Origin of the sequence: Sphingobium sp. PNB (genome assembly GCF_019873065.1) — a bacterium.
GTDB lineage: Bacteria > Pseudomonadota > Alphaproteobacteria > Sphingomonadales > Sphingomonadaceae > Sphingobium > Sphingobium fuliginis.
Genome location: NZ_JAINEZ010000024.1, coordinates 1 through 57,671, shown reverse-complemented (window position 1 = coordinate 57,671; position 57,671 = coordinate 1). Strand labels below are relative to the sequence as shown.

Below are 57,671 nucleotides of genomic sequence, written 5' to 3'. Positions count from 1 at the left end.
TCATCCCCGCCCGGGCAAGCGCCTTTTCGGTCGCGGGAATGGGCGCTTCCAGCATGATGACGGGATCGTGGCCGAGCACCGTCATCTGGTGCACGCGGGCCAGCGGCGTCAGGCCGTGCGCCTTGAGGCCCGCTTCGTTGACCACGAGCAGCGCGGCGGCGCCGTCGCAGATCTGGCTGGCGCTGGCGGCGGAGATCACGCCACCTTCGGCCAACAGCTTGACACTGGCGATCCTGTCCAGGCTGGCGTCGAAGCGTATGCCTTCGTCGACCTTGTGGACGACCGTTTCGCCTTCCGGGGTGACGACTTCGAGGGGAATGATCTCCGCATCGAACTTGCCCGCCTGCGTCGCGGCGGCGGCGCGGAGATGGCTTTCGAGCGAATAGGCGTCCAGCACGTCGCGGGTCAGGCCATATTTCTTCGCCAGCATCTCCGCGCCGCCAAACTGGCTGAAGGGCTGGTTCGGGTAGCGCGCCTCGATGCCGGGGCTGCGATAGGAGCCGAAGCCGTGCTTGGCGGGCAGCGTCCAGGGCAGGCCCATGGGCACGCGGGTCATGCTTTCGACGCCGGCGGCGATCACCACATCCTGTACGCCGGACATCACCGTCGCGGCGGCGAAGTGCAGCGCCTGTTGCGAGGAGCCGCATTGGCGGTCGACATGGGTGCCGGGGACGGATTCGGGGAGGCCTGACGCCAGCACGGCGTTGCGGGCGATGTTCGCGCCCTGCTCGCCGCCGGGGCAGGCGCAGCCCATGATGACATCCTCTACGGCGGAGGGATCGATGCCGGAGCGCTCGACCAGCCCTGCAAGGACTTTGCCTGCGAGATCGGCGGGGTGGACGGCGGCGAGGCGGCCGCCCCGCTTGCCGCCAGCGCTGCGGGCGACGGCGGCGATATAGGCTTCTGCCATCAATCTTCTCCTGTTTAGACGCCGGTGATGCGGATGCCGGAGCCGGGGACTTTATATTTGCGGTTGAGGGCGATCAGGACGGAGGTGAGCCCCTCCGCCACGACCGAATTGCAGAGCGGGCCTGCATTCCAGGCGCGCAGGCCGATCTCCTGCGCCAGCGCGACCACCGTGTCGGCGGCTTCGCTGTCGTCAGCGCAGACCAGGACGTCGCATTCGATTTCCTCGTCCAGCCTGGTCAGGTGATGGGCGCTGATATTCTGGAAGGCGGAGACGACGCGGACTCCTTCGCCCAGCATTTTCTGGACGGCTTCGACGGCGGAGCCGCCTTCGGGCAGTTGCACGCGGCTGACCTTGGGCGGGACCAGAGGCACGGTCACGTCGATCAATATCTTGCCTGCCAGCGCCGGTTCGACATCCTTCACCGTCGATTGCTGCGCAGCATAGGGAACCGCGAGGACGACGATGTCGGCCTGCGCGGCGGCGTCCGGGTTGGCGGCGCCGGTGACGGCGCCCTGCCCCAGAACTTCGTTCATCTGGGCGGCGGCTTCCTGCGCGCGCTCGGCGGTGCGGCTGCCGATGATGACTTTATGGCCCTTATGCGCCCAGCGGAGCGCGAGGCCGCCGCCTTCCTTGCCGGTGCCGCCGAGGACGGCGATGCTCGCCAGAGCTTCATTCTGCATAGGCTAAACTCTCCTGTTCTTTTCGACGCCTGCGCGGAGGCGTGAGGATCATGGGCGTGAGTTGCGCGGCATCCATGCCGCGGTCGTGAATATGCTGCGCGACCGCGCCATAGGCGGTGCTGCGCTGGCGCGGGGTGCGGCCGAGCGAGCGGATCAGCGCCTCCATTGCGGCGGGGGGCATTTCCTGGCCATGCTGCGTTCCTGCTGCGCGGGAGATGCTCTCGTTCATCAGCGTGCCGCCCAGATCGTTCGCGCCGGAGGTGAGGCAGGCCTTCACCCCCTCCTCGCCCAGCTTGACCCAGCTCGTCTGGATCGAACGGATATGCGGGTGCAGCGCGAGGCGGGCGACGGCGTGCATCAGGCGGACTTCGCGGAAGGTCGGGCCGTGGCGAGCCTCGCCGCGCAGGCCCATGGGCGCTTCCATATGGACGAAGGGCAGCGGCACGAATTCGGTGAAGCCGCCGGTGCGGCGTTGCAGGTCGCGGATGCGGATCAAATGGCGCGCCCAATGGCGGGGCGTGTCGACATGGCCGAACATGATGGTGGCGGTGGTGCGGAAACCGACCCTGTGCGCGGTTTCGATGACGTCCAACCATTGATCGGTGTCGAGCTTGTCGGGGCAGATGATGGCGCGGATCTCATCGTCCAATATCTCCGCGGCCGTGCCGGGGAGCGTGTCGAGACCCGCCTCCTTCAAGCGGGTGAGGAATTGTTCGACCGTCAGGCCCAATGTCGCCGCGCCTTGCGATACCTCCAGAGGCGAGAAGGCGTGGATGTGCATCTCCGGCACGGCGGCGCGGACGGCTTTGGCGAGATTGATATAGGTCTCGCCGGTATAATGGGGGTGGATGCCGCCTTGCAGGCAGACTTCCGTGCCACCGCGATCCCATGCCTCCCGGGTGCGGCGGACGACTTCCTCAAGATCGAGATCATAGGGCTTGCCGCGCAGTTGCTCCGCCTTGTCGCCCTTGGAAAAGGCGCAGAAGCTGCATTTATAAAGGCAGATATTGGTATAGTTGATGTTGCGGTTCACGACATAGGTGACGGCGTCGCCCATCACCTGTTCGCGCAAGGCGTCGGCGCTGTCGCAAATATGTTCAAGGTCGGTTTCGCGGGCGGAGAAGAGGGTCGCGATCTCCTCTTCATCCAGCAGCGCGCCCGTCATGGCGCGGTCGACGATGGCGGCGATCCCGGGATCGACCGGCAGGGTCGAGGGGCGCGTGATGCGGGGCTCCAGCGCTATGCCGGGGGACCATTTGTCCTCGCGGGCGAAGCCCTCCGCATCGGCATGGGCGAGAATATGGCGCACCATCGCCTTGTCCTGCCAGCGCGCATTGTCCTGCGCATAGGCGGGATAGACCGGCAGGCGGGCCACGAGCATCCGACCCTCCCCTTCGGTCGCCATGCGCAGGCGCTCGACTTCGGGCCAGGGCGCTTCGGGGTTCACATGGTCGGGCGTGACTGGCGAGACCCCTCCCCAATCGTTGATCCCCGCCGACAGCAGGCGCGGAAAATCGGCGGCCGACAGGTTCGGCGGCGCTTGGATGTTCATATCCGGCCCAAGGACGATGCGGGCGGCGGCGATGGTCCAGAGCAGTTCGTCCATGTCCGGTTCGGGCGCATGGGCCATCACCGTGCGTTCCTTGGCGCGGAAATTCTGGACGATGACTTCCTGGATATGGCCGTAGCGCTGGTGCAGGTCGCGGATCGCTTCGAGCGCTTCGATCCGTTCGGCGCGGGTTTCACCGATGCCGATCAATATGCCGGTGGTGAAGGGGATGCGCAGTTCGCCCGCCAGCCGGATCGTCTCCAGCCGCGCCGCCGGTTCCTTGTCGGGCGAGCGATAATGCGCGCCGCCTTTCCGGCAGAGGCGGTCGGAAACGGACTCCAGCATCAGGCCTTGCGACACGGATACGCGGCGGAGCGCAGCCATTTCCTCACGGGTCATCACCCCGGCGTTGATATGCGGCAGCAGGCCGGTTTCATCCCGCACCAGCGCGGCCATTTCGATGAGGTAGGAAATGGTGCTCGCATGGCCCAGCCGCACCAGTTCCTCCCGCGCCGCGGCGAAGCGCAATTCCGGCTTGTCGCCCAGCGTGAACAGCGCCTCGGTGCAGCCCGCCGCCTTGCCCGCGCGGGCGACCGCCAGCACTTGATCGCGGGTCATATAGGCGTTCTCGCCGGGCCGGGGCGGCTGCGAGAAGGTGCAATAATGACAGAGATTGCGGCAAAGCTGGGTCAGCGGAATGAAGACCTTGCGCGACCAGCTCTGCACCCGGCCATGGCCCTCATCGCGCAGCGCGGAGGCGGCGGCGAGCAGGTCGGCCAAGGGCGTGTCCAGCAATGCCGCCGCCTGTCCGCTCATCCCGTCCCTGCCTGTCATCATCCTCTCCATCATCTTGTCCTTGCGCCCTTCTCAGCCGACCGGCCCCGGCGGCTCCGGGATCGCGGCCCCTGCTCCACCGATCCGTGCCAGCATGTCCTTCGGAAGATCGGCCTGCGCATCCAGCAGGGCGACCAGCGACTGCATGAAATGTTCGAGGCTGGATTCGCTGCCCCACATGGGATGCGCACGGCTGCGGTCGGCCAGGGCGCGCTGCCGCGCGGAAAGCACGGCGCTGATATAGGCGCCCATGAAGACGAAGCGCTGGTTCTGAAGCGCGGGCGGCAGATGGGGCATCAGCCGGCGCAGATGGTCGAGACAGCGGCCATAGGCGCGGTTCCATGCCGGATCGATCGCGTCCAGCATCATGTCCCTGTGCGTCATGGCGAAGATCACGATGAACTGGACATAATGATCGTCCGACAGGCCCAGCACCGGCTCTATCAGGATGTTCACCACCTGCCGGATGGTGCGGGGGCCGCCCTGCTCCTCCAGCAAGTCCAGCGCGGCATTGCGTTCGCGATCCAGCGCCACCGCGCCGTCCATGACGATGGCCCGCACCAGTGCTTCCTTCGACCCGAAATAATAGCCGACCGCACCATGATTCTTCTGCCCGGCCGCCGCCGCGATCTCCCGCACGGTGACGCCGTCGACGCCCCGTTCCGCGAACAGGCGCAACGCGACTTTCTTGATCTGCCCGGCAGCGGCGCTGCGAGCGGCATCATCGGCCCTGGCAAGTTGAAGTCTGACCATGTGTGCATTTTTCTCATTGCCAAGTGCGTTCGTCAAGTGCATTATCCAATTGATCTAATCGACGGTCGAACAGTCGAGAAAAGCGAGGGATGCCCTAGTGAAATCGTCCGTGGAATCAGCATCGGGACCGACGGTCGACATCGAGTCGCTGGCGGCGTGGATGACGGACCGGGGACTTGGCTCCGGCCCGCTGACCGACGTGACGCCGCTCGCGGGAGGGACACAGAATATCCTGCTGCGCTTCAGCCGCGACGGGCGCGACTATGTGTTCCGCCGCCCCCCTGCGCATCCCCGCCCGAACAGCAATGAGACGATGCGGCGGGAGGCGCGGCTGCTGCGCGCTTTGGCCGGGACGGACGTGCCGCATCCGGGGCTGATCGCGGATTGCGGCGATGAGAGCGTGATGGGCGTCGCCTTTTACCTGATGGAGCCGGTGGACGGCTTCAATCCGGTCGGGCAATTGCCGGAACCGCATGCCGGTTCGCCCGCGATGCGCCATGCCATGGGGCTGGCGCTGGTGGACGGGATCGCGGCGCTGGGCGCGCAGGACCATCAGGCGCTGGGATTGAGCGATTTCGGAAAGCCGGAGAATTTCCTCGGGCGGCAGGTGGATCGCTGGCGGTCGCAACTTGCGGGCTATGGCGAGTTTGACGGGTGGACGGGGCCGCAAGCGCTGCCGTCCGTCGGCGCGGTCGGGGATTGGCTGGAACGGCACCGTCCGGACCGGTTCACGCCCGGCATCATGCATGGCGACTATCATCTGGCCAATGTGATGTATCGCAAGGATGGGCCGGAACTGGCGGCGATCATCGACTGGGAACTGGCGACCATTGGCGATCCGCTGCTGGACCTGGGTTGGGTGCTGGCCACTTGGCCGGACGGGAAGTCGGAAAGCACCGTATCGGTCAGGCCGTGGGACGGTTTTCCGAGCGCCGGGGAACTGGTGACGCGCTATGCCGAAGGGTCGGCGCGCGATCTGTCTGCGGTCGACTGGTATCATGTGCTGGCCTGCTACAAGCTCGGCATATTGCTGGAGGGCACCCATGCCCGCGCCTGCGCCGGGAAGGCGCCGCGCGAGACCGGCGACAGGCTGCATAGCCGCGCCATCCATCTGTTCGAACGCGCTGAGGCGCTGATCCGCTGACATGCATGAGAGGGAATTTCCTTTGACCAACGAACTCGACTTCACCGGGAAGACGGTGCTGGTGGTCGGCGGATCGAGCGGCATCGGCAACGGCATGGCGCAGGCCTTCCGCCAGCGGGGCGCGCAGGTCCATGTCTGGGGCACGCGGGCGAGCGCGGCGGACTATGCGGGCGAGGAAGGATCGGACCTTGAGGGCGTCGGCTATACGCAGGTCGATGTCAGCGACGCGGCGACGATCGCGGCGACGCCAGTGCCGTTCGACAAGCTCGACGTGCTGATCCATTCGCAGGGCACGGTGCTCTACCGGCGGCAGGAGTTTGAGGCCGAGGGCTGGAACAAGGTGATGGCGGTCAATCTCGACTCCATCCTGCATATCTCCAACCTGTGCCGCGAAGCGCTGGCCGCCGCCAAAGGGACGATCATCGTCGTCAGCTCCATCGGTGCGTTCAAGGCGACGTTCGGCAATCCGGCCTATGCGGCTTCGAAGGCGGGGGCGGTCAATCTGGTGCGGGCGCTGGCGATTGCCTGGGCGGGCGACGGCATCCGCGTCAACGGTATCGCGCCCAGCCTGGTCGACACCAAGATGACCAAGGTGACGATGGACAATGACGAGCGGCGCGCGCGCGCACTGGCCAAGATTCCGATGGGCCGCTTCGGGGCGGTGGAGGAAATGGCGGGGGTGGCGCTGTTCCTGGCCTCTCCCCTCGCCGGTTACATTTGCGGGCAGACGCTGGTCGTGGACGGCGGCCTCACCCTTAGCTGAATTTATCCGAGAAGGATCAAGCGATGGATTTCGAATATTCCGACAAGGTGAAGGCGCTGCAAGCGCGGCTCATCGATTTCATGGACGCCCATGTCTATCCGATCGAGAAGGAGCGCGACCATTTTCACCATGACCCCGCGAACCTGTGGAAGCGCTGGCCGGGGACGGAGGAGATCAAGGCGAAGGCGAAGGAAGCGGGGCTGTGGAATCTGTTCCTGCCGCATGAATATGGCGAATGGAGCCCCGGCCTCACCAATCTGGAATATGCGCCGCTGGCCGAGATTATGGGCCGGGTGATCGGGTCGTCGGAATATTTCAACTGCTCCGCGCCGGACACGGGCAATATGGAGGTGTTGGCGCGCTATGGCACGCCGGAGCAGCAGGAGAAGTGGCTGAAGCCGCTGCTGGATGGCACGATCCGCTCCTCCTATGTGATGACGGAGCCGGAGGTCGCTTCCTCGGACGCCACCAATGTCGCCACCACCATCATCGCGGACGGCGACGATTATGTCATCAACGGCCGCAAATGGTGGATTTCGGGGGCGCTCGATCCCCATACGAAGGTGTTTATCCTGCTCGGCAAGACGCCCAATGACGGGGCCCGCCACAGGCAGCATTCGCAGATTCTGATCCCGGCCGGCACGCCCGGCATAGAGATCGTCCGGCCACTCGACGTCATGAACGCGGTCCATTCACCCGGCGGCCATGCGGAAATGGTCTTCAAGGATGTGCGCGTGCCCAAGGCCAATCTGATCCTGGGCGAAGGGCGCGGGTTCGAGATCGCGCAGGGCCGCCTGGGGCCGGGGCGCATCCATCATTGCATGCGCCTGATCGGGCAGGCGCAGCGGGCGCTGGAATATATGGCGCGACGGGTGGAGAACCGCGTCGCCTTCGGGCGCAAGCTGGCCGATCAGGGGAGCATCCGGCAGGACATCGCCCTCTCCTTCTGCGAGATCGAGCAGGCGCGCCTGCTGACGCTGAAGGCTGCCGATGCGATGGACCGCTATGGCAACAAGGTCGCCAAGGACTTGATCGCCGCGATCAAGATCGTCGCGCCGCGCATGACCCAGACCGTTGCCGACCGGGCGATGCAGGTGTTCGGCGGCATCGGCATGTCGAGCGATTTCCCGCCCGCCGCAGCCTTCATGAATGCACGCTACCTGCGCTTCGCGGACGGTCCGGACGAGGTGCATATGGCGCAGCTTGGCAAGCTCAAGATCGCTGAACTGAACGAACTGCCGGTGCGCTGAAGATTTTGAGCGGAAAGGCGAGGATCATGCTGATGAGCGCCCGGAACCAGAATGACAGCCGGACCAATCCGGGCCTTGGCAGCGCCTGGTGGATGGTGGCGGTTCTGTTCGGGCTCTATGTGCTGAGCTGGGTCGACCGGCTGATCGTGTCGATGCTGGTGACGCCGATCAAGGCGCATCTGCTGCTGTCCGATGTGCAGATCAGCATGATCACCTCGACCTCCTTCGCGATCTTCTATGCGATTTTCGGCCTGCCCTTGGGTTGGGCGGCGGATCGCTTTTCGCGGCGCTGGATCATCTTCGGCGGCGTGGTGATATGGGGCGTCGCGACCACGGCCTGCGGCTTTGCGCAAAGCTATGAGGCGCTGCTGATCGGGCGCATCTTCGTCGGGATCGGGGAGGCGGCATTGCTGCCCGCCGCCTATTCGCTGATTGCCGACGCCTTTCCTTCGCACCTGTTGACGCGGGCGACGTCGACCTTCCAGACGGCGGGCAAGGTGGGATCGGCCACCGCCTTTGCCTTGGGCGGCGTCGCCATCGCCTTTGCGACGGCGCATAGCGGCATCCATATTCCCTTCCATGGCCCCGCCCAGCCCTGGCAGTTGGTCATGATGATGGTCGGCGTGCCGGGCATATTGCTCGCGCTGCTGCTGTTCACCTTCCCCGATCCGGGCCGCCGCCGGACGCCCGGTGCTGCCGCGAACGGGGAGCAGAAGGGGCTGATAAAGGCCTTCGTCACGCAGAACTGGAAGCTGCTGGCGCTGATGCTGGTTGGCACGTCCGCCCTCGCCATGTGCGGCTATTCCATGACCAACTGGGTGCCCGCCTATATCGAGCGGCATTTCGGGTGGAAGCCGGTGCAATATGGCTTTGCGCTGAGCCTGATGAACATCGTGTCCGCCGTGTCGCTGGTGGTGAACGGGTGGATCGTGGACAAGCTGTTCGCGCGGGGGATGAAGGACGCGCATCTGCGCTTCTACGGCTGGCTGATCCTCGGTTTCCTGCCGGTGATCGCCTACATGTTCTTCGCGACGAACCCCTATGTGTTCCTCGCCTGCTATTGCGTGGCGCAGTTCATCACCGTGCCTTTCATGGTCTATGTTTCCTCGGTCATGGGGCTGATCGCGCCGGCGACGATCCGGTCGCGGATGCTGGCGTCCTTCCTGTTCGTCTTCACCATATTGGGCCAGGGCGCTGGGCCCGCCATCGTCGCGGCGCTGACCCAATATGTGTTCCATGACGAGGGAGCGCTGGGCCGGTCGCTGGCGGTCGTGGTCACGGTCAGTTCCATCCTTGCCCTCATCTCCTTCCGCATGGCGCTGAGATACCTCGCGCCGGCCATTGCTTCCCGAAAGGACGTCTGATGTCTTTGACCATCGGCGGGGTCGATCCCGCGCGCCGCGACCAGCTTGCCCTTGCCGACGAGCGGGTGACCTATGACTGGCACCAGTTGGACGACCTGCTCAACCGGGCGGCCAATGCGCTGAACGGGCTGGACCTCACCGAACGGCGGGTGGCGGTTTTCGCGCCCAACAGCGCGGAGACGGTGATCGCCTATGTCGCCTGTCTGGAGGCGGGCATTTCCAGCGTGCCGGTGAGCTTTCACCTGACGCCTTCGGAGGCGGCCTATATTTTGAAGGACAGCGGCGCGGTGGCGCTGCTCGTCGGGCCGGAGACGATGGAGGCGGGACTTGCCGCCGCGGGGGAAGCGGGCGTCGGGACCGTGATCGGCTGGCGCTGTCCGGAGCGGGAAGGCGTCATCCATTGGGAGGAGTGGCTGGCGGCGGCTTCGGCGCAAGAGCCGGACCATGATGTGCCGCCGCTGCCGCACCTTCACTATACCTCCGGCACGACCGGACGGCCCAAGGCGACCGAGACGCCGCCGCAATATTTCCCTCGCGTCGCGACCGTGAAGGCCCTGGCCGAAGCGATCCGGCCGAAGATCACGCCCTCGCCGGGCATAGCGGTGGGGCCGCTTTATCATACCGGGCCGCTGGGCATGGCGCGCAACGTCTTTGGCGGGATGAGCCTCATCACGGTCGAGCATTTCGATGCGGAAAGGACGCTGGCGCTGATCGAGAAATATAAGGTCAAAGGCTCCGTGATGGTGCCGACCCATTTCCAGCGGATGCTGGCGCTGCCGGAAGAGGTGCGGGCGAAATATGATGTGTCGAGCATCCAGCGGCTTGCCCATACCGGCGCCGCCTGTCCGCGTGCCGTCAAGCAGGCGATGATCGACTGGTTCGGGCCGGTGCTGGTGGAGGCCTATGGCGGGACCGAAGCGGGGTCGACCACCTTCATCACCTCGCAGGAATGGCTGGAGCGGCCGGGCTCCGTCGGCAGGGCGCTCGCGCCATTCGAGACGGTTATTTATGGCGAGGATGGGCGGATACTCGGTCCCAATGAGGTCGGGCAGGTCTATTTCCGCGACACCAGCGGTTACGGCATCGTCTATCGCGGCGATCCGGAGAAGACCGCCGCCGCGCATATCGCGCCGGGCGTCTTCACGCTGGGCGAGATGGGCTATGTCGATGAGGAGGGCTATCTCTTCATCACCGACCGGGTGTCCGACATGATCGTGAGCGGTGGGGTGAATATCTATCCCGCTGAATCCGAGCATGTGCTGCTGCGCCATCCCAAGGTCGCGGACGTCGCGGTGGTGGCCGCGCCCAATGCCGAAATGGGCGAGGAAGCGCGGGCGCTGGTCATTCCGAAGGATGCGGGCGATCCGCCGACGGCTGAGGAACTCAACGCCTTTTGCCGGGCGAATCTGGCCGGGTATAAATGCCCGCGCGGCTATGAGATGGTCGACGACATCGGCCGCACCGTCATGGGCAAGGTCAACAAGAAGGCGCTGCGCCAGCGCTTCTGGCCTTCCGACCGCACCATCGGGGGTTGAGTTTCATGCGCTTCCTTCTGCCCCTGCTGCTGTTGCTGGCTGCCTGCGCGCCTTCGGGCGAGGCGAGGCGCGATGGGAGCGATTGGCCGGGCTATGGCGGGATCGATGAGAACCACTATAGTCCGCTTACCGAGATCAACGACGGCAATGTCGGCAAGCTGAAGCTCGCCTGGTATCATGACATTGGCGGTGGCGGGTCGAGCCTTTCCGCGCCCATCGCGGTGGACGGCATCCTCTATTACGCCTCGGGCTATAGCGTCATTCATGCGCTGGATGCCTCGACCGGGCGCGAACTGTGGACCTACGACCCGCAAAGCTGGAAGGTCGCTGGGCAGAAGATGCGCGCCGCCTGGGGCATTCGCGGCATCGCCTATGATAATGGCATGGTCTTCACCGGGACAATCGACGGGCGGCTGATCGCGATCAACGCCCGCTCCGGCCATCCCGTCTGGACCGCGCAGACCATCGGCAAGGATGACGAGCGTTACGTCACCGGCGCGCCCTGGGTGTTCAAGGGGAAGGTCATCATCGGCCATGGCGGAGCGGACTTCGCGCCGATCCGGGGCTATGTGACCGCCTATGACCAGAAGACGGGGAAGCAGCTCTGGCGCTTCCATACCGTGCCGGGCGATCCGAAGCTGGGGTTCGAGAACAAGGCGATGGCCATGGCCGCCAAGACATGGACCGGCCAGTGGTGGAAATATGGCGGTGGCGGGACGGCGTGGAACGCCATGGCCTACGACCCCAAATATAACCGCATCTATATCGGGGTCGGCAATGGTTCTCCGTGGAATCAGAAGATCCGCTCGCCGGGCGGCGGGGATAATCTCTTCCTCTGCTCCATCGTCGCGCTGGACGCGGATACGGGCGACTATGTCTGGCACTATCAGACCAATCCCGGCGAGACATGGGACTTCAACAGCGCGATGGACATCGAGCTGGCCCGGCTCAAGATCGGCGGAAAAGAGCGCGACGTGCTGATGCACGCGCCGAAGAACGGCTTCTTCTATGTGATCGACCGGGAGACGGGAAAGCTGATCTCCGCCCACAATATCGTGCCGGTCAACTGGGCGAGCGGCATCGACATCAGGAGCGGGCGGCCGGTCGAGAATCCGGCGGCGCGCTATCCCGGCGGGAAACCGGCCATCGTCTATCCCTCCCCCTTCGGCGCGCATAATATCGAGGCGATGTCGTTCAATCCGGGGACGGGGCTGGTCTACATCCCGACCATGGATCAGGGGCGGGTCTATATCGATCCGGCCGAGCCGTTGCAGGGCTGGAAGCATCTGGACGGCCAGCGGATCAGTGTCGGCACGGGCGCGCCGCCTGCGGGCGTGGCGCCGGACCGGCCCGCGACCAGCTTCCTGCTGGCCTGGAATCCGGTGACGCAGAGCGAGGCATGGCGCGTGCCCATGCCCGGCATCAGAGGCGGCGGCGGCACCGCGACGACGGCGGGCAATCTGCTGTTCCAGGGCAATGCGGCGGGCAGGTTCGTCGCCTATGCGGCGAACAGCGGCAGGCCGCTCTGGTCCTTCGACGCGCAGACGGCGGTGATGGCGCAGCCGATCACCTACAGAGCGCGTGGGCGGCAATATGTGACGGTGATCGCCGGTTCCCGCTTCCCCAGCGCCACCGGCATGGGGCGGGATTGGAATTATCGCACGCAGCAATGGCGCGTCCTGACCTTCTCGCTCGATGGCAAGGCCAGCCTGCCGCCAGTGCAGCCGGTGGAAACGCCGGTGATCGACATGCCGGATTTCGCCGTCGATCCCGCCAAGGCCGTCATCGGCGCGGGCGTGTTCGGTCAGCGTTGTTCCATCTGCCATGGCGCCAATGCCGTGTCGGGCGGCGCAGCCCCTGACCTGCTGCAATCGGGCGTGCCGATCGACAAGGGCAGTTTCGAGGAGGTGCTGCACAAGGGCATTTTGCGTGAGCGGGGCATGCCGCGCTTCGAGGAACTGACCGACGCAGAGATCGAAGGTCTTCAACATTATTTCCGCCAACGCGCTCGTGAAGTGCTGGCTGCGCAAGCCGCAGGCAAGCCGGGCGCCCAGACACATAGAGGCTTGAATGAAGGTCAATGACGTCGTCACCTATGAGGTGGACGGTCCCATCGCGGTCATCACGGTCAATTCGCCGCCGGTGAACGCGCTCTCCAACGCCGTGCGGCAGGGCGTCGCGGGCGCGGTGCAGACAGCCATCGGGGATAGTGGCGTGGGCGCCATGGTGCTGATCTGCGAGGGGCGCACCTTCTTCGCCGGGGCGGACATCACCGAATTCGGCAAGCCGCAGGTCGAACCCTCGCTGCGCAACCTGCAACTGATCGTGGAGAATGCGACCAAACCGGTGATCGCCGCGATCCATGGCACGGCGCTGGGCGGCGGGCTGGAGCTGGCGCTGGTGGCGCATTATCGCATCGCCGTGCCTTCGGCCAAATGCGGGTTGCCGGAGGTCAATCTGGGCCTGCTGCCCGGTGCTGGCGGCACGCAGCGTCTGCCGCGCATTGTCGGGGTGGAAAAGGCGCTGGACCTCATCACGTCCGGCGCTCCCGTCGGTGCAAAGGCCGCGAAGGAGATGGGGCTGGTCGATGAACTGGCGGCGGAGGGCAGTCTGCGCGCCGACGCCATCGGCTTCGCCCAGCGCGTTCTGGACGAGGGGCGCCCGCTGCTCAAGGTCCGCGACCGCAGCGAGAAACTGGACGAAGCGCGCGGCAAGCCGGAAATCTTCGCGGACTTCCGCAAGGCCAATGCGAAGAAATTCCGGGGCTTCAAGGCGCCGGAGCATATCATCCGCTGCATCGAGGCCGCGCTGGAGAAGCCCTTTGACGAAGGCATGGCCTATGAGCGCGAACTGTTCAACGAGCTTCAGGCCGACAGCCAGTCCGCCGCCCAGCGCCATGTCTTTTTCGCGGAGCGGCAGGCGGCCAAGATCGTGGGGCTTGCCGCCGACACGCCGACCCTGCCCATCGCCAAGGTCGGCGTGATCGGCGCGGGCACCATGGGCGGCGGCATTGCGATGAACTTCGCCAATGTCGGCATCCCCGTGACCATCGTCGAGGCGAAGCAGGAAGCGCTCGACCGCGGCCTAAAGATCATTCGCGGCAATTATGAAACCACCGCGAAGAAGGGCAAGATGAAGCCTGAGGATGTCGACACCCGCATGGGCCTGCTGACCGGATCGGTGGCGATGGAGGATCTGGCCGACTGCGACCTGATCATCGAGGCGGTGTTCGAGAATCTGGAGGTCAAGCGCGAGGTGTTCGCCAAGCTCGACAGGATCGCCAGGCTGGGCGCGATTCTGGCCACCAACACCAGCTATCTCGACATTGACGACATCGCCGCCGCTACGTCCCGGCCGGAGAGCGTGGTCGGGCTGCACTTCTTCTCACCCGCCAATGTGATGAAGCTGCTGGAGGTCGTTCGCACCAAGGACACCAGGCCCGAGATCATCGTGACCGCGATGAAGCTCGCCAAGACCATCGGGAAGATCGGCGTGCTGGTGGGCAATGGCTTCGGCTTTGTGGGCAACCGCATATTGGCTGCGCGCAACACTCAGGCGGATCGGTTGGTGTTGGAAGGCGCGACGCCCTGGGCGGTCGACAAGGTGCTCTATGACTTCGGCTTTGCCATGGGGCATTTCCAGATGCGCGATCTGGTGGGGCTGGATGTCGGCTGGAACCGGGAGGCGACCAGTTCCGCCAATGTGCGGGAAATCCTCAACGAGATGGGCCGCCATGGGCAGAAGACGAAGGGCGGCTATTATGATTATGACGAGAACCGCAGGCAGACGCCCTCCACCGTCGCTATGCAGGTCATCGAGGATTTCGCCGCGAAACAGGGCATCGTCCGACGCGCAGTGAGCGACGAGGAAATCCACGACCGTATCCTGTTCGCCATGGTGAATGAGGGGGCGCGGATTCTGGACGAAGGCATCGCATCGCGGGCGTCGGACATCGATATTGTCTGGATCACGGGTTATGGCTGGCCGAAATATCGTGGCGGGCCGATGTTCTGGGCTGATTTGCAGGGTCTGCCGGTCGTTCTCGAAAAACTGAAGGCGCTGGAGGCCGCGCATGGCGAAGCGTTCAGCCCCTCCCCGCTGATCGAGCGGCTGGTGGCGCAGGGCAAGGGGTTCAAGGACGCATGACGCTTCAGAAGGGCCTTGGAGGCAACCGTATCGCCATCACCGGGGTCGGTGAAACCCCCTTCCTGCGCAAAGGCGAGGAAGGGGTCATGAAGATGATGACCCGCGCCAGCCTGGCGGCGATTGCCGATGCGGGCCTGACGCCGAAGGACATAGACGGCTATATCTCCAACAAATATGCGGGGCATGGGTCGGACGAGGTCGCCTTTGCGATCGGGGCTGGCGAGAAGCGCTTTTGCGCCACCACCGACAGCGTGGGCGGCACGGCGACATCGGGGCAGGCTCTGCAACTGGCGCAGATGGCGATCGAGGCGGGTTTGGCCCGGCATGTGCTGGTGCCCTATGCGATCCAGTCGACCAAGCCGGGCGGCGTCTATGGCTTCCATGCGCGGGAGCCGCAGAAGGCCGGGATCGAAATGCCGGTCGGCTTCTTTGGCCAGCCCACTTATTTCGCGACCATGGCTAACCGCTATGCCCATGAATATGGCATGACGGAGGAGGAGCAGGCATCCATCCCCATGACCTATCGCGCCTGGGCGGTGCTGACGCCGAGCGCGCAGCGGCGTGATCCGATGGACCTCGAAGCCTATCGCCAGTCGCCCATGATCTCGACGCCTTTGCGGGCGGCGGATTGCTGCCTCACCACCGATGGCGGCGGCGCCTATGTGGTGAGCGCCATTGAGGAAGCGCGGGACATGCCGCATCCGGTTGTGAGCGTGCAGGGGCTGGGGCTGGGCTTCAACAACTGGCCGCAGGGGGTGCTGTTCACCCAGACGCCCTGCACCTATGACTTTCCCGGCGAGGTTTCCGCGAAGCTCGCTTATGCCATGGCGGGCTGCGATCCCAAGGATCTAGACCTCGCGCAGATTTATGACGGCTTCACCATCTCCGCGCTGGTGCAGACGGAGATGCTGGGCCTGTGCGAGCGGGGCGACGGGCCACGCTTCTATGCGGCGGGGCATGGGATGCCGGGCGGGCGGATGCCGATCAACACCAGCGGCGGGCATATGTCGGGCGGCTATGTGCCGGGCATGAACCTGCTGATCGAGGCCGTGCGGCAGTTGCGCGGGCGAGAGGGCGAGCGGCAGGTGCCGGACGCGAAGCTCTGCGCCATCGCGGGGCTTGGCGGCAACAATCATTCCACCACCATATTGGCGCGGAGCTGATCCATGGGCATTCCGATACATCCTCCCAAGATCGAAGACCCGCTGTTCCAGGGCTATTATGACGGGCTGGAAGCGGGGGAACTGCGCATCACCGCCGACGCCGGGACGGGGGAATGGATATGGTATCCGCCCGAGGTCATTCCCGGAAAGCCCGACGCCGTGCTGGAATGGCGGCCGGTTTCGCCGGAGGGCAGCGCTTACACCTTCACCACCGTGATACGCAGCCTGCTGCCGGGCGATCATAAGGCGGAGGTGCCCTTCACCGTCGTTCTGTTCGAGCCGGACGATGCGCCGGGCGTGCGGGTGCCGGGGCTGCTGGTTGGCGCTGAGGGCGTGGAACCGCGCTGCGGGATGCGGTTGAGGTTCCAGCCCGTGCAGGCGGGGGATCACAAGATCGCCGGCTTTGCGCCCATTGGGTGAGGAGAGCATGGTGAAACAAGCTTCCCTCACCCCCGTTCGGGCTGATGGCTTGTCCAAACTCGCTCTCGGGCGTCGCGAGATATTATTGGGTGGGGCAAGCATGGCTCTCACCAGTTGCGTGCCATCAACAGGAATTGGACGAGCCCTACCTCTAAAACCTCTCGCTCTCAACGATTTCACACTCGTGCGCGGCAGTCTGGACGCGCCCGAAGGCATAGCGAGCAGCCCCGATGGGCGCCTGTTCATCTCCAATGGGGGTGGGGCCATCGGCGTGCTGGAGCGGGACGGAACGCTGCGCCAGATCGGCAAGGCGCTGGCGCCCAATGGCGTGGCGGTCGACCGGGAGGGCCGCGTCATCGTCGCCAATATGGGCCTGCTCAACAAGGGGCCGGGGCCATTGCAGCGGATCGATGTCGCGACGGGAACGGTCGAGACGCTGGTGTCGGAACTGGAGGGGCGGCAGTTGGTCGCCTCCAACGGTCCGGCGACGGCGCGCAATGGCGACATTTACTGCACGCACAGCAGTTGGGGGCCTATCGGCAATATCGGCACGACCACGCCTGCCGGTTTCATCTACAGGGTCGCGGCCGATGGCAGGGCTTCCATCGTGGCCCGCAATCTGCGCGGGGTGAACGGCCTCTGCCTCGATCGTGAGGAACGCTTTGTTTATGCATCGCTAACCGCTGAAGGGCGCATAAGGCGCTGGCGGAGGCAGGCGGACGGATCTCTCATCGATCCGCAGGATTATGGGCCGCAACTGGGCGTGGTGATCCCCGATCATCAGGCGAAGGACATTCGCGCCATGGCGACGGCTGAGCGCGCGGATCTGGGTTATTGCGACGGCATCGCTTTCGATGCGGCGGGCAATCTCTGGGTGACGCTGCCCTTCGCCAATCGGATCGTTGCGATCACGCCGGATGGGCGGAAGGTGGATATTGTCCATGATCCCGAAGGCAGGATGCTCTCCAGCCCCACCAATCTCTGCTGGGGCGGAGCGGATTTGCGCGACCTTTACGTCGTCTCGCGGGCAAGCGGCGTGGTGGTGAAGGCGCGGACGGATATTGCGGGCCTGCCGTTGGCGAACTGGCCTGCGGCTTAAAGCGACATACTCCCGCAAAGGCAGGAGCACGTCGCCCTGTGGGGAAGCTTAGCTCGCCAGCTCGATCACGATCTTGCCCTGCACCTTCCGGTCCATCATCCAGCGGATCGCCTCACGGCTTTCCTCGAAGGAGAAGCGCTTGCTGACTTCGGGGCGCAGGCCGCCCTCCTCATACCAGCGATAGAGCTGCGCCATATTTTCCGCATGGATGTCCGGTTCGACACGGCTGTGCACGCCCCAGGTCACGCCGATGATGGCGGCCGTCTTCACCAGCGGCAGGTTGAGCGGGATTGCCGGGATCGTCCCCGCCGCGAAACCCACGACCAGATAGCGCCCGTCCCAGCCCATGGTGCGAAAGGCCGGTTCCGACAGCGCGCCGCCGACCGGATCGAAGATCACATCGACGCCGCGTTCGCCCGTCAGGGCCTTCACCGCCTGTTTGAGATCGTCCCGAGCGTAGTTGACCGTCTCGTCAGCGCCATGGGCGCGGGCAAGGGCGAGCTTCTCCTCTGTCGAGGCGGCGGCGATCACATGCGCGCCCATCCGCTTGCCGACCTCGACCGCCGCGAGGCCGACGCCGCCCGCTGCGCCCAGCACCAGCAGCGTCTCGCCCGGCTGCAACCGGCCGCGCTGGCGCAAGCCGTGGAGCGCCGTCGCATAGACCATGGTGAAGCCCGCGGCCACGTCGAACCCCATCCCCTCCGGGATCATGGCGGTACGGAAAGCAGGCGCTATCGCAAATTCAGCGAAGGCGCCTTCGAAGGGGATGGTCGCCACCCTGTCCCCGACGCGAAGGCCGCTGACGCCCTCCCCCAATGCATCGATGATGCCCGCCGCCTCGCTGCCCGGAATGAAGGGCAAGGGCGGCTGCCTCTGGTACAGGTTCCGGATCATCAGCGCGTCGGGGAAATTGACGCTGGCGGCCTTCACCCGGAAGCGGATTTCGCCCGCCTTCGGTTCCGGCGCGGGCACATCCGCGAAATGCAGTTCTTCCGGCGGCCCATGATGTTCGCACAGCAAAGCACGCATGAATCAGCTCCCTTCGAACTGCTGGCGCATCCTGTAATAATCGTCGCTCGGATATTTCTCGCTATGCTGCCCCGCCGGCCATTGCGCATAGGGGATTTCCGACGGGAAAGCGGGCGAGGTGTAATCCGACAGGCCGCGGCGGCGGATGATCTTCCACACACCGTTGCGCCGTTCCAGATCGTCGAGATAGCGGCCCTGGAAGAAGACATCCTCCTCGCCCGTGCCATCCTTGCGGTCGCGGCGATGCTGCGCGAAATAATAGCATTCGGAGAAGGCCTTATCCCCCTTCACCTCGACCGAGACGTTCGAGATATGGTGGCAGGCATATTTGAGCCCCGAGATGATCTTGAAGGCGAAACCCACGAAATCGGAGGATTTGCCTTCGAACTTCCCATGTTTATGCGTCGATTCCGGCCAAAAGAGCGAGCGCAGCAAAGCCTCGTCCGCCCGGTCGTTGGATCGGGCATAGGCATGGAGCAATTCGGTGATCGCCTGCCTGGATTCGATCACATCCAGACGCTCGGCCATGCTCATCGGCTTGCCTTTCCCTTTTGCGGGCGCGGCCGAAGCCTGACCCACCGCAGCCAGTCCGAAAGGAACGGCCAGCATGGCGGCCAGCGTGCCGCGACGGTTCTGTCCTTCCATGCTCATTCTCCCGGAATTTCCAGCAGGCCCGGCTCGGCCTTGAGCCGGGGCAGCACTTCCTTCTCGAACAGGCGCAGGCTGCGCCAGGAGACTTCGGGGTCCAGCCCGCCCAGCAGCGCGTGGAACGTGACCGCCGTGCCGCGTCCCAGATCCTTGAGATAAGCGAAACATTCGTCCGGCGTCAGCAGCTTGATATTGGGCATGGCCTTCAGCCCTTCGATCGTCTCGGCCGCGCTGTAGCGGGTCTGGCCGGTGCCGCGTTCCTGCGCCCATTGCGCATAGGTGTTGGTCGCATAGGCGACATGTGGCGCCACCAGCGGCCAGTCGCGATCCGGATCGTCCGAGACGTAGAGGAAGCTGGCGGCGGGCTTGCGCAGCTCCTCCGGCGGTCCGAAGCCTGCCTTTGCCCGCTCCTCCTTGTAGAGCGTGAAGAGGTCCGGATGGCCGGGGAAATATTGATAGCCGCCCTTGGCCGCGCGGATCGCGGACTTGTCGGTCGAGCCGCCCATGTAGATTTTCGGGCCGCCCGGCGTGGCGGGCGCGGGCGTCACGCGGACGGTGCGGCCGCGAAATTCGAAGGGCTCACCGGTCCAGGCACTCTTCAGCGTCGCCATCGCCTCGTTCATGATGGCGAGCCGCTTGCTGATGTCGCGGTCGAACATCTCGAACTCATGCGGGCGATAGCCCATGCCCGCCGTCAGCCAGATGCGGCCCGGTGCGATATTGTCGAGTACAGCGAGGTCTTCGGCCAGGCGCAGCGGATCGTGCATCGTCACCACAAGGGCGGAAAGATGGGCGACGATATTCTGTGTAGCGCCAAGGATCGAAGCGGCCTGGATCATGGAGGACGGGCAATAGCCGCCCTCCGCGCCATGATGTTCGGCCAGGAAGACCTGGGTGAAGCCAAGCCCGTCGGCCCATTGCGCCTGCTCGATCGCGGTGCGGTAGAGCAGCGGATGCGGCGCGCCGAAATCCGGGCGGTTCATGTCGTAGCGAAGGTTGAGTTGCACCTTGGCGATTCCTCTCTTTATCGTGTCAGGCGGCGGAGACGCGCGACTGGATGCGGCCCTTCACATCCGCAGCCTGCATCGCCTTGCCGCTGTCGATCAGCGCGTCGATCTCGGCATCCGAATAGCCGATCTCGCCCAATATCTGCCGCGTATGTTCGCCGAGGCGCGGGGCGGAGCCTTTGGCAAGGCCCGGCGTGCGGCTGAAATGCATGAAGCTGCCGAACTGGCGGACATGGCCGTACATGGAGTCGAGATTCTCGATCACGCGGTTGCTGGCCGTCGCCCAATCCTGCCAGAGCGCCTCGCGGACCCAGCTTGTTTCGCGGGCGATCTCGCTCGGCGCGCCGGCCGCTTCCAGCAGGGCGTGGCCGTCTGCGCTGCTCTTGTCCGCGAAAAAGGGCTTCAGCGCGTTCAGCAGCGCCGCGTCGTTGGCGGACCGGTCGCGGGGCGTGGCGAAGCGGGGATCGCTCAGCCAATCCTCATGCCCCACGGCCTTGGCGAGCGCGGCGAAACGTTCGTCCGAACGGCAGGAGATGCAGAGCCAGCCGTCAGCGGTCCGGTAAATCCGGTCGAGCGCGTTGAAGCCCGCTTGTTCCTTGTCCAGCCGGAAGCCGTAGACGACCTTCTTGTCGGCATCGAGGAAATGTTCGGACGTGGTCCACAGGCTGGAATGAAGTTGCGGGATTTCCATATAATCGCCCCGGCCGGTGACGGCGCGATGTTCAAGGCCCATCAAGATGCCCGCCGCGCCGAGGAAGCCGTTATTATAATCCTCATTCCCGAACACGGCGCGGGTCGGCGGATTGCCTTCGCCGCCGCCCTCATAGAGCAGGCCGGTCCAGCCCGACACCAAGGGCGCGAAGCTCTTGAGCAGCGACTTCGGCCCCCTGGAGCCATAGCCGGGCAGATAGACGTAGAGCAGGCGCGGGTTGAGCTTCGACAGCGCCTCATAGCCGATGCCCAGCTTGTCCGCCTTGCCGGGGCGAAGGTTGTGCGTGACGACATCGGCCGTCGCCACCAGCTTCAGCGCCGCTTCGAGCGCTTCGGGATGTTTGAGGTTGAGCACGATGTCGCGCTTGCCGCGCTGCGCCGCGTCGAAACAGTCGGGCAGCGGGCGCATCTGGTCGCCGCCGGGGGTCTCCACCTTGATGACGTCGGCGCCAAGGTCGGACAGCAGGCGGCCGCCATAGCCGACCGCGAAGAAGGAGGAGAAGTCGACCACCTTGATGCCTTCCAGCGGCCGGTCGAGCGGCTTGCCGTCGGCAGCGAGCACAGTGCGGCGGGCGATGAGGTCCGCCAGCGCTTCATTGTCCGCGCCCACTTCCGGCGCGGGACGGGGCGCGGCGGCGGGGGCATTGGCCATGCGCACGGCGGGCGCGGCCTGGTAGATGGTGCCGAAATCCTTGTCCGGCATCGATATGCGCTGGCCGACAAACTCCACCTGTTCGTCGAGCAGCACTTCGGCGGGCTCCAGCACCGGCAGCGCCGCCACGTCCGCCGCCTGGAACATGGCGATCCATTCGGCGCGCGGCCGGGTCTTGAAGGCGTCAAAAATCTCGACGCGGGCGATATGATATTCCTCGTCGGTCAGCGGCACCGACATTTCCGGCGCGGTCACGGTCTGGATACGGTCGCCAAAGCCCAGCACGTCCATCGCCGCCTTGAAGCCGCCCTGCCCGCCGGTATGCATCTGGAGATAAAGGCCGTCCGCGCATTCGAACATGCCCGTCACCAGCCGGGTCTTGCCGAAACGGTCCACCGCGCCGGAATCGCCCGCCTTGATGTAGCTGATCCCCTCTTCCTGCCACCAGTTGTTCATCGGTGACTGGGCCAGCATGGCGTCGAGCAGCGACGCCTCCACCTGCTGCCCCTTGCCGATATGGCGGCGGGCGCGGATGGCCGACAGCGCGCCGATCACGCCGAGGAAGGCCTGCCCATAATGCAGCGCCGGATGGCCGAGATAGACCGGGCCGGGGCGGAAGCTGCTGGAGCGGTCGATCATCGTCCCGAGCAGCGCGGCAGCGAGGGATTCGCCATGGGGCCGGTCGGCAAAGGGCGTGTCCGAACCATAAGCGGTGAGCGCGCAGACCACCAGTTCGGGGAAATCGCGTCCCAGGCTTTCACTGTCGAGGCCGAGGGCGGCCGCATCCTTCTCTTCCAGCGCGTGGATGAAGATGTCCGCGCCTTGCAGCAGGCCGCGCAGCGCCTGGAGGCCGCCGGCTTCCCGCACATCCAGTTCGACGCTGCGCTTCGACCGGTCCCAGGCCTTGCGGCTGAGGTCGTGGGCGAAGAAGGCGCCGCCTTTCGGCTCCACCTTCAAAACGTCGGCGCCATGGTCCGCCAGCAGCATGGCGGCGATGGCGACAGGCATTTGGTCCGCCAGTTCAATGACGGTCAGATGATCCAGGGGACCGGGCATCTCATCACTCCTATGGCGGGCGCGGCCCGCTGCCTTTTTTGCGGAATTATCTTTATGGCTTCACATCGTCCGACGGATCGAAAAATGATCTCTGATGCAGAAAACACCAGTTCGGCCCCAAGCGCAAGTAATTTTGCACCATGGGTTCAAATTCATTCCGCCGCCCTGTCCTTCGCCATGCGCGACGGGTCGTAGCGGGGCCGGTCCATCTGGAAACTGTCGCCATTGCGGACATACCAGCCGCTGCCATGGGTCCGGCCGATCAGCTTCATCGCGGGCGTGTCGAAATAGACCCGTTCCCGGTCGGTGATGAACTCGTCGCGGATATGGGCCATCAGGATTTCGCCGATGACCACCGTCTGCATCGCGCCGATGTCCATCGCGGCGACCTTGCGGCATTCGAAGCTGACCGGGCTGGTGGCGATGCGCGGCGGCGCGACCAGTTCCGACGGCGCGGTCTGGATGCCGGCATAGTCGATCTCGCTGACGTCGGCGGGCGCGTCGACGCTGCAGAGGTTCATCCTTTCGGCGTCCGCCTCGCAGACGAGGTTCACGACGAACTCGCCCGTCGCGATGATGTTGGACGCGGTGTTCTTCAGCCCCCGGGACACCGGTTCCTTCAGCAGCCCCAGCGCAACCAGCGGCGGGTCGGTGCCGACGCAGTTGAAGAAGCTGTAGGGCGCGGCGTTGACGATGCCTTCGGCGGATTGGCTGGTGATCCAGGCGATCGGGCGCGGCGTGATGGTCGAATTGACGATCTTGTACCGCGTGACCATCGGAAGGGCGCGCATGTCGAACTGCATGGGTCGGACCCTCCGTTATTCCGCGGCCTTGGCGGCGGCTTTCGCGGCGGCGCGCGCCTTGAAGCGTTCGCGGGCGCGGGGCACTTCCTCGCCCGCCTGGCAGATGTGGCAATAGGCCAGTTCCAGCGCGTGGGCCGTCGCCAGATCGCCGCTTTCCGCCTGCTGGAGCAGCCGCTTGGTCAGTTCGGCGGCATGGCGATTGCCGTCACCGATGGTCCGGCCGAGCGCCAGAGCCTCCTCCACCGCGCTGCCCGGCTTCACCACGCGGCTGACGAGGCCGAGCGACAGCGCCTCCGCCGCATCCAGCGTCCGCCCCGAAAAGACGATCTCCGCCGCCCGGGCCCGGCCCAATTGCCTGGTCAGGAACCAGGCCGCGCCGCCGTCGGGAACGAGGCCGAATTCCAGGAAGGGCGCGCCGAAACGGGCATTGTCCGCCGCGAAGATCATGTCGCAGGCCATGGCGAGGCTCCACGACACGCCGAACGCGCCGCCCTCCACAGCCGCGACCGTTGGAATAGGCAGCGCCCGCACACGGCCGATGATCCGCTGCCCCATTTCCAGCCGCGCCGCCAGCGCCAGCGCGCCTTCGCCCCTTGCGGGCGGCAGCTTCACGTCGCCGCCATTGCTGAAATAATCCTCCGCCCCGCTGATGATCAGCAACCGCGCGGGCGTCGCATTCTCAAGCGCGTCGAGCGCGGCGGAAAATTGCTCCCACATGGCGAAGGACACGGTGTTCTTCGCGCGGGGCCGGTTGAGGACGATATGCGCGACCCCCTGATCCTCAGACAAGAGCAGCAATTCGGGGGTTTCGCTCACCGCGTTCATCTCTCTCGCTCTCCATTCCCGCCCTTTTGCCAGGGGCAGGAACTGACTAGCCGACAGCGCGCGACTCTTCAAGTAAATTTGCATCCATGTGCAAATTCATGCCGCAACCTTGGGACGCTGGGGCATCGGCAGGGCATCCATGCCGCGGTCGGATATGTCCTTGATCAGCGCCTCCACATCCTTGCGGGCCGCGCCCTTCAGCGCGCCCAGCAAGGATGTCAGATAGCTTCCGACCAGCCGCACGATGATCTGGTCGTCGGGAATCCGCCCCTGCGCCCAGTCGTTGATCGTCGCATATTCGAATCGCACCAGATCCTCGACCAGCTTGTCGACCTCCACCCAGGGCTGGAGCTGCTTCTTCGCCTCCAGCACCTCGATCCACTGGCGGTTATGGTGGACCGCGGGCGAATGCATCGCCGCCCAGATGTCATGATCGACATCGGAACTGAAATAGAGCGCCATGATCGCCTTGATATAATTGCGGATCTTCCGGTTCCGCTGCACGACGGAGATCATGCGCTCCAGATTGTGCTGCATCGTGCCGGGTTCGCTGGAATAGGCGATGCGGCTCACATATTCGTCGAAATATTCCTGAATCGCCGACGCGATCATCCGTTCGCGAGTCTGGAAGGCGTTGTAGAGGGTTCGCTTGGCAACGCCGGCGCGCTGGCCGATCTCATTCATGCTGAGCGCGGCAATGCCCTGTTCAGCGATAACCTTCCGGGTTTCCTCCAAAATCCGGCGGCGGCGCTCGATAATCGCCGGACTGGAATAGGTCTGCGGCCGCTCTCCGCCTTCCTTCAATTCTTCGTTCGCTTTACTCGCCAAGATCGCTCGCCTTCATTGCCCAACACTCATCCCAAGTGCCGGGATCATAGCGGGATTGGATGATGGTGCAAATTCATCGTCTTCATGACGCATGAACCCCGCCCCGCCCGAAGGCGAAGCGGGGCCGCCATACGCCCGTAAAGCGGGTGGGACCTGCATCCGCGTCACTTGCCCTTGGGCGCGGTTTCGCGCGCGCGCTGACGGATATAGTGCCGTAGCCCCTCCAGTTCCGCGTCGCTCAACTGCGCGAAGGCCCCCATGCCCCGCGACATCAGGGCGCCGTCATGCACCACCGACCTGAAGGTTTCAGCGTCCAGCGGCACGCCCGACTTGCGCAGGTCCGGCGCCGCGCCGCCCGCGACCATGCCCGAACCATGGCAGATGATGCAGCTGCTGTTGTAGATGCCCGCCCCCACTTTCGCCTTGTCGGCGTCCACCACGAAGGCCGGATCGTCCTGGATCGGTTCGTCCACGGGATCGACCCTGGGCAGCTTCCGGGCCCCGCCGATGGTGAAGGTCAGCAATCGCCGCTGCTGCTGGCGATAATCCCAATTGGGCGAATTGGCGAAGCTGCTGCGGAAGCCGGTGATGACGCTGACATATTGCCGGCCGCCGACCGAATAGCTGATCGGCGCGGAAAGTATGCCGTTCTGCGCCGGCCAGGACCAGAGCTTGCGCCCCGTCGTCGCGGAAAAGGCGTTGAACATGCCGTCATTGGTGCCCTGGAACACCAGATTGCCCGCCGTCGCCAGCGTGCCGCCGTTGAACACGCCCGGCTGGGGCACGGACCAGGCGATCCTGTTGTTGGCGACGTCATAGGCGACCAGCTTGCTCGTCGCGGCGGGCGGGACGAGGTTGGCGGGCGGAGCGCCCAGGCCGGTATTCACCATCATGCCGGGCTTGTACGTCCAGCCCTTCACATTGGCCGGATCGACGAAGACCCGGCCGCCCTCCATCACCGGGATATAGCTGTAGCCGGTCTTCGGGCTGAACGACATGGCCTGTATGCCGTGCGCGCCATTGGGGAAGGGGTACATCATGAACGGCTTGCCGTCGGGATATTGCGCCTCCGGGTTGATCTCCGGCCGCCCCGTCACGGGATCGATGCGCTTGGCCCAATTCTGCCTGGCGAACTCGCCCGCCTGGATGAACTTGCCGGTTTCGCGGTCGATGGCATAGAAGAAGCCGTTCTTCGGCGCGTGCAGCAGCACGGACCGCATCCGGCCGCCGATCATGACATCGGCCAGTTCGATGTCCATGGCGTCGTTCCAGTCATGGCTGTTTTCAGGATTGACCTGATAGTGCCAGACATATTCGCCGGTCTTCACGTCCAGCGCGACGATGGAGGAGAGATAGAGATTGTCGCCGCCGCCGGGGCTGCGGATCTTGATGTTCCACGGAAAGCCGTTGCCGGTGCCGATATAGATGCGGTCATATTTTGCGTCATAGGCCATGGCGTGCCAGACGGAGCCGCCCCCGCCCCATTTCCACCATTGCCCGCTCCAGGTCTTGGCGGCTGCCTCCATCGCCTTGTTCTCGAAACCCTTGGCCGGATCGCCGGGCACGACATACCAGCGCCAGGCTTTCTTGCCGGTCTTGATGTCATAGGCGGTGACATAGCCACGCGTCGGACTGTAGTCCGCGCCCCCGAAGCCGATCACCACCTTGTCGCCGGCGACCCATGGCGGGCCGGTGATATAGCCGCCCTCCGCCTCGTCCAGCGTCTTGACCGACCAGCGCGGCTTGCCCGTCCCGGCGTCTATCGCGATCAGGCGGCCCTCGCGGGTGGCGGTGAAGATCGTGCCGTCCTTATAGGCGATGCCCCGCGTGCCCCATCCCGCGCGCATCCGCCATTTGGCTTCCGGCTGACTGGCGACGTCGGGATCATATTGCCATAGCAGCTTGCCGGTTCGCGCATCGACCGCGTGAACGACGCTGAGTCCTACCGCGAAATAGATGACGCCGTCGACCGCCAGAGGCTGGGTATAGCTGTCGAAACTGTCGACATCATAGGACCAGGCAAGGCCGAGCTTTCCGACATTCTGCTCCCGGATCTGCGCGAGCGGGCTGTAATGCTGTTCCTTGTCGTCGCCGCCGAAGCTGGACCAGTTGGCCCCGGCCGGAGACGCGCTCTCCGCCGAGCGGGAAACCACCCCCGTGGAGAGCGCGAGCAGCGCGGCGCCCGCCGCCATGACCGTAAAACCTGCCTTCCTCATCGATCTCCCATCCTCCGTCGGGGCGCCCAAATGCCGCCTTTTATTGCACCATCGTGCAATATTGTGCCGTTGTCAACGCGACTCAGCGATTGACAGGACGGAATTTCCCCATTTAATATTGCACCAAAGATCATATTTAGGAGAAGGACGTGCGCCGCAGCGCCCCGTCATGACCGTCCGGATCGCAAGCCAGGGCCGCGTCGGCATCGTGACGCTCGATCAGCCCGGACGGGCGAACGCCTTCACCATGGCCATGCGGGAGGAAATCTGGCGCGCCTTCGATGATCTGGCGGAGGATGAGGATGTCCGCGCCGTCATCCTGACGGGCGCGAACGGGCAATATTGCTCCGGCGCGGATACCGGGGACATGGGCCATCAGGGCACGGCCGCCTTCCTGCGCCGGATGCGCTGGCTGCACCGGATGGTGAAAGCGGTCGCCGGCATCCGCAAGCCGGTGATCGCGGCGGTGGACGGCGCCTGCGTAGGCGCCGGCTGGAGCCTGGCGCTGGCCTGCGACATCGCCATCGCCACGCCGCAAGCGCGCTTCTGCCAGAGCTTTGCGCGGATCGGATATGTGCCGGACGCAGGCGCCGTATGGCAGCTCAGCCGGTTGGTCGGACCGATGCGCGCCAAGGAAATCGTTTATTCCGCCCGCATGGTCGACGCGCAGGAGGCCTTGCGGCTGGGGCTGGTGCTGGAACTGGTGGAAAGCGAAGCGCTGATGGCGCGTGCGCTGGAACTGGCGGCATCCCTGGCCGAGGGGCCTACGCTGGCAATCGGCATGGCGAAGCGGCAGTTCGAGGCCGCGCCGGGCCTGTCGCTGGATCAATATCTGGAACTGGAATTCGCCATGCAGCCGCTGATGGCGACGACGCAGGACCATCGGGAAGGCTTGGCGGCTGCGCGGGAGAAACGGCCGCCGCATTTCGGGGGCTCATGAAACCGATGTCGCAAGCCGCCTGCCCGCAACGGCCGCTTCCCCTTCCCGATCGGCTTTCGGAACCCTTCTGGGCTGCGGCGCGGCGGCACGAGCTGCATATGCAGAAATGCGACGCCTGCGGCCGGATGGCCTATCCGCCGGAGGTCGCCTGCCGGAACTGCGGCGGCGCCGGTTTGGGCTTCACGCCGCTATCGGGACGCGCGACGCTGCATAGCTGGACCGTGCTGCACGACCCGCCCTCGCCCGGCTTTCGCGACCGGCTGCCCGTCATCCTGGCGGTGGTCGAACTGGAGGAGCAGGCGCGCCTGTTGATGAGCGGCAACCTTGTGGACATCGCCGCCGATGCGCTGCGCATCGGCCTCCCCCTCGAAGCGCGGTTCGAGGATGTGACCGAGGACTGCACGCTGGTGCAGTTCGGCCCGGCGCGCTGACCATGTGGGACCATCGGGACAAGGTGGCCGTCGCCGGGCTGGGCTATAGCAGGCTGGAACGCCGGTCGGACCGGAGCCTGGCCGCGCTGACGCTGGAGGCGTGCGACGCCGCGCTGGCCGATGCCGGATTGCGGCGCGGCGATCTGGACGGCATCGCCACATCCCCCGCCATGCCGCGCTATGGCGGGCGCAAGGGCGTGGACGAAGGGATCGACGTCGTGACGCCCTGGTATCTGGCGGGATTGCTGGGGGTCGCTCCGGCCATCCGGTGGATCGGCTCCACCAACGGCATGGTGACGCAGAGCGTCATCGACGGCGCGCTCGCCATATCAGGCGGGCTTTGCGACCATGTGCTGGTCTATCGCGCGCTGCATGTGCCCGACGGGCGCTATGTGAATTTCGAATCGGCCCATGCGGTGGGAGGCGACCAGTATCTGGCGCCCTATGGCTTCAGCATGCCGCCGGCCTGGGCCGCCGTGGCGCTGCGCCGCTATTTTGCGCTTCATGGTTATGACCGGGCGGATTTCGCGCCTTATATCGCCCGGAACCGCGCCAATGCGCAACGCAACCCCAATGCCTATTGGCGAGGCAAGACGATCACGGTGGAGGATTATCTCGCCGCCCGGATGATCGCCGATCCCATATCCATCCTCGATTGCGACATTCCGGTCGATGGCTGCTGCGCGATGATCCTGACCTCCACCCAACGGGCGCGGCATTTGCGCCGGCCGCCTGCCTTGCTCACCGGCTTCGCGGCCTCCGCCCATCAGGGCGCGGGAGGCACGCCGATGAACCTTGAGGATATGTGGGACGGCGCGAAGGATGTGGCGCGCCGGCTGTGGGAGGCGACCGGCCTGTCCCCGGCGGATGTGGACAATGCGCAGCTTTATGACGGTTTCAGCGTGCTGGTGCTGACCTGGCTGGAGGGCATGGGTTTCTGCCGCGACGGCGAAGGTCTGGCCTTCCTGCGCGAGGGGCATGGCGATCCGGACGGGCGCCTGCCGATCAATACGGGCGGCGGAGCCCTGGGCGAAGGGCGGCTGCACGGCATGACCCAGCTTGCCGAGGCGGTCGCGCAGGTCACGGACCGTGCGGGCGAGCGGCAGGTGCCGGGGGCCTCGCGGGCGTTGGCGACGATCTCCAACGGCCTCGCCAAATCGACCGCCTTCCTATTCAGCCGGGATGGGTAGGACCGTTCGGGCGGGAATGTGCACCCCGCCGAAGTCATGCGGCCAGTCGCCGCCATTGATGAAGACGGTGAAGCCCGATCGCCGGAAGCGCATGGCCAGGCAGCGGCGATCTGGGTCTTCCCATTGCGCGACGGTCATCGGCTGTCCCCGCTCGTCGAGCCACTCGACGTCCGTTTCCGAGAGCCAGCCCGTGTCGCTGAAGTCCGGCGTCGACGCCCGCATGTCGGCAAGCGCGAACGCATGCGCCTCTATGTCCCGGTCGCGGCCCTGCCAGTCGACCCAGCCGATTGCATTATCCTGCGCATAGGCGTTGTTGTTGCCCTGCTGCGTCCGGCCGAACTCGTCGCCTGCGGTAAGCATGATCGCGCCGCGCGAACAGAACAGCGTGCCGAGCAGCGCCTTGATGTCGCGCCGCCGCGCTGCCCGAATGGCCCGATCGGCGGTCGCGCCCTCGATGCCGTTGTTCCAGCTGAAATTTTCGCCATGGCCATCGCGGTTCTGCTCGCCATTGGCTTCGTTGTGGCGATGGTCATAGGCGGTCACATCCGCCAGCGTGAAGCCGTCATGGGCGGCCAGAAAATTGACGGTGCGCGTTGCCGGATCGGCATGGAAAATGTCGGACGATCCCGCGATGCGGGTCGCAAGCGCGCCGGTCATGCCGCGATCCCCGCGCCAGAAGCGGCGCATATCGTCGCGATAGCGGTCGTTCCATTCCAGCCAGCGCGCCCCGAAACGGCCGAGCTGATAACCGCCGGGGCCGATGTCCCACGGTTCCGCGATCAGGATGCGGTCGGACAGCAGCGGATCGTCGCGCATGGCCCTCAGCAATGGCGCCTCGCTGTCGAAACCCGTCGACAGGCGCCCCAGCGCGGGAGCGAGGTCGAAGCGGAAGCCGTCGACTCCCGCTACGCCGACGAAATGGCGCAGCGACGCCAGGATCAGCCGCTGCGCGACGGGATGGTTGCAGTCGATGCTGTTGCCCGTGCCGGTATCGTTGATCAGGCGGCCATCGGGTTCATGCCGGAAATAGCTGCGCGCATCCAGGCCGCGGAGCGACAGGGTCGGGCCCTCGCGGTCGCTTTCCCCGTCATGATTATAGACCATGTCGAGGATCACGCCGATTCCGGCCGCATGCAGCGCATCCACCGCGCCACGCAGTTCCGCCATGCCGCCCGGCGCCAGCCGGGGATCGAGCGCGAAATAGCTGACCGGATTATAACCCCAGGCATTGCGCAGTCCCAGCGGCGCCAGATGCCGTTCGTCGATCCAGGCGTTGATCGGCATCAGTTCGATGGCGGAGACGTGCAGGCGGCGCAGATGTTCGATCACGGCGGGGTGCCCAAGGGCCGCGATGGTGCCGCGCTGCGCCTCCGGAATGTCGGGATGCAGCATGGTGAAGCCGCGGACCTGAACCTCATAGATCAGCCCGCCGGACTGGAAGATCGGCGGTTCCGGGGGCACCAAGGGAAACGGCGCGGACACCACTCCCTTGGGCATCAAGCCTGCCGTGTCGCTGCCTTTGCCGCGCGGTGCGGCCAGCATCGGATCATAGGCGAACGGCCGGTCGATGGCAGGCGCATAGGGATCGAGCAGCAGCTTGTCCGGATCGAACCACAGCCCCGCATCCGGATCAAAGGGACCGTCGGCGCGCAGGCCATAGCGGGCGCCCTCCCCCACGCCGGGCGCATCGACGGACCAGATGTCCTCGCCCTCCCTTGCCATGGGCAGGCGCGTTTCGCGATCCCGGGCATCGAACAGGCACAGCCAGAGCCGGTCCGCGTCGGGCGCATGGACCCGGAAACGGGTTCCGCGGCCGTGCGTGCCCGGACCCAGCGGCTGCGGGCTCATGCGGTGGTCCGGACCAGTGCGCGGAACAGTTCCGCATAGCGCGCCGCGCTGTGGGTCCAGGAGAAATCGGCGCGCATGCCGGCGCGCTGCATCGCCTGCCATGTCGGCCGATGCGCATGAAGCCGGATGGTGCGCGCAATCGCTCCATGCAGCGCCAGCGGATCGGACGGCGGGAAGACGATGCCGGTCGCCACGCCCGCGCCGACGGCAGCCTCATTGGCGTCGATCACCGTGTCCGCCAGCCCGCCGACCCGCGCCACCACCGGCACGCAGCCATAGCGAAGGCCGTAAAGCTGAGTCAGGCCGCAGGGTTCGAAGCGGGAAGGGATCAATATGGCGTCGGCGCCCGCCTGCATCAGGTGCGACAGCGGCTCGTCATAGCCGATCCGAGCGCCCACCCGCCCGCGATGCCGGTCCGCCGCCGCCAGGAACGCCCCCTCCAGCGGATGGTCGCCCGACCCCAGAAGGGCAAGCTTGCCGCCCAGCCCCACCAGATGGTCGATGGCGTCCATCACCATGTCCATGCCCTTCTGCCAGGTGAGGCGGCTGACGATGATGAAGATCGGCGCATCGTCGCGGTCGAGGCCGAACTGCGTTTCGAGGACGCGGCGGCTGGCGCCGCGCCCGCCAAGCGCCCGCGCGCTGAAGGGTTTGGCGATCAGGGGATCGGCGGCGGGATCCCATATGGCGGTATCGACGCCGTTCAATATGCCGTGCAGCCTGTCGGACCGGCCGTTGATCAGGCCGTCCAGCCCCATGCCATGCATCGGGGAGCGGATTTCGTCGGCATAGGTGGGGCTGACCGTGGTGATGGCATCGGCCGAGACAAGCCCCGCCTTCAGATAGCCCGTGCCGCCATAATATTCGACCCCGTCCACGCCCCAGGCTTCGGGCGGCAGGCCGAGCTGGGGAAAGACATCCGCGCCGAAACGTCCCTGGAAGGCAAGGTTGTGGATCGTCACCACCCTGGGCACGGCGTGAGCCGGCCCGAAGCGCATATAGGCGGCGGTCATCGCCGCCTGCCAGTCATGCGCATGGACCAGGTCGGGCCGCCAGCCCTTCACCCCTTCGGCCGCCATGTCCGCCCCGGCACGCGACAGGGCGGCGAAGCGTTTCCAGTTGTCGGGCCATTCGCCGCCGCCCGCATCGCCATAGGGGCCGCCTTCCCGCGCGAAGAAGTCCGGGGCATCCAGCACCAGCAGGTCGAGGTCGCCCAGCTTCGCCGCCAGCACCGCCGCCGGCGCGCCGAACAGCGCGTCATAACGGCGCAGCAGCTTCGCCTTGCCCAGGCGCGAAAGAACCGCCGGATAGCCCGGCACCAGCGTCCTGACCCCAATGCCATGCCCCGCCAGCGCGCCCGGCAAGGCGCCCGCCACATCGGCCAGCCCCCCGGTCTTCACCAGCGGATAGATTTCGGACGTGACCGAAAGCACCCGCATCGCCATTCCCCCGCCCAAGTTTCAGTCCGCCAGCCGTTCGATCATATATTGGGTGATCAGCGTCACGCCGCTTTCGGTCCGTCGGAAACGCTGCGCGTCATGCTCCGGATGTTCTCCGACGATCAGGCCGGGCGGGATGATCACGCCTGAATCCAGCACGCATTTGTGCAGCCGCGCACCGCGCCCGATCACGCAGTCGGGCATGATGACGCTTTCCGTCACGGACGAGAAGCTATGCGTGCGCACCCCGGTGAACAACAGGCTGCGGTGGAGCGACGATCCCGACACGATGCACCCGCCCGCGATCAGGGAGGATGTGGCGGAACCGCGCCGTCCCTCCTCATTATGCACGAATTTCGCCGGCGGGGTGACTTCGGAATAGGTCCAGAGCGGCCAGCTCCGGTCGTAGAGGTCGAGCGAGGGCACCACATCGGTCAGGTCGATATTGGCCTGCCAATAGGCGTCGATGGTGCCGACGTCGCGCCAATAGGGCACCGGTTCGCTCTCTGCGCGGACGCAACTGCTGGAGAAGCGGTGGGCGACGGCTTTGCCATGCCTGACGATGTGCGGGATGATGTCGCCCCCGAAATCGCGCTTGCTGTCCGGATCGTCCGCATCGCGCCGCAGTTCCTCGATCAAAAGGGCGGTGCGGAAGACATAGATGCCCATGGACGCCAGCGCCATGCCCGGGCTGCCGGGAATGTGCGGCGGGTTCTTCGGCTTCTCGACAAAGGCGGTGATCACGTCCTGCTCGTCCACATGCATGACTCCGAAGCCGCTGGCTTCCTTCACCGGCACCTCCATGCAGCCGACGGTGACGTCCGCGCCGCTGTCGACATGCTGCTGGAGCATCAGCTCATAGTCCATCTTGTACACATGGTCGCCCGCCAGGATGACCATATATTCCGGCGCATAGCTTTCGATGATGTCGATATTCTGGAACACCGCATCGGCCGTGCCCTCATACCATTGGCTTTCCGACACGCGCTGGCTGGCGGGCAGGATGTCGAAGCTTTCGTTACGCTCCGTCCGGAAGAAGTTCCAGCCGCGCTGCAGATGCCGGATCAGCGAATGCGCCTTATACTGCGTCGCGACGCCGATGCGCCTGATGCCGCTGTTGAGCGCGTTGGAAAGGGCGAAGTCGATGATCCGCGCCTTGCCCCCGAAATGCACGGCAGGCTTGGCGCGCCGGTCGGTCAACTCGGCCAGGCGACTGCCCCTGCCACCGGCCAGAACATAGGCCATGGCGTCACGGGCGATCGGCTGGTGTCTTGGCTGCATCGCCCTCTTCTCCTTCATGCTCGCGAGCGCTCGGTTTCCGCCCGTCGGTTTCAATAGTCCAGTTCCAGCATCAACGTTCCAAGCGGGGGAATGGTGACATTGGCCCATCCTTCCTCATCCGCGACGACAATTCCCATATTTCCCGCACCGCTGCCGCCATAATCCGCCGCATCGCTGTTGATGATCTCGCGCCAGCGGCCGCCGGAGGGCAGGCGCATCCTGTAGCCGTGGCGCAAGGTCGGCGTGAAATGGCTGATGACGACGATGGGCGATACGCCGGGCGCGCGCCGGACCCAGGCGAAGACCGAATCCGCCGCCGCGTCGACCAGCACCCATTCGAAACCCTCCGGCTCGCAATCGCGGGCATGCAGCGCCGGGCGGGAACGATAGAGGCGGTTGAGGTCGCTCACCAGCAACTGCACGCCCCGATGCGGCGCATGATCGAGCAGGTGCCAGTCGAGCGCCCGCGCTTCGCTCCATTCGGCCCGCTGCGCGAATTCCTGCCCCATGAACAGCAGCTTCTTGCCCGGATAGCCCCACATCATGGCGTAATAGGCGCGCAGGGTCGCGAATTTCTGCCAGTCGTCGCCCGGCATCTTGTGCAGCAGGGACGCCTTGCCATGCACCACCTCGTCATGGCTGAGCGCCAGCACGAAATTCTCCGTAAAGGCGTAGAGCAGGCCGAAGGTGATGTCGTCATGATGATGGGCGCGGTGCACCGGATCGCGCGCCAGATAACGCAGCGTGTCGTGCATGAAGCCCATATTCCATTTGAAACCGAAGCCCAGGCCCCCTTCATGGACGGGGTGGGACACTTTCGGCCAGCTCGTCGACTCCTCGGCAATGGTCATGACGCCGGCATGGGTGCCGTAGAGCGCCTTGTTCATCTGCCGCAGGAAATCGACCGCCTCCACATTTTCCCGCCCGCCCTGGCTGTTGGGAATCCACTCCCCTTCCTTGCGGCTGTAATCGAGGTAGAGCATCGAGGCGACGGCATCGACGCGAAGCCCGTCGACATGGTAGCGCTCCGCCCAGAAGAGGGCGTTGTTGACCAGATATTGCGCCACCTCCCGCCGGCCGAAATTGTAGATCGCCGTGTTCCAGTCGGGATGGAAGCCCTTGCGCGGATCGGCATGTTCATAAAGGGCGGTGCCGTCGAAATGGGCCAGCCCGTGGGCGTCGGTCGGGAAATGGGCGGGCACCCAGTCGAGGATCACGCCCACTCCCGCCCGGTGCGCGCCGTCGACGAAGCGGGCAAAGCCTTCCGGATCGCCAAAGCGCGCGGTCGGCGCGTAAAGGCCCGTGGTCTGATAGCCCCAGCTAGGATCATAGGGAAATTCGCTGATCGGCAGGAATTCGATATGGGTGAAGCCCATGCCAACCACATAGGGGATCAGCCGGTGGGCAAGGTCATCCCAACTCAGGAAATTTCCATCCTCGTCGCGCTGCCATGAACCGGCGTGCACCTCATAGACGGAAATGGGTTCGTGGCGCGGATCGGCCCTTTGCCAATAGTCGCGGTGGCGCTCATCGCCCCAGTCATGGTCGGGCACCGCCGCCACGATGGAGGCCGTGGCGGGCCGCAGTTCGGAGCGGAAGGCGAAGGGATCGGCCTTCAGCGGCAGGACCGTCCCGTCAGGCCCGACAATCTCATATTTATAGGCGCTGCCCACCCCCACTTCGGGCAGGAAGATTTCCCATATTCCCGCATCCTGCCGCCGCCGCATCGGCGCCCGGCGTCCGTCCCAGCGGTTGAAGTCGCCCACCACCGACACCCGCTGCGCATTGGGCGCCCAGACCGCGAAATGCGTGCCCCCCACCCCTTCATGGGTGATGAGGTGCGCGCCCATCTTGTCGAACAGCCGGGCATGAGACCCTTCGGCAAAATAATAATCGTCCATCGGCCCCAGCACCGGGCCGAAGCTGTAGGGATCGATCAGCGTATATTCGCCGCCATCGGCATAGGTCGCCCGATAGCGCAGGGGCTGGCGCTTGCGCAGGGCAACCTTGCCGAAGAACAGCCCTGCCGGATGGACCCGGTCCAGCGTGCCCGCGGCCTTGCCGTCCAGCCTATAAGCATCGACCCTCACCGCATCGGGCAGGAAGACGCAGGCGGTGAAGCCCTTTTCCGCCGGATGGACGCCAAGCGTCGCGAACGGATCGTCCTCCCGCCCCTCCAGCAGGCGGGCGATCTGTTCCGGGGTCAAGCCCACGCTAGTTCCGGCCTCGCGTCAAACCGGCACCTTCCAGATGTCCGTCGCATATTCCCTGATCGTGCGGTCGGACGAGAACCAGCCCATGCGCGCGACATTGTGGATCGCCTTGCGCGCCCACAGCGTCTGGTCCTGCCATATCCCGTCAACCCTGCGCTGCGCGGCTGAATAGCTGTCGAAATCGGCCGCGACCATGAACCAGTCATGATCGTAGATGCCCTGCACCAGATCCCTGTACCGTCCCGGATCGTCGGGGGAAAAGACGCCGCTCGCGATCGCATCCAGCGCCTGGCCCAGCTCGCGGCTGTGGCCGATCACCTCGCGCGGGTCGTAGCCATGGGCGCGCCGTTCGTTCACCTGGGCGGCGGTGAGGCCGAAGATCACGATATTCTCCTCCCCCACATGGTCGCGCATCTCCACATTGGCGCCGTCGAGCGTGCCGATGGTGAGCGCGCCGTTGACCGCGAACTTCATGTTGCCGGTGCCCGACGCTTCCATGCCGGCGGTCGAAATCTGTTCGGACAGGTCGGCGGCCGGGATCATCATTTCCGCCAGCGACACATTGTAATTGGGCACGAACTGCACCTTCAGCAGGCCCTGCACCGCCGGGTCGTGATTGACCGCCCGCGCCACGTCGCCCGCCAGCTTGATGATCAGCTTGGCATTATGATAGCTGGGCGCCGCCTTGCCGCCGAACAGCTTGACGCGGGGCACCCAATCCTTTTCCGGATGCGAGCGTATCTGGTCGTAGAGCGACACCGCCTCGATGATGTTGAGCAACTGCCGCTTATATTCGTGGATGCGCTTGATCTGGATGTCGAACAGGGCCGAAGGATCGATCCGGGCGTTGACCCGCTGGCGCAGCAGATCGGCCAGAGCGACCTTGTTGGCGCGTTTGACGGCCAGGAATTTTTGCTGGAACGCGCTGTCGTCGGCGAAGCGATCCAGTTCCCGCAGCGCTTCGGGATCGTCCATGAAGCGGTCCCCGATCGCTTCCCTGACCAGTTCGAACAGCCCGTGATTGCACTGCATCAGCCAGCGGCGGAAGGTGACGCCATTGGTCTTGTTGTTGATCCGCGCCGGGTAGAGCCGGTGGAAGTCGGCGAACACCGTTTCCTTCATCAATTCGGTGTGCAGCGCCGACACGCCATTGACGCTGTGCGATCCGGCAAAGGCCAGATTGCCCATGCGCACCCGCCGCTCTCCCCCCTCGTCGATCAGGGAGATGGTGCCGATGGCCCGGTCGTCGAACTGGCCGGATCGCCGCGCCTCCCCCAGCAGGCGGCTGTTCACCGCATAGACGATCTGCATATGCCGGGGCAGCAGCCGTTCGAACAGCGGCACGGGCCAGCTTTCCAGCGCTTCGGGCAGCAGCGTGTGATTGGTGTAGCTGAACGTCCGGCGGGTGATGTCCCACGCCTCGTCAAAATCGACGCCGTGATTGTCGAGGAGTATCCGCATCAACTCCGCCACGGCGACGGCCGGATGAGTGTCGTTGAGCTGGATCGCGGCCTTTTCCGGCAGAGTGCGGATGTCGCCGAAATATTGGATATGCCGCCGGACGATGTCCTGCAGCGACGCGGAGGAGAAGAAATATTCCTGCCGCAGCCGCAATTCCTGCCCCGCGGGTGAACTGTCGGCCGGGTAGAGGACGCGCGTGAGCGCCTCCGCCCGATTGCTTTCCGTCAGCGCGCCCAGATGGTCGCCCGCATTGAAGCGGTCGAGCAGGATCGGGTCGATCGGCTGCGCTTCCCACAGGCGCAGCGTATTGACGCGCTTCCCGCGCCAACCCGCAATGGGGGTGTCATAAGGCGTGGCGATGACGCGCTCGGCCGGCCGCCAGCGCATCTGGTGCGGGCTGGCGTCCTCGTTTTCCGACGGGTCGACCCGGCCGCCAAAGCCGATCTCGTAGCTCGCCTCGCGCCGTTCGAATTCCCAGGGATTGCCGTGGGTCAGCCAGGTTTCGGGCAATTCCACCTGCCAGCCGTCCGAAATCTCCTGCCGGAACATGCCGTTCACATAGCGTATGCCATAGCCATAGGCGGGCACGTCCACCGTCGCCATGCTCTCCATGAAGCAGGCCGCCAGCCGCCCCAGGCCGCCATTGCCCAGCGCGGCATCCGGCTCCAGCGCGGCTATGATGTCGATGTCGACGCCCAGCGAACTCAATGCTGCCTGCATGTCGTCCAGCATCTCCATGTTGGACGCCGCGTCGCGCATCAACCGCCCGATCAGGAACTCCAGGCTCAGATAATAGACCCGCCGTCCCTGCTCCTCATAGGTTTTCTCCGTCGAGGCGATCCATGCATCGATCACCCGGTCGCGAATGGCGAGGATCACCGCATGCAGCCAGTCGTGCGGCTTTGCGGCGGTGGCGTTCTTGCCGATCCGGTAGGTCAGCCGCTCTACGATCTCATGGGCAAGGACCTCCGGATCGACCTGCCGGGGAGCGGGCTTCGGGAGGGTGGGTTGGCCTTTCAGGTTCATAAACGTGCCCCTTTTCGCCTTCGAGTCCGAGCGCGATGATGGCACGCAGTCCCGAGGCTCGCCAACAGCAAATTTTGCAGCGCAGCAATTAATCGGCGCGGCTTTCGATGATGGCATGGCGAACACCCTGCCTCAACTCGCGACGGACCGGATGGATGCTTGAGGGAAAATGCTGGGTCATGAAAATGCCGATCAGCCGCTCCACCGGATCGATGAAGAAGAATGTCGAGAACACGCCGCCCCAATAATATTCCTGCGTCCGGAGATCGGTCGCGAAGCCGAGGCCGAAGCCCACGCCCGCATAATCCGCCTCGCTGAACATGGAGGAGGACAGGCTGGCGAGATCGCCCCCGCCCGGCAGATGATTGGCATGCATCGCCGCGACCGTTTCCGGCTTCAGCAGCCGCACGCCGTCCAGTTCGCCGCCGCGCAGCAACATGCGGGCGAAGCGATGATAATCCGCCGTGCAGGAGATGAGGCCCCCGCCCCCCGAACGCAGCTTGAGCGGCCGGCGCCACCCGCTGCGTTCGCCCCGGTCGTAGAGCGACAGCGTGCCGTCCTGCGCCCATTGCCAGGCGTCCGTCATCCGCCCGGCGCGATCCTCCGGCAGTTCGAAGAATGTGTCCGGCATGCCCAGCGGATCGAAGATGCGCTCGCGGAAAAATCGCTCCAGGTCGAGGCCGCTCAGCCGCTCCACCACGACGCCCAGCACATCGGTGGACACCGAATAATTCCACCGCTCACCCGGCGAGAACTCCAGCGGCAGCGCGGCCAGCGCGGCGATGAATTCGTCGGAACTGCGTTTCTGCTGGAACTCGTCGAGGCCGAGTTCACGGTAGCGCGCGTCGATGGCCGTCTGCCGCTGCAAACCATAAGTGAGGCCGGATGTGTGCCGCAGCAGGTCGATCATCAGCATCGGGCGGCGCATCCGACCCTCCCCATCGGCCCCGACGGCGAGATCGGCGAATTCCGGCAATATCTTCGTCACCGGATCGTCCAGCGCCACCAGCCCCTGCTCCACCAGCATCATGAAGGCGACCGAGGTCACCGGCTTGGTCATGGAGGCGATGCGGTAAAGGGCGTTATCCCCAAGCGGCTCGCCGGTCGCGCGTGCGGCACCGCTGCGGACCGAGACGATGGGTCGTTCGTCACGCGACAGGAGCCATTGCATATGGGGCAGCTTGCCCGGGACGACATAGCGTTCATGAACGAAGGCGGCCTGCGCCTGCAATTTCCCGGCATCCATGCCGGATGCCCGCGCCGCCTCCACATCCACCTGCCCGATAAGCTGCATCGATCCTCCTGCCGGCCTGCCCGCTGCCCCTAGAGCAATTTCACCATGAGGGAAAATGCTCTTGTCTTTCGATGCCGCATTTTCCGAGCCGCCGACCTCAAACGGTCAATCCGGAAATGCTCCCGATCAGGCATGGCCGGAGGTAAATGGCAATATCCCATGGGCCGCTTGCCCGTTGCAACGCCTTCATCGGCCCATTATGGCAACCGCCTGATCCCACTGGACGCAAGCTCTTCATGGCTACCGGCCTATCCGCCATCTTCCTGAACAACCGGCCCGCCCTGCTGCGGTTCCTGCGCGCGCGCGGCGCGGGCGACGAGTCCGAGGATCTGTTGCAGGACATGTGGATGAAGCTGGAGGAGAAGGATCTGGGGCCGATCGCCGATCCCCTGCCCTATCTCTACCGCATGGCGAACAACCTGATGCTGGACCGCTATCGTTCCGCCACCCGCCGCGAACGGCGCGAGCAGGATTGGGCGGAGGGCGCGGGCGGCGTGATGGCCGACCCGTCGGAGGACATCGCCGTGGACGAACGGCTGATCCTGAACGAACGGCTGGAGGAGGCGCGCGCCGTGCTGCAATCCCTGGGGCCGCGTGTCGAGCTGGTGTTCCGCCGCTTCCGCCTGGAGGGCGTCGGGCAAAGGCTGATCGCGGAGGAACTGGGCGTCAGCCTCACCACCGTGGAGAAGGATCTGCAAAAGGCCTATCGCGCCATGATCGCCCTCAAGCAGAAAATGGATACGGAATGAGGAAGGCGGCGGCGTCTGGCTCAGATGAGGGGCTGACATGAACAGGGCTGAAGCCATGATGAACGAGGAGGCGCTCGGATGGGTCATCCGCACGCGCGATCCCGAATTTGCCGATTGGGAGGCCTTCACCGCATGGCTGGAGGCCGATCCCGTGCATGCGCCCGCCTATGATGCATTGATGGCGGCGGATGCCGATCTGGCAGAGATCGTTCCGGCGGAGCCGGTGACCATGGCGGCTCCGGCCAATGATGCGGGCGAGCGCGGCTGGCGCTGGTCCCGATCGCTGATCGGTGGCGGGGCGGTGGCGGCGGCGCTGGTGGCGGCCATATCGGTCGGCATGTGGAACCGCAGCGACATCTACACCGTCACGACCCGACCCGGCGAAACCCGCACCATCGCGCTGGACGAGGGCACCCGCGTCGAACTGAACGGCGGCACGACCATGCGCTTCGACCGGCATGACGCGCGCTTCGCGGCGCTCGACAGCGGCGAGGCCGCCTTCACCGTCCAGCATGACGCCGCCAATCCCTTCCGCGTCACAGTGGGCGACGCGCTGTTCGAGGATGCGGGCACCGTCTTCAATATCGTCCGCGCCGGCAATGCGACCCGCATCGGCGTGTCGGAGGGCGAGGTCATCTACAATCCGAAGGCGGAAGCCATCGCCCTGCCCGCCGGCCGCGCGCTGATGGAGGATGAGAACGGCCTGCGCGTCATGGACGTCGCCACCGACGCCGTCGCAAGCTGGCGTCAGGGCCGCCTCACCTATGCGAACGCCCCGGTGACGCAGATCAGCGCCGACATCGCCCGCTCACTGGGCGTCCGGCTCACCGCCACCCCCGGCGCGGGGACGATGCGCTTCACCGGGACGATCCGCCTGCACCGCGACCCGGCGCGCTTCTTTGGCCAGGCAGCGCCGCTGATGGGCCTCAGCGCCGTCAGGCAGGGCGACGGCTGGCTGTTGAGGGAGGGGGATGGCCCGCCACGCTGACGTCCTGTTCGTCGCCGCCCTCGCCATGATGGCCGCTTCGCCTGGGCAAGCGGCGGAAAGACAGCAGATCAGCATCGCCCCCGGACGGCTGGGCGAGGCGGTGATAGCGCTCGGCCGGCAGACCGGGGCCAGCATCGGCATGTCGGACCAGTCGCTGGCGGGCGTGGCCACTCCCGCCGTGGAGGGACGCCTGTCGGTGGAAGCGGCGCTCAAGCGGCTGGTCAAGGGCAGCGGCGCCAGCATCCGGCGTATCGACGCGACCACCTGGCGGATCGTCCGGACGCCGGCGGTGTTGCGTGAGCAGCCCCGCGCCCGCATCGCCCAACCCGCTCCGCAAGCCACGCCCGAACCGGCCGAGATCATCGTCACCGCATCCAAGCGCGACACCCCGCTTCCCCGCTATGCCGGGATGGTCGATGCGGTGGGCGACGACGCCTTCACCGCCGGGGAGGCGGCCGGAGGCACCGCCAGCCTGATCTTCCGCGTGGCGAGCCTCAGCTCCACCCATGCGGGCACGGGCCGCAACAAGCTGTTCATCCGCGCCATCGCGGACTCCGGCGTTGCCGGACCGACCCAGGCGACGACGGGACAATATCTGGGCGACATGCGCCTCAACTACGCCGCGCCGGACCCGGACCTCCGGCTCTACGACATGCAGGGCGTGGAGGTGCTGGAAGGGCCGCAAGGCACGCTATATGGCGCGGGATCGCTGGGCGGCATCGTGCGCATGATCCCCAATGCGCCCAACCTGGTGCGCGCCGGCGGGCAGGTCTCCGCCGGGCTCAGCGCGACGCAGCATGGCGATCCGGGCGGCGACCTGGCCGCGACGATCAACCTGCCGGTCGTGACGGAGAAGATCGCGCTGCGCATCGTCGGCTATGGCGTGCAGGACGGCGGCTATATCGACGATGTCCTGCGCGACAGGCATGACGTCAACCGCATCCGCACCTATGGCGGCCGCGCCGCGCTCCGTTTCGCGCCGGACGAGAACTGGACCATCGACCTCACCGGGGTCTTCCAGCGGATCGAGGGCGACGATGCGCAATATGCCGCGAAGGCGATAGGCGACCTCAAGCGCGCCTCCGCCGTCGCCCAGCCCTATTCGTCCGACTATGCGCTCGCCAATCTGCGGGTGGAGCGGCAATGGGACGATCTGCGCTTCGTCTCCTCCACCGGCTTCGTGCGCAACATATTGACGGAAAGCTATGATGCGACGCCTTATGAGATGGCCGGGGCGGACGCGCCCGCCGCCCTGTTCCGGCAAAGGAACAAGGTCGACATCTTCTCGACCGAAAACCGCATCGTCCGCGACCTGGACAATGGCCTGGGCTGGATATTGGGCGCATCCTATCTGGAAAGCACGTCGGATATTCAGCGTTCGCTGACCTCCTATGGAACGGCCCTGATGCAGCCGCAGGTCATTCCCGGCGTGCCGATGTACGGGCGGGGCATGGCCGCGACCTCGACCGGCGTGCACAACCGCATCCGCGAGGCGACGCTCTTCGGCGAAGCGTCGTTCGAACCCATGCGCGGCCTGATCGCCACGGTGGGCGGCCGACTGACCAACAGCCGCCTGACCGGCGAGGTGCTGGACCCCATCGCCCTCTTGTCCCTTGCCGCCATCGCACGCGCGGAGGCGCAGGCGAACCGGAGCGAGACGATCTTCCTCCCCTCCTTCTCCCTGCTGACCGACGCCTTGCCCGGGACGACCGTCTATGCCCGGTTCCAGCAGGGTTTCCGTCCCGGCGGGCTGGCTGTCGACGACCAGCATATCCAGCGGTTCCGCAACGACCGCGCCTCCACGGTGGAACTGGGCTTCCGCAGGGGCATTCCGGGCATCGATCCGGTCGCGGTCACGGGCAATGTCGCCTATACCAGATGGCGGGACATCCAGGCCGACGTCACCGACCGGATCGGCATTCCCACCACCGCCAATATCGGGGACGGGCGCATCTATACGGTGGAGGGGCGCGTCGCCGTGCGCCCCGCGTCGGGGCTGACGCTGGACGGCAGCATCATCTACAATGACAGCCGCCTCAGCCGCCCGGCGCAATTCCTGCGCCTGCTCTCCTATGAGGGGCAGTCTTTGAGCCTGCCCAATGTCGCCAATTGGGGCGGCCGCGTCGGCTTCGACTATCGCGCGCCGGTGGGAGGGGACATGCGGCTCCAACTCAGCGGATCGGCCCGCTATGTCGGCAAGTCGCGCCTGGGCGTGGGGCCGATATTGGGCCGGGAACAGGGCGACTATGTGGACACGGCGCTCAGCGCGGCGCTGACCCATGGGACGGTGCAATGGTCGCTTTCCCTCACCAACCTGCTCGACAGCAGCGGCAACCGCTTCTCGCTGGGCACGCCCTTCGACCTTAGCGGGGATTATGTGACGCCGCTGCGTCCGCGCACTGTCCGGCTCGGCCTGGATTTCGCCTTCTGATCCTGCATCGCATTATTTTTAACTGACGGGACAGGCGTTCCCGCGCCGTCTTCGCCGCATGCGCGCTCATCGGAAAGAGGCGCGGCACGCAGAGGAGACATCATGCGCAATCTACTGGCCTGCACGGCCATCGCTCCCGTTCTGGCCGCCCTGACGGTGGCCGATGCGGCGGCGGAAACCACCATCGGTTCTTCCACCACCACCGCCGTCCGCACCTCCACCATCGCCAATGGCGGCGCGGATGACGTCACGGTCAGTTCCGCAGGATCGATCACGCTGACCGGCGGCACCGCCATCACCCAGGACAGCAACAACAAGGTCAGCAATGCCGGCACGCTCAAGATTTCCGGCGCGGACGGCGCGACCGGCATTCGCGCGGCGGCGGGCACCAGCGGCAACATCACCCATAGCGGCACGATCACGCTGGACGAGGACTATACCCCCACCGACGACGACAAGGACGGCGACCTAGACGGCCCCTTCGCCAAGGGTTCGAACCGCAACGGCATCTGGGTCCAGCCGGGCGCGGCGCATATGGGCAATATCGACAGCAGCGGCACCATCACCATCCAAGGCAATCAGTCCGCCGGCATCCGCATCGACGCGCCGCTGACCGGCAATCTGTCGACCAGCGGCTCCACCAGCGTGGTGGGCGACAATGGCTATGGCGTGCTGGCCAATGCGGTCACCGGCAATGTCACCATCCGCGGAACGACAACCGTCACGGGCGCCAACAGCACCGGCCTTGCCCTGCAAGGGGACGTGACCGGAGCGGTCAAGATCCAGGGCACGATCACCAGCACCGGTTATCGTTATACTTCGCGTCCGAGCGACGCTTCCAAGCTGGATGCGGACGATCTGCTCCAGGGCGGATCGGCCGTGACGATCGCCGGCAATGTCACGGGCGGCGTCATCTTCGACATTCCACCGACGCTGGACAGCACCAAGCCGGATGTCGACAATGACGGGCTGACCGACGCCAGCGAAGGGTCCGCCGCGATCATCACCTATGGCTCCGCCGCTGCCGTGCGGATCGGTTCGGCCACGGCGGCCACGACCATCGGTCCGGTGGCTGCGGACAGTTCGGGCTACGGCCTGATCGTCAAGGGATCGATTGCCGGATATGGCGTCTATGACGGCGTCAGCGCCAGCGGCCTCGCCATTGGCGGGCTCGGCGGCAATGTCACCCTGACCAAGGGCCTGCTGGTGTCGGGATCGGTCGGCGCCATATCCTATGACAGCAATGCGACGGCCATTCGCCTGGGCAGCGGCGCCACGGCCGACACCCTCCAGATCGGCGGGGCGGTGAGCGCGACCGGCTCCAGCGTCGCCGGCACGTCGGCCCGCGCGCTGGTGATCGACGCAGGCGCGACGGGCCGCGCCATCGTGAACAGCGGCGCCATTTCCGCCACGGCGCTCAGCAGCAAGGATGGCGCTGCCATCGCCATCCTCGATTCTTCCGGCACGGTGTCGTCCCTGTCCAACACCGGCACCATCTCTGCGACTGGAGGCAAGAGCGGATCGAACGTCGCCATCGATATGACCGCCAACGGCAGCGGCGTCGCCCTGACCCAGTCGCTTGCCTCCGCCACGGCAAGCGTGCCGAAGATCACGGGCGACGTGCGGCTGGGATCGGGCAATGACGTCGTGACGATCTCCGCCGGCAGCATCGCGGGCAATGTCGACCTGGGCGGCGGCAGCAACCGCCTGGCGCTGTCCGGCTCCTCCACCCTGACGGGTAATGTGGCGCTGGGCGGGAACGGTTCCAGCCTTGGCCTGGCGGAAAGCGCGCAGATCAATGGCGGCGTGGATTTCGGCGGCGGCGCCTCGACGCTGACCCTTTCCGGCACCGCCACGCTCAACGGCGCGATCAGCAATGCCGGCAATACCGCCGTCGTGATGAATGGCGGCACCCTCAACGCCGGCAACAAGGGCACGGTCGCGCTCGCCTCGCTGTCAGTCGGCGGGTCCTCCGTCATCGGCGTGACGGTCGACACGGCCAACGGCACCAACACGCTCTACAATGTCGCGGGGGCCGCAAGCTTCGCCAGCGGATCGCAGGTCAAGGCGACCCTGACCAGCGTGGCCGGTTCGGAGGGCGATTATGTCATCGTCCGCGCCGGATCGTTGAGCGGCACGCCCGCCCTCTCCAGCACGACGCTGATCCCCTATATGTTCAAGGGCGCCATCGCCAGCAACGCCGCGACGGGGGAAGTGACGCTGTCGATCGCGGCCAAGACCGTATCCGAACTCGGCCTGACGGGATCGCAGGCGCGGGCCTATGACGCGATCTTCAACGCGCTGGACAAGGACAGCGCCGTTGCGGGCAGCTATCTTGCCATCACCGACGGCGACACGCTGAAGGCCAATCTGCAACAGATGCTGCCCGACCATGCCGGCGGCACGTTCGAGGCGGTGACCGCCGGTTCGCGCGCGACCGCCCGCATCCTTGGCGATCCGGGCGGCATCTACCGCACGGCTGACGGGCGTCTGGGCTTCTGGCTGCAACAGGTGGCGTTCGGCAGTTCCAAGAGCGTGGGCGACACCGCATCCTACGACATCAACGGCTGGGGGGCGAGCTTCGGCGCGGAATATCTGACGGGGATCGGCGCCCTGGGCGCATCCTTCGCCTATATCCATGGCAGCGACTCTTCGGGCAGCACCGACAATGCGGTGGATTCCGACCAGTTCGAACTGGCGGCGCACTGGCGGGGCGATTTCGGCCCGCTCCAGACCTATGCCCGCTTGTCGGCGGCCCATGTGGATTTCCGGGGCAGCCGCCATTTCGAATCCGGGGACGTCGTGCGCACGGCGGATGGCGACTGGTCGGGCAAGCTTTACTCCGCAACGGCGGGCGGCTCCTATGAGATGCGCTTCAACCGCTTCACCCTGCGTCCGGCGGCCAGCATCGATTATTACCGCCTGAAGGAAGACGGCTATGGCGAGACGGGCGGCGGCGCTGCCTTTGACCTGATCGTCGACGGCCGCACCAGCGACGAATTGACCGCCAGCGGCAATGTCACGGTCGGTTACGACTTCGGCAGCCTCAATCGGGAGGATGGCTGGATGCGGTTCGAGCTGGAGGGAGGACGGCGCCAGATCATCGGCGGATCACTGGGCGACACCACCGCCCATTTCGCCGGTGGCGAGGACTTCACCCTGATCTCGGACAAGCGCACCAGCGGGTGGACCGGCCGCGCCCGGCTGATCGGCGGCACCGAAACTTTCCGCGTCGGCGGCGAATTCGGGGCGGAGGAACAACAAAATCATGTCGCCCTCTCCCTCCGGGCGACGGTTAACTTCATCCTGTGACGTCCTAGCAGTGAATTGGCGGGCCACACCCCACAGACCCTCCCGGCCCGCCGATCCGCCATGACATGAGCCGGTTCCCAACGGTGTCATGGCTGTAAAGGAAGGGGCGCTGCCTTCCCCCGGCAGCGCCCCTTTTCGCTATCCCCCCGTCAGCGCCGCGCAAGAGCGGGAGGGGTTTCGAGGCGGGCCGAGGACCATATCTGCCGAAAGGCTGGAACGTCCCGATCGAAATAGAGAATGGCCGGCGCATCGAACGTCACCAGGTACAGCCTGCCCTTGACGATGGCGCCCACCGCTTCGCCGCTGCGCGACACATCCTCCATCTGCTTTCGGAAACTGTAGGAAAAGCGCACGCCCTTTTCGCCCAGAAATGTCGCAGGCTCGATGGCGGTCATCGAAAAGAGCGTCGTCCCAAGCGCGATGCGATAACTATTTTCCAGCAGCGCAGGAATATCGGTCAGCAACATGGTCGAGGAAAAGCGCGGCAACGGCCTGGTCTTCCTGCTCACCTCCCGAAACAAGGTCCGCCCGGTTTCGATACTGTAGAAATTGACGCCGTTCAGATCGTCACCGTCCAGCGTCCATGTCTCCGAATTGCGGCCGCGACGGGCGGACAGGCGGTTCCACTCCCGGTCCGGCGTGACGGTCAAGGTCGATTTGGCCACGGCAACGGGCGTCCCCGCCGGCATCAGGGCATTGCCGGCCATCAGCGGCTGCGCCGCCAGAACCGTGCAGATCACGGCCAGAAAAGATGAAATTCGTTTCGCCATGAGAAATCCTATTCGCCGGTCATCGTCTGGAGCATGGGAATATCGGCCGCCTGGGGACGCAGCCGGATGTAATTCTTGAGCGCATCCGCGCCTTCGGTCCGCTGACGGTTACGCATCAGGCACAGACCCAATCCGCGCCAGCCCTCCGCCAGGCCGGGGTCGGCCGCGAGCGCCGATCGGTAGAAATCGGCCGCCGCCGCCAGATCGCGCGGATTGCCGCGCTGGCGGTACAGTTCGGCCCGCGCGAACAGCAGGGGCGCGGTCCAATGCTCCCCCGCCAGCGACGACAACAGATATTCCGTACCGCCGAAATCGTTGAGCTTCATCTGGTCGGACAGAAAATCCGGCAGCCATTTGGCAAGCGCCGCCGAATAGCTTTCCGCGCCCTCCGGCTTGGCCGCGACATCGGCGGACAGGGCCGCGAGATAGGTCGCGCGATCGAGATTGGTCGGATGGGTGGAGAAGAAGGCGACACGATCATAGCGTTGGCTGCGCTGTTTGCGCCCCAGCGCGGTCGCATCCGCCTCATCCATGAGCCGCTGCCAGACATGCGCCGCCGCCTGCGCCGAATAGGGGGACTGGATCGCATATTTGAGCGAGAGCAGGTCGGCCTGTTTTTCCTGATCGCGGCTGAACTGGAAGAATGAGCCGACCGCCGCCTGCTGCACGGTCGCGCCATATTGACCCAGAAAGGCCGCCCAGGCGGCGATGTCGGTCGCTGAACGTTGCCTCCGGAAGCCTGAAAGGCTGTGTCGCAGTTCGAAATGAGCGAACTCATGGCCGAGTACCGCCGCCAGTTCCGCCTCGCTTCGAACCCGCAGCAGGAGCCCGCTCCAGACCTGCATCGTGCCGTTGGGGGCCATATTGGCGTTGAAGGATGCGACCCGGACCAGATAGATGCGCACGCCCCGACATCGGTCCTGACCCACAGCCCGGCACAGGACGCCAGCCACATAGGCCTGCAGGGCCGGGTCGTCGATGAGGAATTTGGAGTCGCGCAGTTCCCGCTCATCCTCATCGGCCAGCATCCACAGGCCACGCTCGTCCGTCCCTTGCGGCTGATAGGCCTGGCTGTAGGGCGGAAGATCGGCGGGCCCGCGGGCCGCCACCGCCGCCACCGGCAGAGTCAAGGCCAGCAGCGCCATTGCCCGCAGCAACGCGCCCGTCATTGGGCGGCAGCAGCAAGGCTGGGGGTGCTGCCGGGGAAATCCTCCAGCAACTGCGTTACGCGGCGGCGGGCGCCCTCCATGGTCCGGACATCGCCGCCCATCTGCAGGTCCGCATTGAGCCAGAGCAGGTCCCCGCTGGCAAGGTCCACCAGACCTGCAAAGCCCTTATGCTGGCCGGAGGTGATGCCGACGCCGCCCATGGCCGCGAACAGCTGGAAAATCTTCCGCCCGGTCGATCCGAACTGGTCTTCCGTAAAGATGAACAGCCCATAGCGCGCGCCCGAGCGGGCAGCGAGCGCGGATACGCCGGGCCCCAGCGTCCAGTCGAACGCCGCGCCTTCGCGCTTCTTCGTTGGCAATCGATTGCCGGGAAAGAACTGAAATTCGATCACCGATTGCGCGACGATGCCGAAGAGCGACTGATATTCGGCCAAGCTTTCGGCCTGCTGTCCCACAGGATCGGCCGAACCGACAATCTCATTGCCCAGACGCTGCTGCGCTTCCGCCAGGGCCAGATCCAGATTGTCCCGCGCCTGTTGCGTCCAGTCGGCATTGGGTTCGAACATGCCCGCGGTCGACTGGCTCCCAACGGTAACCCTGGGCCTGAACAACAGGATTTTGGTCGAATTCGGATCGAGCAGGAAGCCCTGCCGCACGGCGGACTTTTCCTGCGCCATGACGGCCGGCGACAGGCAGCCGAGCAAAAGGCACAAAATGGCGTGGCCGAACGCAAATCGCATGATGTTCCCCCTGCACACAGCCAAGTCCCCCGACTCATGGCGGCTGTTGCTCAAGGGCTTAGCAAAGAGAACATCTTAGGTACAGATCGAACGATGCCTGCCGGAACAGACATCGTTCATAATGGACCAATCAGGCCAGCGCCTTCCTGATCAACTCATTCACCACCTGCGGATTGGCCTTGCCCTGCATGGCCTTCATCGTCTGACCGACGAAGAAGCCGAACAGCGCCTCCTTGCCCGCCTTATACTGTTCGACCTTGTCCGCATTGTCGGCCAGCACCTTGGCGACCGCGGCCTCGATGGCGCCGGTGTCGCTGGTCTGCTTCAGCCCCTTTTCCTCAACGATCCTGGGCGCGCTGTCGCCGGTTTCGAGCATGATCTCGAACACCTGCTTGGCGATGGTGCCGCTGATCGTGCCGTCGGCAATGAGGGCCAGCAGTTCCGCGCCCTCTTCCGGGCTGACGGGGCTTTCCTCCAGCGTCTTGCCCAGGCGGTTGAGCGCGCCGTAAAGCTCCGACAGCAGCCAGTTGGCGGACGCCTTTGCGACCTCGCCCTCGCTCTTCTTCTGGATGCGCGCGCCTTCGGCCAGCAGCGCCTCGAACCAGCGCGCCGTGTCGGCGTCAGCGGTCAGCGTCGCGGCATTATAGGCGGAAAGACCCAGCGCCTGCTCGTAGCGCTGGCGCTTGGCGTCAGGCAATTCAGGCAGCGACTGGCGGCATTCCTCCAGGAAGGCATCGTCCAGTTCCAGCGGCAGCAGGTCGGGATCGGGGAAATAGCGATAGTCATGCGCGTCTTCCTTCGACCGCATGGAGCGCGTTTCATTCTTGTCCGGGTCGTAGAGCCGGGTTTCCTGCACCACCTTGCCGCCGGCCTCCAGCACGTCCACCTGACGGCTGGCCTCATGTTCCACCACGGCCATGACGAAGCGGACGGAATTGACATTCTTCGTTTCGGTGCGAGTGCCGAAGGGTTCGCCCGGCTTGCGGACCGAGACGTTGACGTCCGCGCGCATCGAGCCCTGATCCATATTGCCGTCGCAGGACCCCACATAGCGCAGGATCGTCCGCAGCTTCGACAGATAGGCGCCAGCCTCGGCAGGCGAGCGCATGTCCGGCTTCGACACGATTTCCATCAGCGCCACGCCCGAACGGTTCAGGTCGACATAGGACCGCGTCGGATGCTGGTCGTGCATCAGCTTGCCCGCGTCCTGCTCGACATGGATGCGCTCGATGCCGATCGTCTTGACCTGCGCATCGGGGTTCTTCTCGTCCAGGCTGATCTCGATCGCGCCCTCGCCCACCAGCGGGTGGTAGAGCTGGCTGATCTGGTAGCCCTGCGGCAGGTCCGCGTAGAAATAGTTCTTCCGGTCGAAACGCGACCATTTGTTGATTTGCGCCTTGATCGCCATGCCGGTGCGCACCGCCTGGCGGATGCACTCGCGGTTGGGCACGGGCAGCATGCCGGGCATGGCCGCGTCGACCAGGCTCACCTGCGTGTTCGGCTCCGCGCCGAAAGCGGTGGCCGCGCCGGAAAAGAGCTTCGCCTGGCTCGTCACCTGCGCATGGACTTCCAGGCCGATCACGACCTCCCACTCGCCGGTTGCGCCCTGAATGCGATAGGTAGATTCAGTCATATTATCGTTCCAAGTGCCCAAGCGTGTCGTGTATTTCCGCGCTCAGAAAGTTTGCATCCGGTCCGCTCACTGGGAAGTGCTGGAACATCCGCTTGATGTACTCTTTCCGATCAGGAAACTTTCTCAGTTCGTTGATGATCGCGCCAGTTTCGAATCCATACTTGTTGGGTTCACCTAACCTTGTCGTTAAAGCGAGGAATTTTTCGAACTGCTCATATTCTTGCTTTCGATGCTCATTCCTTACGTGCTGCGTGGCTGACCAAGCTATAGCTGTCAGCGGCAGAACAAGACCTAACCACGCAATGACCTGATCCCAGGTATATACCATCTTACCACCACTTGTCCGGCCGCGCCGCAAAGCCCGCGCGCTCCTCGATCGCGAGGCCCGCGTTCAGCACGGTCTGCTCGTCCAGCGCCTTGCCGATGATCTGAAGCCCCAGCGGCAGACCTTGCGCGTCCAGCCCGCCCGGCACCGCCATCGCGGGCAGGCCAGCCAGCGACGCAGGCACAGTGAAGACGTCGTTCAGATACATGGCCAGCGGATCGGCCTGCTTCTCCCCCAGCGCGAAGGAGGCGCTCGGCGCGGTCGGCGTCAGCAGCAGGTCGCATTTCTCGAAGGCCTGGTCGAAATCGCGGGCGATCAGCGCCCGGACCTTCTGCGCCTGCGTATAATAGGCGTCGTAGAAGCCAGCCGACAGCACATAGGTGCCGATCATGATGCGGCGCTTGACCTCCGGCCCGAAACCGGCGGCGCGGGTCGCGGCATACATGTCCTGCAGGCCCGCCCCATCGGGCAGGTCGCGCTGGCCGTAGCGCACGCCGTCATAGCGGGCGAGGTTCGAGGACGCCTCGGCCGGCGCGATGATATAATAGGTCGGCAGCGCATATTTCGTATGCGGCAGCGACACTTCGACAACCTCGGCGCCCGCATCCTTCAGCCATTCGATGCCGCGATCCCACAGCGCCGCAATTTCAGCGTTCAAGCCATCGGGGCGATACTCCTTGGGAATGCCGACCTTCTTGCCCTTGAGATCGCTCGATAGATTGGCTTCCCACTGCGGCACGGCCAGATCGAGCGACGTCGAATCCTTGGGATCGAAGCCCGCCATGCTTTCCAGCAGGATGGCATTGTCGCGCACCGTCCGCGCCATCGGCCCGGCCTGATCCAACGAAGAAGCGAAGGCGACGATGCCCCAGCGGGAGCAGCGGCCATAAGTCGGCTTGATGCCGGAAATGCCGGTGAAGGCAGCAGGCTGGCGGATCGAGCCGCCCGTATCGGTGCCGGTCGCCGCCGGGCAGAGCCGCGCCGAAATCGCCGCCGAAGAACCGCCCGAGGAACCGCCGGGCGCCAGCGCGGCATTGTCGCCGCCGCCCCGCCGCCAGGGCGAGATCACATTGCCGTAATAGCTGGTCTCGTTCGAAGACCCCATGGCGAACTGGTCGAGGTTGAGCTTGCCGAGCATGCCCGCGCCCGCTTCCCACAGCTTCTGCGAAACTGTGGATTCATAGGTGGGCTTGAAGCCTTCGAGCATGTGGCTCGCGGCGGTCGTCTGCACGCCTTCGGTGCAGAACAGGTCCTTCATGCCGATCGGCACGCCCGAAAGCGGCTTCAACGCCTCGCCCGCAGCCCTCGCCCTGTCGGCGGCGTCGGCGGCTTCCAGCGCCTTTTCCGGCGTTTCCACGATGAAGGCGTTCAGCGCCTTGGCGGCGGCGACATTGGCATTGAACGCCGCCGCCACTTCACGCGCCGAAAAGTCGCCCGCGCGGAAGCCGTCGCGGATTTCCGCGACCGTCAGATCAGTAAGGTTGGTCATACCCAAATTTCCGTTCGCCCTGAGCCTGTCGAAGGGCCGCACTTCTCTTCAAGAAAGGACTGGGCTTCGACAAGCTCAGCCCGAACGGGTGAAAGATTCCCACTCATTCGATAACTTTGGGAACCGCGAAGAAGCCATGTTCGGCCTGCGGGGCATTGGCCAGCACCTTGTCGCGAACATTGCCGTCGGTGACGACATCGTCGCGCAGGCGCAGATGATTGGGGATGACAGCGGTCATCGGCTCCACGCCGGTCACGTCCACCTCGCCCAATTGCTCCACCCAGCCCAGGATGTTGTTGAGTTCGGGCACCATCGCCTCCGCTTCGGCGTCGGTCACCGAAATGCGCGAAAGGCTGGCGATCTTTTTCACGGTCTGAAGGTCTATCGACATGGCCCCGCCGCTACCACCCGGCCACGCCCGCTTCAAGTCCCGATCCTCCGAGACCTTGCGCACGCTCGCGGCTTACGCCAGACAGAAACAGTCCATCACTAGGGAGAGCAATCCTTGGCCCGCAAGTTCCTCTATGTCGTAACCGGCCTGATCGTGCTGGTGATCGCGGCATTGCTGGCCTATCGCATCTGGGGGATGCAGATGATCCGTGCGGTCATGGTCCCTCGGGAAGCCTTCGCGCAAATCGAACCGCTCCCCGCCAACGCCTATGACGATCCGAAGATGTGGATCGCCCGGCCCGATATCGTGAAGGACAATCCCGCCCTCTGGACTCCCGAAGGCGTGAAGGACGCGCCGTCGGCGGAAAAGGCGACGGTCTTCTTCATTCACCCGACCTCCTACATCACCACGCTGGGCGACGCGCATTGGAACATGCGGCTGGATGACCAGGAATCCCTCGCCACCGCGCGGCGCTTCGTGCAGAATCAGGCGAGCGCCTTCAACGCGGCGGGTTCCGTCTGGGCGCCCCGTTACCGCCAGGCCAATTACGGGGCGTTCCTGACCGACAAGCCGGCTGGCGAGCAATCCCTCGCCGCAGCCTATCGCGATGTTGCGCAAGCCTTTGCCGCATTCCTGAAAGCCAATCCCGAAGGTCCGCTGATCCTCGCGGCCCATAGCCAGGGGTCGCTCCATCTGCTCAAACTGTTGCGGGAGCAGGTCGCCGGCAAGCCGGTCGCCGACCGCATCGCCGCCGTCTATGCCGTGGGCTGGCCGATTTCGGTAGAGGCCGACCTGCCCGCGCTTGGACTTCCCGCCTGCGCGCGGCGGCAGCAGTCGCATTGCATCGTAAGCTGGCAAAGCTATGCCGAACCAGCCGATCCGTCGGCGGTGATCGAAAATTTCGAACGCAAGCCGAGCTTCACCGGCAGGCCGCACAAGGGCACGCACATGCTCTGCACCAATCCCATCACCGGCGCCTTCAACGGGGCCGCGCCCGCCAGCGCCAATCGCGGCACGCTGGATGCGCGGGATGCCGACAAGCCGACCCGGCTGGTTCCCGGCATCGTCCCCGCCCGCTGCGACACCAGCGGCGTGCTGATGATCGGCGAGCCGGTGGACATGGGGCCCTTCACCTTGCCGGGCAATAATTATCACGTCTATGACTATGCGCTGTTCTGGGCCGATGTGCGCGAGGATGCGAAACAGCGGCTGGCCGCCTTTCTGAAGAAATAGACATGTCCATTCTTACCGCCGACCGCGCGGTTTTCCGCGAAGCCCTGCCCCATGGCGGCCGCCTGATCGGGCTGGACGTGGGCACCAAGACGATCGGCCTTGCGCTGTGCGATGCGGGATGGTCGATCGCCAGCCCGGCCCATACCGTCAGCCGCGGCAAGTTCACCAAGGACAAGGTCGCGCTGGCGGCGTTCATGGAACAGCAATTGGTGAAGGGCGTGGTGATCGGCCTGCCGCTCAACCTGGACGGCAGCGAATCCCCGCGCAGCCAGGCAAGCCGCGCCTTCGCCCGGAACATCGCCGACCTCGGCCTGCCGATCCTGCTGTGGGACGAGCGCTGGTCGACGCAGGCGGTGACGCGGACGCTGCTGGAGGCGGATGCCAGCCGCGCGCGGCGGGGTGAACTGGTGGACAAGCTCGCCGCGAGTTACATCCTGCAGGGCGCGATCGACGGGCTGATGGCCGGCTTCTGAGAACCCCCTACTCCTCAAAGGCGGAGATGATCGGGCAAGGGCCTTCCTGCGAGGCATGGCATGCGCTGGCAAGTCGCCGCAGGCTGTCCCGTGCCGTCTCCAGTTCCGCGATCTTCAGGTCCAGCGCCGCCAGCCGCTCCGCCGCCAGTTCACGCGCCCGCGCGCGGTCTTGTCCCGCATCCAGCCGCAGCAACTCCCCGATCTGGTCCAGCGTGAATCCGGCCGCCTGCGCCGAACGGATGAACCTCAGACGCCGTGCATCCTCCTCGCCATAGCGCCGCACGCCGCCCGCAAGACCGGCGCCTTCCGGCCGGTCGGGCGTATCCAGCAGGCCGCGCCGCTGATAGAAGCGTATGGTCTCGACGCCGACGCCGCCCGCGCGCGCCAGACCGGAAATCGTCATCGTCATGCTTGACTCCGGACCGTGGTACGGACCCCATATGGGGTGCGAAGCGAACCTCTCAAGAGAAAGCGATGCGATGACAACAGTGGCCGCCTCCACCCAAATTCCGGGCAAAGCCGTCCTTTACCGCATGGTGATGCCTGGCCACATCTGCCCCTTCGGACTCAAGGCCAGATGGCTGCTGAAGCGCAAGGGTTATGAGGTCGAGGATCACTGGCTTACCAGCCGCGAAGAAACCGACGCCTTCAAGGCGGCGCACAATGTCGGAACGACGCCGCAGATCTTCATCGACGGGCAAAGGATCGGCGGCCATGACGATCTTCGCCACCTTTTCGGCCTGACGGTCGCCGATCCGCAGGCGAAAAGCTACAGGCCGGTCCTCGCCGTCTTCGCGGTCGCGGCCCTGCTTGCCCTGGCGACCAACTGGCTGACGGAGATGCCGCTCATCGGCATCATGACGGCGGAACGCTTCATCGCGATCTCCATGATGCTGCTCGCCATGCTGAAATTGCAGGATGTGGACCGCTTTGCGACCATGTTCCTGAACTACGACCTGCTCGCCCGCCGTCTTGTCCCTTATGGATATGTCTATCCCTTCCTTGAACTCGGTGCAGGCGTGCTGATGCTGGCGGGTGCGCTCGAATGGCTGTCGATCCCCGTGGCGCTCTTCATCGGCGGGATCGGTGCGGTTTCGGTTTTCAAGGCCGTCTATCTCGAAAAGCGCGAACTCAAATGCGCCTGCGTCGGCGGCAGCGGCAACGTGCCGCTCGGTTTCGTCTCCCTGACGGAGAATGTCATGATGGTCGCCATGGCGCTGTGGATGCTGGCCGCGCATTGACCGAAATCGGCTGGAGCGCGCCGCGTCGGGTCGGACGCCGGTCGCGCGCTCCAGATTTCTGATGCCGCAGCCTTTCAGGCAGAAACCGGTTCCCACCCTTCGCCAGATGCTGGACAGGCTTTTCCGCACGATGCTCTAGGCCGTAGTGACATTTTAGGGATTCACGACGGTTTGGATTTGTGATTCAAGGCTGGCTTTTGGAGGCTGGCGTGGAAGGCG

General features: G+C 65.2%; 46 protein-coding genes (1 of these 46 running past the window's edge). 20 read left to right on the top strand and 26 right to left on the bottom strand.

Going from position 1 to position 57,671, the window contains the following annotated elements; genetic code table 11:
* The 4 genes in view from K7W03_RS10635 to K7W03_RS10620 are tightly spaced (at most 33 nt apart) and all read right to left on the bottom strand, a layout consistent with a single transcriptional unit that may run on beyond the window.
* Positions 1–910: the 5' portion of an acetyl-CoA C-acetyltransferase gene (locus K7W03_RS10635; RefSeq protein WP_222886284.1), read on the bottom strand. It extends 263 nt beyond the left edge of the window; the window shows 910 of its 1,173 coding nt (coding positions 1–910); its start codon is at positions 908–910; the stop codon falls past the left edge of the window.
* 14 nt (positions 911–924) lie between these two features.
* Positions 925–1,590 (bottom strand): NADPH-dependent F420 reductase, encoded by a 666-nt coding sequence (gene npdG / locus K7W03_RS10630; protein ID WP_222886283.1) that lies wholly within the window; start codon positions 1,588–1,590, stop codon positions 925–927.
* Positions 1,580–3,973 (bottom strand): 5-amino-6-(D-ribitylamino)uracil--L-tyrosine 4-hydroxyphenyl transferase CofH, encoded by a 2,394-nt coding sequence (gene cofH / locus K7W03_RS10625; protein WP_226870040.1) that lies wholly within the window; start codon positions 3,971–3,973, stop codon positions 1,580–1,582. The genes npdG and cofH overlap by 11 nt, the downstream gene beginning before the upstream one ends.
* A 33-nt stretch (positions 3,974–4,006) precedes the next feature.
* On the bottom strand, positions 4,007–4,726 hold the full coding sequence (locus tag K7W03_RS10620) for a TetR/AcrR family transcriptional regulator (RefSeq protein ID WP_222886281.1): 720 nt from the start codon (positions 4,724–4,726) through the stop codon (positions 4,007–4,009).
* Positions 4,727–4,835: 109 nt separating this feature from the next.
* Between K7W03_RS10620 and K7W03_RS10615 the strand changes: the two genes are divergently transcribed.
* From K7W03_RS10615 to K7W03_RS10570, 10 genes are all read left to right on the top strand, one after another.
* On the top strand, positions 4,836–5,870 hold the full coding sequence (locus K7W03_RS10615) for a phosphotransferase family protein (RefSeq protein ID WP_222886280.1): 1,035 nt from the start codon (positions 4,836–4,838) through the stop codon (positions 5,868–5,870).
* A gap of 22 nt (positions 5,871–5,892) precedes the next feature.
* Positions 5,893–6,633, top strand: a complete 741-nt coding sequence (locus tag K7W03_RS10610) for an SDR family NAD(P)-dependent oxidoreductase (protein ID WP_222886279.1) — start codon at positions 5,893–5,895, stop codon at positions 6,631–6,633.
* Between the two features lie 23 nt (positions 6,634–6,656).
* Positions 6,657–7,883 (top strand): acyl-CoA dehydrogenase family protein, encoded by a 1,227-nt coding sequence (locus tag K7W03_RS10605; RefSeq protein WP_222886278.1) that lies wholly within the window; start codon positions 6,657–6,659, stop codon positions 7,881–7,883.
* A 32-nt stretch (positions 7,884–7,915) separates the two neighbouring features.
* Entirely contained in the window at positions 7,916–9,247 is a 1,332-nt protein-coding gene (locus K7W03_RS10600) for an MFS transporter (protein WP_222886277.1), read from the top strand.
* On the top strand, positions 9,247–10,782 hold the full coding sequence (locus K7W03_RS10595; RefSeq protein WP_222886276.1) for an AMP-binding protein: 1,536 nt from the start codon (positions 9,247–9,249) through the stop codon (positions 10,780–10,782). Before K7W03_RS10600 ends, K7W03_RS10595 begins: the two co-directional genes overlap by 1 nt.
* Positions 10,783–10,787: 5 nt before the next feature.
* Entirely contained in the window at positions 10,788–12,866 is a 2,079-nt protein-coding gene (locus tag K7W03_RS10590; RefSeq protein WP_222886275.1) for a PQQ-dependent dehydrogenase, methanol/ethanol family, read from the top strand.
* Positions 12,853–14,928, top strand: a complete 2,076-nt coding sequence (locus tag K7W03_RS10585; RefSeq protein WP_222886274.1) for a 3-hydroxyacyl-CoA dehydrogenase NAD-binding domain-containing protein — start codon at positions 12,853–12,855, stop codon at positions 14,926–14,928. Before K7W03_RS10590 ends, K7W03_RS10585 begins: the two co-directional genes overlap by 14 nt.
* Positions 14,925–16,091: a thiolase family protein gene (locus K7W03_RS10580; protein ID WP_222886273.1), complete on the top strand. Its 1,167-nt coding sequence runs from the start codon at positions 14,925–14,927 to the stop codon at positions 16,089–16,091. Before K7W03_RS10585 ends, K7W03_RS10580 begins: the two co-directional genes overlap by 4 nt.
* 3 nt (positions 16,092–16,094) lie before the next feature.
* Positions 16,095–16,511, top strand: coding sequence for a Zn-ribbon domain-containing OB-fold protein (locus tag K7W03_RS10575; protein ID WP_222886272.1), 417 nt, complete (start codon positions 16,095–16,097; stop codon positions 16,509–16,511).
* A 184-nt stretch (positions 16,512–16,695) separates the two neighbouring features.
* The gene (locus K7W03_RS10570) at positions 16,696–17,610 is read left to right on the top strand and encodes an SMP-30/gluconolactonase/LRE family protein (RefSeq protein ID WP_319024307.1); all 915 of its coding nucleotides are present in this window, start codon (positions 16,696–16,698) and stop codon (positions 17,608–17,610) included.
* 48 nt (positions 17,611–17,658) lie between these two features.
* Here the strand turns inward: K7W03_RS10570 and K7W03_RS10565 are convergent, their stop codons facing one another.
* The 8 genes from K7W03_RS10565 to K7W03_RS10530 form a co-directional block, all read right to left on the bottom strand.
* Complete coding sequence (locus K7W03_RS10565; protein WP_226870037.1) at positions 17,659–18,639, bottom strand: NADPH:quinone oxidoreductase family protein; 981 nt, start codon at positions 18,637–18,639, stop codon at positions 17,659–17,661.
* Positions 18,640–18,642: 3 nt separating this feature from the next.
* Positions 18,643–19,284 carry a nuclear transport factor 2 family protein gene (locus tag K7W03_RS10560; protein WP_222886270.1) on the bottom strand — a complete coding sequence of 214 codons (642 nt, stop codon included), beginning with the start codon at positions 19,282–19,284 and terminating at the stop codon, positions 18,643–18,645.
* Between the two features lie 2 nt (positions 19,285–19,286).
* Positions 19,287–20,294: an LLM class flavin-dependent oxidoreductase gene (locus K7W03_RS10555; RefSeq protein WP_319024306.1), complete on the bottom strand. Its 1,008-nt coding sequence runs from the start codon at positions 20,292–20,294 to the stop codon at positions 19,287–19,289.
* Positions 20,295–20,319: 25 nt separating this feature from the next.
* Positions 20,320–22,713 (bottom strand): CaiB/BaiF CoA-transferase family protein, encoded by a 2,394-nt coding sequence (locus K7W03_RS10550; protein ID WP_222886269.1) that lies wholly within the window; start codon positions 22,711–22,713, stop codon positions 20,320–20,322.
* 152 nt (positions 22,714–22,865) lie between these two features.
* Positions 22,866–23,516, bottom strand: a complete 651-nt coding sequence (locus K7W03_RS10545) for a flavin reductase family protein (protein ID WP_222886268.1) — start codon at positions 23,514–23,516, stop codon at positions 22,866–22,868.
* 15 nt (positions 23,517–23,531) lie between these two features.
* Entirely contained in the window at positions 23,532–24,341 is an 810-nt protein-coding gene (locus K7W03_RS10540; RefSeq protein WP_222886267.1) for an enoyl-CoA hydratase/isomerase family protein, read from the bottom strand.
* 96 nt (positions 24,342–24,437) lie between these two features.
* The gene (locus K7W03_RS10535; RefSeq protein WP_025548094.1) at positions 24,438–25,169 is read right to left on the bottom strand and encodes a TetR/AcrR family transcriptional regulator; all 732 of its coding nucleotides are present in this window, start codon (positions 25,167–25,169) and stop codon (positions 24,438–24,440) included.
* Positions 25,170–25,333: 164 nt separating this feature from the next.
* Complete coding sequence (locus K7W03_RS10530) at positions 25,334–27,385, bottom strand: PQQ-dependent dehydrogenase, methanol/ethanol family (protein ID WP_413469325.1); 2,052 nt, start codon at positions 27,383–27,385, stop codon at positions 25,334–25,336.
* Positions 27,386–27,554: 169 nt separating this feature from the next.
* On the opposite strand from K7W03_RS10530, the gene K7W03_RS10525 reads away from it, so the two are divergent.
* From K7W03_RS10525 to K7W03_RS10515, 3 genes are read left to right on the top strand one after another with little or no spacing between them, the layout of a single operon-like run.
* A complete protein-coding gene (locus K7W03_RS10525; protein ID WP_099185802.1) occupies positions 27,555–28,325 on the top strand; it encodes an enoyl-CoA hydratase/isomerase family protein in 771 nt (256 codons plus the stop codon).
* Positions 28,326–28,330: 5 nt separating this feature from the next.
* Complete coding sequence (locus tag K7W03_RS10520; RefSeq protein WP_222886266.1) at positions 28,331–28,756, top strand: Zn-ribbon domain-containing OB-fold protein; 426 nt, start codon at positions 28,331–28,333, stop codon at positions 28,754–28,756.
* Positions 28,757–28,758: 2 nt separating this feature from the next.
* Complete coding sequence (locus K7W03_RS10515) at positions 28,759–29,946, top strand: thiolase family protein (RefSeq protein WP_103001393.1); 1,188 nt, start codon at positions 28,759–28,761, stop codon at positions 29,944–29,946.
* Here the strand turns inward: K7W03_RS10515 and glgX are convergent.
* The 6 genes from glgX to K7W03_RS10485 all read right to left on the bottom strand — a co-directional run bounded on the left by glgX (position 29,926) and on the right by K7W03_RS10485 (position 40,508).
* Positions 29,926–31,794 carry a glycogen debranching protein GlgX gene (gene glgX / locus K7W03_RS10510; RefSeq protein ID WP_222886265.1) on the bottom strand — a complete coding sequence of 623 codons (1,869 nt, stop codon included), beginning with the start codon at positions 31,792–31,794 and terminating at the stop codon, positions 29,926–29,928. The two genes, K7W03_RS10515 and glgX, sit on opposite strands and share 21 nt — an antisense overlap.
* A complete protein-coding gene (glgA, locus tag K7W03_RS10505) occupies positions 31,791–33,239 on the bottom strand; it encodes a glycogen synthase GlgA (RefSeq protein ID WP_044662051.1) in 1,449 nt (482 codons plus the stop codon). The genes glgX and glgA overlap by 4 nt, the downstream gene beginning before the upstream one ends.
* A 15-nt stretch (positions 33,240–33,254) precedes the next feature.
* On the bottom strand, positions 33,255–34,514 hold the full coding sequence (gene glgC, locus K7W03_RS10500) for a glucose-1-phosphate adenylyltransferase (protein WP_061934761.1): 1,260 nt from the start codon (positions 34,512–34,514) through the stop codon (positions 33,255–33,257).
* Between the two features lie 50 nt (positions 34,515–34,564).
* The gene (gene glgB, locus K7W03_RS10495; RefSeq protein ID WP_222886264.1) at positions 34,565–36,727 is read right to left on the bottom strand and encodes a 1,4-alpha-glucan branching protein GlgB; all 2,163 of its coding nucleotides are present in this window, start codon (positions 36,725–36,727) and stop codon (positions 34,565–34,567) included.
* Positions 36,728–36,745: 18 nt separating this feature from the next.
* Positions 36,746–39,214 (bottom strand): glycogen/starch/alpha-glucan phosphorylase, encoded by a 2,469-nt coding sequence (locus K7W03_RS10490; RefSeq protein ID WP_222886263.1) that lies wholly within the window; start codon positions 39,212–39,214, stop codon positions 36,746–36,748.
* Positions 39,215–39,302: 88 nt separating this feature from the next.
* Entirely contained in the window at positions 39,303–40,508 is a 1,206-nt protein-coding gene (locus K7W03_RS10485) for a serine hydrolase domain-containing protein (protein WP_222886262.1), read from the bottom strand.
* Between the two features lie 236 nt (positions 40,509–40,744).
* Between K7W03_RS10485 and K7W03_RS10480 the strand changes: the two genes are divergently transcribed.
* From K7W03_RS10480 to K7W03_RS10465, 4 genes are all read left to right on the top strand, one after another.
* Complete coding sequence (locus tag K7W03_RS10480; RefSeq protein ID WP_044662047.1) at positions 40,745–41,257, top strand: RNA polymerase sigma factor; 513 nt, start codon at positions 40,745–40,747, stop codon at positions 41,255–41,257.
* A gap of 55 nt (positions 41,258–41,312) precedes the next feature.
* On the top strand, positions 41,313–42,245 hold the full coding sequence (locus tag K7W03_RS10475; RefSeq protein ID WP_222886288.1) for a FecR family protein: 933 nt from the start codon (positions 41,313–41,315) through the stop codon (positions 42,243–42,245).
* Positions 42,229–44,676: a TonB-dependent receptor domain-containing protein gene (locus tag K7W03_RS10470; RefSeq protein ID WP_222886261.1), complete on the top strand. Its 2,448-nt coding sequence runs from the start codon at positions 42,229–42,231 to the stop codon at positions 44,674–44,676. Before K7W03_RS10475 ends, K7W03_RS10470 begins: the two co-directional genes overlap by 17 nt.
* Before the next feature lie 102 nt (positions 44,677–44,778).
* Positions 44,779–47,988 (top strand): autotransporter domain-containing protein, encoded by a 3,210-nt coding sequence (locus K7W03_RS10465; protein WP_222886260.1) that lies wholly within the window; start codon positions 44,779–44,781, stop codon positions 47,986–47,988.
* Between the two features lie 149 nt (positions 47,989–48,137).
* Here K7W03_RS10465 and K7W03_RS10460 read toward each other — a convergent pair whose 3' ends face one another.
* From K7W03_RS10460 to gatC, 7 genes are all read right to left on the bottom strand, one after another.
* Positions 48,138–48,758: a hypothetical protein gene (locus tag K7W03_RS10460; protein WP_222886259.1), complete on the bottom strand. Its 621-nt coding sequence runs from the start codon at positions 48,756–48,758 to the stop codon at positions 48,138–48,140.
* Between the two features lie 8 nt (positions 48,759–48,766).
* On the bottom strand, positions 48,767–49,927 hold the full coding sequence (locus tag K7W03_RS10455; RefSeq protein WP_208759588.1) for a M48 family metallopeptidase: 1,161 nt from the start codon (positions 49,925–49,927) through the stop codon (positions 48,767–48,769).
* Entirely contained in the window at positions 49,924–50,667 is a 744-nt protein-coding gene (locus K7W03_RS10450; protein ID WP_025548071.1) for a hypothetical protein, read from the bottom strand. Before K7W03_RS10450 ends, K7W03_RS10455 begins: the two co-directional genes overlap by 4 nt.
* A 130-nt stretch (positions 50,668–50,797) precedes the next feature.
* On the bottom strand, positions 50,798–52,300 hold the full coding sequence (gatB, locus tag K7W03_RS10445) for an Asp-tRNA(Asn)/Glu-tRNA(Gln) amidotransferase subunit GatB (protein ID WP_222886258.1): 1,503 nt from the start codon (positions 52,298–52,300) through the stop codon (positions 50,798–50,800).
* Between the two features lies 1 nt (position 52,301).
* A complete protein-coding gene (locus K7W03_RS10440; RefSeq protein ID WP_222886257.1) occupies positions 52,302–52,628 on the bottom strand; it encodes a hypothetical protein in 327 nt (108 codons plus the stop codon).
* Position 52,629: 1 nt separating this feature from the next.
* A complete protein-coding gene (gene gatA / locus K7W03_RS10435) occupies positions 52,630–54,114 on the bottom strand; it encodes an Asp-tRNA(Asn)/Glu-tRNA(Gln) amidotransferase subunit GatA (RefSeq protein WP_222886256.1) in 1,485 nt (494 codons plus the stop codon).
* Positions 54,115–54,217: 103 nt separating this feature from the next.
* Positions 54,218–54,505, bottom strand: coding sequence for an Asp-tRNA(Asn)/Glu-tRNA(Gln) amidotransferase subunit GatC (gene gatC / locus K7W03_RS10430; protein ID WP_025548067.1), 288 nt, complete (start codon positions 54,503–54,505; stop codon positions 54,218–54,220).
* Between the two features lie 114 nt (positions 54,506–54,619).
* On the opposite strand from gatC, the gene K7W03_RS10425 reads away from it, so the two are divergent.
* Entirely contained in the window at positions 54,620–55,738 is a 1,119-nt protein-coding gene (locus K7W03_RS10425) for a DUF3089 domain-containing protein (RefSeq protein WP_025548065.1), read from the top strand.
* A gap of 2 nt (positions 55,739–55,740) precedes the next feature.
* Positions 55,741–56,211 carry a Holliday junction resolvase RuvX gene (gene ruvX, locus K7W03_RS10420; protein ID WP_044662040.1) on the top strand — a complete coding sequence of 157 codons (471 nt, stop codon included), beginning with the start codon at positions 55,741–55,743 and terminating at the stop codon, positions 56,209–56,211.
* A gap of 7 nt (positions 56,212–56,218) precedes the next feature.
* Here ruvX and K7W03_RS10415 read toward each other — a convergent pair whose 3' ends face one another.
* Positions 56,219–56,620, bottom strand: a complete 402-nt coding sequence (locus K7W03_RS10415; protein ID WP_044662039.1) for a MerR family transcriptional regulator — start codon at positions 56,618–56,620, stop codon at positions 56,219–56,221.
* Positions 56,621–56,690: 70 nt separating this feature from the next.
* Here K7W03_RS10415 and K7W03_RS10410 point away from each other — a divergent pair, with 70 nt between their 5' ends.
* Complete coding sequence (locus K7W03_RS10410) at positions 56,691–57,452, top strand: MauE/DoxX family redox-associated membrane protein (protein ID WP_226870036.1); 762 nt, start codon at positions 56,691–56,693, stop codon at positions 57,450–57,452.
* Positions 57,453–57,671 lie beyond the last annotated feature (219 nt).

Bases quoted from the DNA above. Each gene is read 5' to 3' on its own strand.
- K7W03_RS10530 (WP_413469325.1), bottom strand. From the start codon at position 27,385: ATGAGGAAGGCAGGTTTTACGGTCATGGCGGCGGGCGCCGCGCTGCTC.
- K7W03_RS10590 (WP_222886275.1), top strand. From the start codon at position 10,788: ATGCGCTTCCTTCTGCCCCTGCTGCTGTTGCTGGCTGCCTGCGCGCCT.
- K7W03_RS10525 (WP_099185802.1), top strand. From the start codon at position 27,555: ATGACCGTCCGGATCGCAAGCCAGGGCCGCGTCGGCATCGTGACGCTC.
- K7W03_RS10475 (WP_222886288.1), top strand. From the start codon at position 41,313: ATGATGAACGAGGAGGCGCTCGGATGGGTCATCCGCACGCGCGATCCC.
- K7W03_RS10540 (WP_222886267.1), bottom strand. From the start codon at position 24,341: ATGAACGCGGTGAGCGAAACCCCCGAATTGCTGCTCTTGTCTGAGGAT.
- K7W03_RS10470 (WP_222886261.1), top strand. From the start codon at position 42,229: ATGGCCCGCCACGCTGACGTCCTGTTCGTCGCCGCCCTCGCCATGATG.
- K7W03_RS10415 (WP_044662039.1), bottom strand. From the start codon at position 56,620: ATGACGATGACGATTTCCGGTCTGGCGCGCGCGGGCGGCGTCGGCGTC.
- K7W03_RS10465 (WP_222886260.1), top strand. From the start codon at position 44,779: ATGCGCAATCTACTGGCCTGCACGGCCATCGCTCCCGTTCTGGCCGCC.
- gatC (WP_025548067.1), bottom strand. From the start codon at position 54,505: ATGTCGATAGACCTTCAGACCGTGAAAAAGATCGCCAGCCTTTCGCGC.
- npdG (WP_222886283.1), bottom strand. From the start codon at position 1,590: ATGCAGAATGAAGCTCTGGCGAGCATCGCCGTCCTCGGCGGCACCGGC.
- K7W03_RS10605 (WP_222886278.1), top strand. From the start codon at position 6,657: ATGGATTTCGAATATTCCGACAAGGTGAAGGCGCTGCAAGCGCGGCTC.
- ruvX (WP_044662040.1), top strand. From the start codon at position 55,741: ATGTCCATTCTTACCGCCGACCGCGCGGTTTTCCGCGAAGCCCTGCCC.
- cofH (WP_226870040.1), bottom strand. From the start codon at position 3,973: ATGACAGGCAGGGACGGGATGAGCGGACAGGCGGCGGCATTGCTGGAC.
- K7W03_RS10560 (WP_222886270.1), bottom strand. From the start codon at position 19,284: ATGGAAGGACAGAACCGTCGCGGCACGCTGGCCGCCATGCTGGCCGTT.
- glgC (WP_061934761.1), bottom strand. From the start codon at position 34,514: ATGCAGCCAAGACACCAGCCGATCGCCCGTGACGCCATGGCCTATGTT.
- gatA (WP_222886256.1), bottom strand. From the start codon at position 54,114: ATGACCAACCTTACTGATCTGACGGTCGCGGAAATCCGCGACGGCTTC.
- K7W03_RS10550 (WP_222886269.1), bottom strand. From the start codon at position 22,713: ATGCCCGGTCCCCTGGATCATCTGACCGTCATTGAACTGGCGGACCAA.
- K7W03_RS10450 (WP_025548071.1), bottom strand. From the start codon at position 50,667: ATGCGATTTGCGTTCGGCCACGCCATTTTGTGCCTTTTGCTCGGCTGC.
- K7W03_RS10485 (WP_222886262.1), bottom strand. From the start codon at position 40,508: ATGCAGCTTATCGGGCAGGTGGATGTGGAGGCGGCGCGGGCATCCGGC.
- K7W03_RS10595 (WP_222886276.1), top strand. From the start codon at position 9,247: ATGTCTTTGACCATCGGCGGGGTCGATCCCGCGCGCCGCGACCAGCTT.
- K7W03_RS10440 (WP_222886257.1), bottom strand. From the start codon at position 52,628: ATGGTATATACCTGGGATCAGGTCATTGCGTGGTTAGGTCTTGTTCTG.
- glgX (WP_222886265.1), bottom strand. From the start codon at position 31,794: ATGAGCCCGCAGCCGCTGGGTCCGGGCACGCACGGCCGCGGAACCCGT.
- K7W03_RS10585 (WP_222886274.1), top strand. From the start codon at position 12,853: ATGAAGGTCAATGACGTCGTCACCTATGAGGTGGACGGTCCCATCGCG.
- K7W03_RS10490 (WP_222886263.1), bottom strand. From the start codon at position 39,214: ATGAACCTGAAAGGCCAACCCACCCTCCCGAAGCCCGCTCCCCGGCAG.
- K7W03_RS10410 (WP_226870036.1), top strand. From the start codon at position 56,691: ATGACAACAGTGGCCGCCTCCACCCAAATTCCGGGCAAAGCCGTCCTT.
- K7W03_RS10565 (WP_226870037.1), bottom strand. From the start codon at position 18,639: ATGCGTGCTTTGCTGTGCGAACATCATGGGCCGCCGGAAGAACTGCAT.
- K7W03_RS10455 (WP_208759588.1), bottom strand. From the start codon at position 49,927: ATGACGGGCGCGTTGCTGCGGGCAATGGCGCTGCTGGCCTTGACTCTG.
- glgA (WP_044662051.1), bottom strand. From the start codon at position 33,239: ATGGCGATGCGGGTGCTTTCGGTCACGTCCGAAATCTATCCGCTGGTG.
- K7W03_RS10520 (WP_222886266.1), top strand. From the start codon at position 28,331: ATGTCGCAAGCCGCCTGCCCGCAACGGCCGCTTCCCCTTCCCGATCGG.
- K7W03_RS10480 (WP_044662047.1), top strand. From the start codon at position 40,745: ATGGCTACCGGCCTATCCGCCATCTTCCTGAACAACCGGCCCGCCCTG.
- K7W03_RS10600 (WP_222886277.1), top strand. From the start codon at position 7,916: ATGAGCGCCCGGAACCAGAATGACAGCCGGACCAATCCGGGCCTTGGC.
- K7W03_RS10575 (WP_222886272.1), top strand. From the start codon at position 16,095: ATGGGCATTCCGATACATCCTCCCAAGATCGAAGACCCGCTGTTCCAG.
- K7W03_RS10580 (WP_222886273.1), top strand. From the start codon at position 14,925: ATGACGCTTCAGAAGGGCCTTGGAGGCAACCGTATCGCCATCACCGGG.
- gatB (WP_222886258.1), bottom strand. From the start codon at position 52,300: ATGACTGAATCTACCTATCGCATTCAGGGCGCAACCGGCGAGTGGGAG.
- K7W03_RS10515 (WP_103001393.1), top strand. From the start codon at position 28,759: ATGTGGGACCATCGGGACAAGGTGGCCGTCGCCGGGCTGGGCTATAGC.
- K7W03_RS10545 (WP_222886268.1), bottom strand. From the start codon at position 23,516: ATGCAGTTCGACATGCGCGCCCTTCCGATGGTCACGCGGTACAAGATC.
- K7W03_RS10620 (WP_222886281.1), bottom strand. From the start codon at position 4,726: ATGGTCAGACTTCAACTTGCCAGGGCCGATGATGCCGCTCGCAGCGCC.
- K7W03_RS10460 (WP_222886259.1), bottom strand. From the start codon at position 48,758: ATGGCGAAACGAATTTCATCTTTTCTGGCCGTGATCTGCACGGTTCTG.